Genomic DNA, 55,797 nt, shown 5'->3' with positions numbered 1-55,797 from the left:
CCCGGACGCGCTCTGACCGAAGAACAGAACAGGAGCTGCTGGGTGACGAGCACGAACGTGCACAAGGACGTAGAGGACTCGGGACCCAGCGGCTATGCGGCGGCCCGGCTGCGCCTCCTCCAGGAGGGGGCGCGGTCCGGGCCGCCGCGCCGTTCCGCCCTCGCCGAACTGACCGACGACTGGCTCTCGGGACTCTTCGCCGCGGGCTCCGAGCAGCCGCGCGGGGTCTCCCTGATCGCCGTCGGCGGCTACGGCCGCGGCGAGCTGTCGCCCCGCAGCGACCTGGACCTGGTCCTGCTGCACGACGGCAGCGACCCGGGCGCGGTCGCCGCCCTGGCCGACCGGATCTGGTACCCGGTGTGGGACCTGGGCCTCGCCCTCGACCACTCCGTGCGCACGCCCGCCGAGGCCCGCAAGACGGCCGCGGAGGATCTGAAGGTCCAGCTCGGCCTCCTGGACGCCCGCCACATCGCCGGTGACCTGGGGCTGACGGCGGGACTGCGTACGGCCGTCCTCGCCGACTGGCGCAACCAGGCCCCCAAGCGCCTCCCCGAACTCCAGGAACTGTGCGCCGAGCGCGCCGAGCGCCAGGGCGAACTGCAGTACCTGCTCGAACCCGATCTCAAAGAGGCCCGCGGCGGACTCCGGGACGCCACAGCCCTGCGCGCCGTCGCCGCCTCCTGGCTGGCCGACGCGCCGCGCGAGGGCCTCGACGACGCCCGGCGCCGGCTGCTCGACGTCCGGGACGCCCTGCACCTGGCCACGGGCCGCGCGACCGACCGGCTCGCGCTCCAGGAACAGGACCAGGTCGCCGCCGAACTCGGCCTGCTCGACGCCGACACCCTGCTGCGGCAGGTCTACGAGGCCGCGCGGGTCATCTCGTACGCCAGTGACGTCACCTGGCGTGAGGTGGGGCGCGTGCTCAGGTCGCGCGCCGTGCGGCCGCGTCTGCGGGCCATGCTCGGGGGCGGCAAGCCGGTGGCCGAGAGATCACCCCTGGCGGAGGGGGTCGTCGAGCAGGACGGCGAGGTGGTGCTCGCCCGTGCCGCGCGCCCCGACCGCGACCCCGTGCTCCCGCTGCGCGCCGCGGCCGCCGCAGCCCAGGCCGGACTCCCGCTCTCCCTGCACGCCGTGCGGCGCATGGCGGCCGGAGTACGCCCGCTGCCCACGCCCTGGCCCGCCGAGGCCCGCGAACAGCTCGTGACCCTGCTCGGCTCGGGGCAGCCCACCATCGAGGTCTGGGAGGCACTGGAGGCCGAGGGGCTGATCACCCAGATGCTGCCCGACTGGGAGCGGGTGCGCTGCCGCCCGCAGCGCAACGCCGTGCACATCTGGACCGTCGACCGGCACCTGATCGAGACGGCCGTGCGCGCCTCGGAGTTCACCCGGCGCGTGCACCGCCCCGACCTGCTGCTCGTCGCCGCGCTGCTGCACGACATCGGCAAGGGCTGGCCCGGCGACCACTCGGTGGCCGGCGAGATCATCGCCAAGGACGTCGCCGCGCGCATCGGCTTCGACCGCGACGATGTCGCCGTACTCTCCACCCTCGTACGGCACCACCTGCTGCTCGTGGAGACCGCCACGCGGCGTGACCTGGAGGACCCGGCCACCGTGCGCTCGGTCGCCGACGCGGTCCGGTCGCAGGGCACGCTGGAGCTGCTGCACGCGCTGACCGAGGCGGACGCCCTGGCCACCGGGCCGGCCGCCTGGTCGTCCTGGCGGGGCTCGCTCGTCGCCGATCTGGTCAAGCGGGTGGCCGCGGTGCTCGCCGGGGACGACCTCGACGAGCCCGAGGCCGCCGCGCCCACCGCCGAGCAGGAGCGGCTCGCCATCGAGGCGATCGCGACCGGCGGCCCGGTGCTGTCCCTGCGCGCGCAGACCGAGGCGCCCGTGGACGCCCAGCCCTCGGGCGACCCGGAACCGCTCGGTGTGGAGCTCGTGATCGCCGTACCGGACCAGCCGGGCGTGCTGCCCGCGGTCGCCGGAGTGCTGGCCGTGCACCGGCTGACCGTCCGTACCGCGGAGCTGAGCGCCCAGGACCTGCCCGACGGCGTCGAGGGTTCCGTGCTCCTGCTGAACTGGCGGGTCGCCGCCCAGTACGGCTCGCTGCCCCAGGCGGCCCGGCTGCGCGCCGATCTCGTACGGGCCCTGGACGGGTCGCTGGACATCGCCGGGCGCCTCGCCGAGCGGGACGCCGCCTACCCCAGGCGCCGGGGTGTCGTCGCGCCCGCCGCCCGCGTGACGGTCGCCCCGGCGGCCTCCCGGCACGCCACGGTGATCGAGGTGCGCGCCCAGGACGCCCCCGGGCTGCTGTTCCGTATCGGACAGGCGCTGGAGGATGCCGGGGTGCGGATGCGCAGCGCACATGTGTCGACGCTGGGCGCCAACGCGGTGGACGCCTTCTACGTCACCGACGGCAAGGGCGCCCCGCTCGGGGCCGGCGAAGCGGCTTCCGTGGCCCGGAAGCTGGAGGAGACCCTGCGGGGCTGACCGGGGGATCCCGGCCACGCGTGTCGCCGGGATACCCTGGAGGGCGATTCCCAGCTGCCACCGACCCCGAGGACCGCGAGCGCCGTGTTCGATACTCTTTCCGATCGCCTCTCAGCGACTTTCAAGAACCTGCGCGGCAAGGGACGGCTCTCCGAGGCGGACATCGACGCCACCGCGCGGGAGATCCGTATCGCGCTCCTCGAGGCGGACGTGGCCCTGCCGGTCGTCCGGTCGTTCATCAAGAACGTCAAGGAGCGCGCCCTCGGTGCCGACGTCTCCCGGGCACTGAACCCCGCCCAGCAGGTCCTGAAGATCGTGAACGAGGAGCTCGTCACGATCCTCGGCGGCGAGACCCGGCGCCTCAGGTTCGCCAAGAACCCGCCCACCGTGATCATGCTGGCGGGTCTCCAGGGTGCCGGTAAGACCACCCTCGCGGGCAAGCTCGGCCACTGGCTGAAGGAGCAGGGCCACTCGCCGCTGCTCGTCGCCGCCGACCTCCAGCGCCCCAACGCCGTCAACCAGTTGAGCGTCGTCGCCGAGCGCGCCGGGGTCGCGGTCTACGCCCCCGAGCCGGGCAACGGCGTCGGTGACCCGGTCAAGGTCGCCAAGGACTCCATCGAGCACGCCAAGGCGAAGGTCCACGACATCGTGATCGTGGACACCGCCGGCCGACTCGGTATCGACGCCGAGCTGATGCAGCAGGCCGCGGACATCCGCGACGCCGTCTCGCCCGACGAGATCCTCTTCGTCGTCGACGCGATGATCGGCCAGGACGCGGTCAACACCGCCGAGGCCTTCCGTGACGGCGTCGGCTTCGACGGCGTGGTGCTCTCCAAGCTCGACGGTGACGCCCGCGGTGGTGCGGCCCTGTCGATCCGCCAGATCACCGGCAAGCCGATCATGTTCGCCTCGAACGGCGAGAAGCTCGGCGACTTCGACGCCTTCCACCCTGACCGGATGGCCTCCCGCATCCTCGACATGGGTGACCTGCTCACCCTGATCGAGCAGGCGGAGAAGACGTTCAGTCAGGAAGAGGCCGAGAAGATGGCCTCCAAGCTGGCGTCCAAGAAGGGCCAGGACTTCACCCTGGACGACTTCCTGGCCCAGATGGAACAGGTCCGGAAGATGGGCAGCATCTCCAAGCTGCTCGGCATGCTCCCGGGCATGGGCCAGATCAAGGACCAGATCAACAACCTCGACGAGCGGGACGTCGACCGCACCGCCGCGATCATCAAGTCGATGACCCCGGCCGAGCGCGCCGACGCCACGATCATCAACGGCTCGCGCCGCGCCCGTATCGCCAAGGGTTCCGGCGTCGAGGTCAGCGCGGTCAAGAACCTCGTCGAGCGGTTCTTCGAGGCCCGCAAGATGATGTCCCGCATGGCTCAGGGCGGCGGGATGCCGGGTATGCCCGGGATGCCGGGCATGGGTGGCGGTCCCGGTCGCGCCAAGAAGCAGGCGAAGAAGGCCAAGGGCAAGCAGCGCTCCGGCAACCCGATGAAGCGCAAGCAGCAGGAGGCCGAGGAGGCCGCGCGCAAGGCCGCCCAGGCCGGCAGCGCCTTCGGTGTGCCCGGCCAGCAGGCCCCGCAGGACTTCGAGCTGCCGGACGAGTTCAAGAAGTTCATGGGCTGACGGCTGTGCTGAGCGGCTCCACGCCGAGCCCGTTCGTACGTCGCCGGGGGCGCCCCTCCACTCATGGTGGGGCGCCCCCGTGCGTTCCCGCAGGTACCGACCAGCCCGTCGCCGGGGTCACCCGGCTGCACAAGGAGACCTAGGGAACCCTCGCGACCAGGTACCGGAAGACGTTCGGCATCCACACCGTGCCGTCCCGGCGCTGATACGGATGCAGGGCCTCCGTCACCTCCTTGTCCACCTGCGCCTGGTCGGTCACCTCGATGGCCGCGTCGAAGAGCCCGGTCGACAGCAGCCCCCTGAGCGCGCTGTCGAGGTCGGCGTAGCCGAAGGGGCACGAAACCCGCCCCGAGCCGTCCGGCTCCAGGCCGGCCCGCTGGGCGACCTCCTCGAGATCGTCGCGCCGGGCCGGGCGCCAACTGCCCGTGCTGCGCAGCGGATCCGTCAGCTTGGTGGCCACCCGAAGTACGGCCGACGTGGCGCACCGCTCCGGCGGACCCCAGCCGGCGAGCGCCACGGTCGCCCCCCGCTCGGCGAGCGGTGTCGCCGAGGCGAGAAGGTCGCCGAGCCCCTCCGAGTCGCCCGCGAGACACCCGATCGGCTCGAAGGCCGTCACGAGGGTGTACGGGGCGGTCTTGGCGCCGACGGCGTCCACTGGCGTGCCCTCGACGAGCCGGGTGCCGGCCCGCGCGCGCGTGCCGGACGCCTCCGGCAGCAGCCGCTCCCGCGCGAGCGCCAGGCGTTCGGGGGAGGAGGGCTCGACACCGGCGACCGCGGCGCCTCTGGAGGCCGCCATCAGCAGGGCGAGCCCGCTGCCGCAGCCAAGGGCCAGCAGCCGCGTCGCGGGGCCCACTTCCAGTCGCTCGTAGACGGCCTCGTACAGCGGAACCAGCATCCGCTCCTGGATCTCGGACCAGTCACGCGCGCGTGCACCGAGGTCCCGACGGGATGTTCCTCCTGTCGTAGGCAGGTGCTGCCGCACGAGCGTAGGTGTCATGGATAAGCGCCCCAATCCGCCGAGAGTTGACTTGGTGCCCGATTCCGTAGCCCCCGTGACGTGCGCGCGCAGTTCCCCCGTATGCCAGGTAACTCCGCACTCGACCGCGCGTCCAGAGGCAGAAGGGCCCTGCTTGCGGGTTGGCATGTGCCGGGGAAAAGAATTCACATCCCGGCAACGTGCGCCCGTAACATCGCGCCATGGCAAAGGCACCTGTTCTCACACCCCGGGCGGACGACTTCCCGCGCTGGTACCAGGATCTGGTCACCAAGGCCGAACTGGCCGACAACGGTCCGGTGCGCGGCACCATGGTCATCCGACCGTACGGGTACGGCCTGTGGGAGCGGATGCAGACCGAGATGGACGCCCGCATCAAGGAGACGGGCACCCAGAACGCGTACTTCCCGCTGCTGATCCCGCAGTCGTACCTCACCCGCGAGGCCGACCACGTCGAGGGCTTCGCGCCCGAGCTCGCGGTCGTCACCCACGGCGGCGGCAAGGAGCTCGAGGAACCCGCGGTCGTCCGCCCCACCTCCGAGATGATCATCAACGACTACTTCTCGAAGTGGGTGCAGAGCTACCGCGACCTGCCCCTGCTGATCAACCAGTGGGCGAACGTAGTGCGTTGGGAACTGCGGCCCCGGCTCTTCCTGCGCACGTCGGAGTTCCTGTGGCAGGAGGGCCACACCGCGCACGCGACCGAACAGGACGCGCGCGCGTTCGCCTCGCGCATCCACCGGCAGGTCTACGAGGACTTCATGACCGACGTCCTCGCCATGGACGTCGTCCCCGGCCGCAAGACGGTCAAGGAGCGCTTCGCCGGCGCCATCAACACCCTCACCCTCGAGGGCATGATGGGCGACGGCAAGGCCCTCCAGATGGCTACCAGCCACGAGCTGGGCCAGAATTTCGCCAAGGCCTTCAACACCTCGTACCTGTCGAAGGACGGCACGCAGGAACTCGTCTGGCAGACCTCCTGGGGGTCGACCACCCGGATGATCGGCGCCCTGGTGATGATGCACGGCGACGACCACGGCCTGCGCGTCCCGCCGCGGCTCGCGCAGACCCAGGTCGTCGTGCTCGCAATCAAGGGGGACGAACCGGTTCTGGCCAAGGTCCGCGAGATCGGCGACCGGCTGAAGGCGGCGGGCCTGCGCGTCCATGTCGACGACCGCACCGACACCCCCTTCGGCCGCCGCGCCGTCGACTGGGAGCTCAAGGGCGTGCCGGTCCGCGTCGAGGTCGGGCCCCGTGACCTGGAGAGCGGCACCGCGATGGTGGCCCGCCGCATCCCGGGCGGCAAGGAGGCGGTCGCCCTCGACGAACTCGTACGACTGCTGCCCTCCGCTCTCGAAGAGGACCAGGCGTTGCTGCTGGCCCAGTCCCGCGCGCGCCGTGAGTCCCGGACGACCGAGGTGTCGACGTTCGACGAGGCCGTCGAGGCCGCCGTCGGCGGCGGCTGGGCGCGGATCCCGTGGGCCACCCTCGGCGAAGAAGGCGAGGCCGGACTGGCCGAGCACGGGGTGACCGTACGGTGTCTGGTCGCGGAGGACGGGTCGGTGCCGGGAACCGACGACGCCCCCGGTAACGTCGCAGTCGTCGCGCGCGCTTACTGAGGCACAGCCCTTCCGGTGCGAAAGCGACCGAAACGCCTCTTGCGTACCTGCTGATCACAACCGCCCCGGCGCCTGGACGCGATCTACGCGCCGGGGCGTACCTCACACTACGTACCGGCTTGGTATGAGCTGTGAGGCTTCTCCGCAGATCAGCGCACCCGCCCTCGTCTCCACGCATCAGCGGCAACTGACGGGTACGTGCAAATTATTTGGGATGCCCCGGAATAGGAACACAGGGGCACCCTGGCTCGTTGTCATTACGTGAGCACGACACAGACACCACCTGTTCTCGCCGCAGAGCTGGCAGAGGCGTGGGCCGACATTCAGCGGTACCACCCCGAACTGCCCGACCTTGCCGCGCCAGAGTCCCTGATCGGGGAGTCGTCGTCCGCTTGCGGTCACGAGCTCTCCTTCGAGCGACTGCTTCACGAGGCAGTCCACGGCATCGCCGCCGCGCGAGGCATTCGCGACACCTCCCGCGCCGGCCGCTACCACAACCGCAGATTCCTCGCGATCGCCGAGGAGATGGGCCTGGACCACCCCGAGGAGCCGCACCCGAGCAGCGGCTTCTCACTGGTCACGCTCACCCCCGAGGCAAAGCGCCGCTACCGCCCGACCATCGAGCGGCTCCAGCGCGCCCTCAAGGCCCACACGGCGGCGACCTCCGCCGACACCGCCCGCTCCTTCCGGGGTCCGGCGGCGCGTCACGGCTCCTCCGGAGGCGGCGTGCGGGTCAAGGCGGTCTGCGACTGCGGCCGCAATGTGAGGGTCGTTCCCTCCGTCCTGGCCCAGGCGCCGATCGTCTGCGGGGGGTGCGGGAAGCCGTTCCGCATTCCCGAGATCGTCGCCGCGGCGAGCTGAGATCGCGGCTGCTCGTGGCAGCCGCGGTCCTGCCCGGGGGCACCTGGAGTGCCGGGTGCCCCTCAGGCATGCTCGTGCGCGGCCTCGGTCCGAGGAGAGCCCCGGGGTGTGGCACAATGGCTAGCTGTACTCGACAGCCGCACAGGAACCCTCTCGCCTCCGGCTGACGCGTCCATCGGGCACTCGGGTACCGCAACCCCACGCGGCTTTCTCGCCGTGCCCAACCACGTCAAATCCAGGAGAATCCACTCCCGTGGCAGTCAAGATCAAGCTGAAGCGTCTGGGCAAGATCCGTGCGCCTCACTACCGCATCGTCGTCGCCGACTCCCGCACCCGTCGTGACGGCCGTGCGATCGAGGAGATCGGCCTGTACCACCCGGTGCAGAACCCCTCGCGCATCGAGGTCGACTCAGAGCGCGCGCAGTACTGGCTGGGTGTCGGCGCGCAGCCGACCGAGCCCGTGCTCGCCATCCTGAAGAAGACCGGCGACTGGCAGAAGTTCAAGGGCGAGCCCGCCCCGGCTCCGCTGCTCCAGCCGGCCGAGAAGGCCGCGCGTCCCTCGTTCGAGGCCCTCGGTGGCGACGACGAGGGCAAGGGTGAGGCCATCACCCAGAAGAAGAAGGCTGAGAAGAAGGACGAGGCTGCGGCTGAGTCCGGGTCGACCGAGGCCTGAGCATGCTCGAGGAGGCTCTCGAGCACCTCGTGAAGGGCATCGTCGACAACCCCGACGATGTGCAGGTGGCCTCGCGCACCCTGCGCCGCGGGCGCGTGCTTGAGGTCCGGGTCCACCCCGACGACCTCGGCAAGGTGATCGGCCGCAACGGTCGCACGGCACGCGCCCTGCGCACCGTCGTGGGCGCCATCGGCGGCCGCGGTGTCCGCGTCGACCTCGTCGACGTCGACCACGTCCGCTGACGTCAAACGCAGCACCGGCTCGGGCCGGGGAGGGCCATCGGGCCGTCCCCGGCCCGTAGTCGTTACGGGCCCTACGACAGGAGATCTTCCGAAGTGCAGCTCGTAGTCGCACGGATCGGCCGCGCCCATGGCATCAAGGGCGAGGTCACCGTCGAGGTCCGTACCGACGAGCCGGAACTCCGGCTCGCACCCGGCGCCGTACTGGCGACCGATCCGGCCGCCACCGGCCCGCTCACCATCGAGACGGGCCGTGTCCACAGCGGCCGTCTCCTCCTGCGCTTCGAGGGCGTGCAGGACCGCACCGCCGCCGAAGCCCTTCGCAACACCCTCCTGATCGCCGAGGTCGATCCGGAGGAGCTGCCGGAGGAGGAGGACGAGTACTACGACCACCAGCTGATGGACCTGGACGTGGTCACCGCGGACGGTGTCGAGGTCGGGCGGATCACCGAGATCTCGCACCTGCCCTCCCAGGACCTGTTCATCGTGGAGCGGCCCGACGGCAGCGAGGTCATGATCCCGTTCGTCGAGGAGATCGTCAGCGAGATCGATCTGCAGGAGCAGAGGGCGGTCATCACGCCGCCGCCCGGGCTGATCGACGACAACGCCGAGATCGCTTCCGCCAAGGAAGACGGCGCATGAGGCTCGACGTCGTCACGATCTTCCCCGAGTACCTCGACCCGCTGAACGTCTCCCTGGTCGGCAAGGCACGCGCGCGGGGGCAGCTGGACGTGCACGTCCACGATCTGCGCGCGTGGACGTACGACCGCCACAACACCGTCGACGACACCCCGTACGGCGGCGGCCCGGGCATGGTCATGAAGACCGACCCCTGGGGGTCCGCACTGGACTCCGTGCTGGCGGACGGTTACGAGGCGGGCTCCCACGCGCCCGCCCTGATCGTCCCCACCCCGAGCGGCCGCCCCTTCACCCAGGAACTGGCCGTGGAGCTCTCCGAGCGCCCCTGGCTGATCTTCACGCCCGCGCGCTACGAGGGCATCGACCGCCGGGTCATCGACGAGTACGCCACGAGGATGCCGGTCCACGAGGTGTCCATCGGCGACTACGTTCTCGCCGGCGGCGAGGCGGCCGTACTGGTGGTCACCGAGGCGGTGGCGCGGCTGCTGCCCGGCGTCCTCGGCAACGCCGAGTCGCACCGGGACGACTCCTTCGCGCCCGGAGCCATGGCGAACCTGCTCGAAGGGCCCGTCTACACCAAGCCGCCCGAGTGGCGCGGCCGCGGCATCCCGGACGTCCTGCTCAGCGGCCACCACGGCAAGATCGCCCGCTGGCGCCGCGACGAGGCGCTCAGGCGTACGGCGGCCAACCGGCCCGACCTCATCGAGCGCTGCGACCCGGCGGCCTTCGACAAGAAGGACCGCGAGATGCTCTCCATCCTGGGCTGGGCGCCGGACCCGGCGGGGGAGCCGTACGGCCGATTTTGGCGCAGGCCGGAAGGCGTGGAACAATAGGCCGCTGTTGTGCGTCGTCCGGCGTGCGCCCCTGCCACAGGGGGACACGACGCCCGCCCCGACACGGACAGCCTCCTCACGAACCTAACTACCGCCGATGACCTGTGGCATGGGCGAAGAAAGCAGACGAAATGTCTCACCTGCTCGACACCGTCGACTCCGCGTCGTTGCGCACCGACATCCCGGCGTTCCGCCCGGGTGACACCGTCAACGTCCACGTCCGCGTCATCGAGGGCAACCGCTCCCGTGTGCAGCAGTTCAAGGGCGTGGTCATCCGTCGCCAGGGCGCCGGGGTCCGCGAGACCTTCACGGTCCGCAAGGTCTCCTTCTCCGTCGGCGTCGAGCGCACCTTCCCGGTGCACACCCCGATCGTCGAGAAGATCGAGCTCGTCACCCGCGGTGACGTGCGTCGCGCGAAGCTGTACTACCTCCGTGAGCTCCGCGGCAAGGCCGCGAAGATCAAGGAGAAGCGCGACAACTGAGCGCCTTTCGGACGTCACAGCGGGGCCGGATAACATCTGGCTCCGATGGACACCGAAGCACAGCCGACGGAGCGCGACCGCTCCTCCCGCCCCGCACCAGGGGCCGCGGAGGGGCGGTCGCGTTTCGCGTTGGTGTCGAGAATCACCCGGTGGCTGCCCGGCGGCCGGATCTCCCTGGCCCTGCTGCTCTGCCTGGTCTTTCTTTTGCTGATCAGTACGTTCGTGGTCAGACCTTTCCAGATTCCTAGCGGATCCATGGAAAACGGATTGAGGATCGGGGACCGCGTTCTCGTAAATAGGTTGGCGTACCGTTTCGGTGCCGAGCCGCGGCGGGGAGATGTGGTCGTGTTCGACGGAACCGGGTATTTCGGGGACGGGGACTACATCAAGCGGGTTGTGGGTGTGGGGGGAGACCACGTGGTCTGCTGCGACAAGAAGGGGAGGATCGAGGTGAACGGCCGGTCGGTCGACGAGTCGGGCTTCCTGTACCCCGGCGACAGCCCCTCCTCGGTGCCCTTCGACGTCGAGGTGCCCGACGGCACCCTGTTCGTCCTCGGCGACCACCGCAGCGTCTCCAGCGACTCCCGGGACCATCTGGGCTCACCGGGCGGCGGCATGGTCCCCGTCGACGACGTCCTCGGGCGGACCGACTGGATCATCTGGCCCGCCGGCCACGCCACCCGCCTGCCCCGTTCCGCCGCCTACGCGCGCGTACCCGCAGAGGGGGGCGCGCATGGGTAACCGCGGCAAACCGCGCGGTGTGTCGAGCACCGCCGCCGACAATCTGCTGCCCACCGGCGTGCGGCGTTCCGCCAGCCCCGCGGGGGGCCGCTCGCGCGCGGAGCGACGCCAGCTCCAGCGCAAGGTGAAGCGGCGCAGGCGGCGCGGTGCGGTCAAGGAGATACCCCTCCTGGTCGGCGTGGCCGTCCTCATAGCCCTCGTCCTGAAGACGTTCCTCGTCCAGGCGTTCGTGATCCCGTCCGGCTCCATGGAGCAGACGATCCGGATCGGCGACCGCGTCCTGGTCGACAAGTTCACCCCGTGGTTCGGCTCCGAGCCGAAGCGCGGGGACGTCGTCGTCTTCAAGGACCCCGGCGGCTGGCTCCAGGACGAACAGACCACGACGAAGAAGGACGACCCCGTGGTCGTCAAGCAGGTCAAGGAAGGGCTCACCTTCATCGGCCTGCTGCCGTCCGACAACGAGAAAGACCTGATCAAGCGGGTCGTCGGGGTCGGCGGCGACCGCGTCAAGTGCTGCGACACCGAGGGTCGGGTCACCGTCAACGGCGTCCCCCTGAGCGAGACGGACTACCTGTATCCCGGGAACGCCCCGTCCACCCAGCAGTTCGACATCACCGTCCCCGAGGGGCGGCTGTGGGTGATGGGTGACCATCGTGCCAACTCCGCGGACTCCCGCTCGCACCAGGACACCGACTACGGCGGCACCGTGTCCCTGGACTCGGTGGTGGGGCGCGCCAGGGTCATCGCCTGGCCCTTCGGCCACTGGAACATGCTGGACGAACCGAAAACTTACTCTTCCGTTGCCGACTCGGTGCCCGGGGCGACCGCAGCTTCCCAGGCGTCGCTTAGGGTTGCTCAAGACGATCCGAACGAAGCGATCCAACTCCCGAGCCCTGCGGAACTCCCGCTCGTTATGGGAGTGGTGGGCCTGCGCCGTACTTGGGGCAGGCGGCGGCACAGAGTAAGGAGTTGGCGTGGGGGATGTGGCGGTTGGCGCACGGTCCGGGCACGACGGCGAGGAGCACCGCGGACGCCCCGTGGAAGCAGCCGACCCGGCCACGGACAGCGCCGTGACCTCCGGGAGTGACTCCGGGGCGACCGAGGACGGTACGGCTACGGAGGCCCGGGGAGGGGGGCCCGGCGATTCGGCCCCCCGCGTGAAGAAGCAGCGCTCCTTCTGGAAGGAGCTGCCCATCCTGGTCGGCATCGCGCTCGTGCTGGCGCTGCTGATCAAGACGTTCCTGGTGCAGGCCTTCTCGATTCCCTCCGACTCGATGCAGAACACCCTCCAGCAGGGTGACCGTGTGCTGGTCGACAAGCTCACGCCGTGGTTCGGCTCCGAGCCCGAGCGCGGCGAGGTCGTCGTCTTCCACGACCCCGACAACTGGCTGGCGGGCGAGCCGACGGCGGACCCGAACGCCGTACAGACGTTCCTCTCCTGGATCGGTCTCATGCCGTCCGCCACGGAGAAGGACCTCATCAAGCGCGTCATCGGTGTGGGTGGGGACACCGTCTCGTGCGAGGGCACCGGCCCGCTGAAGGTCAACGGCAAGGCGCTGTACGAGGCGTCCTACGTCTACGCCGGCAACACCCCGTGCAGCCAGGACGACCAGGGCGGCCAGTTCACCGTGAAGGTCCCCAAGGGCTACATCTGGGTGATGGGCGACCACCGCCAGAACTCCCGTGACTCGCGCTACAACCAGTCGGACAAGCACCACGGCATGGTGCCGGTCGACGACGTCGTGGGCCGCGCCGTCGTGAAGGCCTGGCCGATCAACCGCTGGGGCACGCTGCCCAAGCCGGACACCTTCGACCAGGCCGGCATCAACGACAGCTCGTCGGCCTCCGCCGCCCTGACGGTCGCGCCGCAGGGGATCGCCCTTGCCGGTGTGGTGCCGGTGGCGCTGTGGCGGCGCCGGAAGACCGCCGTCGAACGGACCCGCTGAGCACCACCCGGCCGACCGGAACGCCACCGCACTGCCACGGGCCTGGTGAAAGCTTTGCGGAGCTTGGCGCTCCGGCCGGGCAGGAGGGGCTGACCCGCTCAGGTACCGCCGGGTAGGGTGCGGGTCCATGGGTGGCGAGAGCACTACACGTACGGCCCCGCGCAGCGGGGGCACCAGCACGGGCCCGGTGGGCGGCCGGACCGGACAGCGACTGTCCGGACTGGCCGTCGCGCTGGGCCTGGTGCTGTTTCTCGGGGGATTCGCCTGGGGAGCGGTGCTGTACCTGCCGTACACCGTGCCCACCGGTTCGATGACGCCCACGATCGACGTCGGCGACCGGGTGCTCGCACAGCGCGTCGACGGCGACGACGTACGCCGGGGCGACGTCGTCGTCTTCACCGACAAGACCTGGGTGTCCAACGCGCCGGTGGTCAAGCGGGTCGTCGCGGTCGGCGGCGACACGGTCTCCTGCTGCACGGACGGGAAGCTGACCGTCAACGGCAAGGAGATCGACGAGACCTATCTCAAGGGCAGCGTGGTGGAGGACAAGTCCATCCCGACCGTGAAGGTGCCCAAGGGCCGCCTGTTCCTGCTCGGCGACGAGCGCCAGGGCTCGCTGGACTCCTCCGCCCACCTCACGGACGCCGCCCAGGGCACTGTGGCACGCTCGGCCGTGACCGCTCGTGTGGACGCCGTCGTCTGGCCCATGAAGGGCATGCTGGAGCGCCCCACGGCCTTCGAGCCGCTCGGCCCAGCGTCCTCGCCCGGCCCGCTGCGTACGATCTTCTTCCTGATCGTCGCCGGTGGGGCGCTGGTGCTGGGCGGCGGGGCGTACGGGCCGGTGGCCAAGCTCTTCGGCGGGCGCTCCGGCGTCCGGACGGAGCCCGCCGGTGCCCGCTGAGGCGTCGGCCGCGGACGGGGACTCGTCCGGAGGCGGGCTGCGCAAGGTGGCCCGGGTGGTGCTGCTCGATCCCGAGGACCGCATCCTGCTGCTGCACGGCCACGAGCCGGACGATCCGGCCGACGACTGGTGGTTCACCCCCGGCGGCGGACTGGAGGGCGACGAGACCCGTGAAGAGGCCGCTCTGCGGGAACTCGCCGAGGAGACCGGCATCACCGAGGTGGAGCTCGGGCCGGTGCTCTGGCGACGGACGTGCTCGTTCCCGTTCGCGGGACGCCGCTGGGACCAGGACGAGTGGTACTACCTGGCCCGTACGACGGTGACGGCCACCGGGGCCACGGCCCTGACCGAGCTGGAGCGACGCAGCGTCGCCGGAGCGCGCTGGTGGACGTGTCAGGAACTGACCCGGGCACATGAGACGGTGTATCCGACCAGACTCGCCGAGCTGCTGCGCAGGCTGCTCGACGAAGGTCCCCCCGCCGGGCCCGTGACCCTCGACACCGAAATCGTCTAGGTGCTGACGGGACTGGCGCACAATGGTGGGATCGCACGGCTGAAGGGGAACATGCCATGAGCGCCGAGGACCTCGAGAAGTACGAGACCGAGATGGAGCTCAAGCTCTACCGGGAGTACCGCGATGTCGTCGGTCTGTTCAAATACGTGATCGAGACCGAGCGGCGCTTCTACCTGACCAACGACTACGAGATGCAGGTGCACTCGGTTCAGGGTGAGGTGTTCTTCGAGGTGTCCATGGCGGATGCGTGGGTGTGGGACATGTATCGGCCAGCTCGCTTCGTGAAGCAGGTCCGGGTGTTGACGTTCAAGGACGTGAACATCGAGGAGCTGAACAAGAGTGATCTGGAGCTGCCGGGCGGGTGAGACCGGCTCGGGCCGTGTGGCTCGTGTGGGTGACGGAGTTTTCCACAACCGCTGAGTAGTCCACCAAGATCAACTCGGTGCGCGGGGTTGCGTGATCGTTGGCGCCGGAGGTGGTGCCGACATGAACGCACGCAGTGCACTCGGCAAGTACGGCGAGAGTCTGGCCGCGCGGCGGCTGATCGAGGCCGGAATGACGGTCCTGGAGCGCAACTGGCGCTGTGGCAGGACCGGCGAGATCGACATCGTGGCACGGGACGGTGAGGCCCTCGTCGTCTGCGAGGTGAAGACCAGGCGGGCGGGTGCCTTCGAGCACCCGATGGCCGCGGTGACTCCCGAGAAGGCCGAGCGCCTGCGGAGCCTCGCCGCCTGCTGGATCCACGCCCACGGAGGAGCACCGCCGGGAGGCGTCCGCATCGACCTGGTGGGCGTCGTCCTGCCCCAGCGCGGCGCGCCCGTGGTCGAGCACGCGCGGGGGGTGGCCTGAGATGGCTTTCGCTCGTACGTGCTCGGTGGCGCTGGTGGGCGTCGAAGGGGTCGTGGTCGAGGTCCAGGCCGACCTGGAGCCAGGGGTCGCGGCCTTCACGCTGGTGGGGCTGCCGGACAAGAGCCTGACGGAGAGCCGGGACCGGGTCCGGGCGGCCGTCGTGAACTCGGGGGGTGAATGGCCCCAGAAGAAGCTCACGGTCGGCCTCAGCCCGGCGTCGGTGCCGAAAGCGGGTTCCGGATTCGACCTCGCTGTCGCGTGCGCCGTGCTGGGTGCCTCGGAGAGGATCGACCCCCACGTGCTCGCCGACATCGTGATGATCGGAGAGCTGGGGCTGGACGGCAGGGTCCGTCCGGTCCGGGGCATCCTGCCCGCGGTACTGGCCGCCGCGGACGCCGGCTACGTACAGGTCGTGGTGCCGGAGTGTGCCGCGGCCGAGGCCTCGCTGGTGCCCGGGGTCTCCGTGCTGGGCGTCCGCAGTCTGCGGCAGCTGATCGCGGTCCTCGCGGACGAACCGGTGCCCGACGAGGAGCCGCACGAGCCGGGCCGCCCCGATCCGCTGCTGGCCGGCCTGCGCGTGCCGGGCACCGGCGCCGCCACCGGCATGCACAGCGCCGGAGCCGCTCAGCAGGACCACGGACACGACCTGGCCGACGTCGTCGGTCAGACCTCGGCGCGCACGGCCGTGGAGGTCGCCGCGGCCGGTGGCCATCACCTGTTCCTGGAGGGGCCGCCCGGCGCGGGCAAGACCATGCTCGCCGAGCGGCTGCCCGCGGTGCTGCCCCGGCTGGCCCGGGAGGAGTCGCTCGAGGTGACGGCGGTGCACTCGGTGGCGGGTCTGCTGCCACCGGGCAAACCCCTGATCGACGTCGCCCCCTACTGTGCACCGCACCACTCGGCCACCATGCAGGCCCTCGTCGGCGGCGGACCCGGTATCGCCCGTCCGGGCGCGGTGTCGCTGTCTCATCGAGGCGTCCTCTTTCTGGACGAGACACCCGAGTTCAACACCCAGGCCCTCGACGCGCTGCGGCAGCCACTGGAGGCGGGGCACGTGGTGATCGCGCGCAGCGCGGGTGTCGTACGGTTCCCGGCGAAGTTCCTGATGGTGCTCGCGGCCAACCCGTGCCCCTGCGGCCGTTTCTCGCAGACCGACGACTTCTGCGAGTGCCCGCCCTCGGCCGTCCGCCGCTACCAGGCCAGGCTCTCCGGCCCGCTGCTCGACCGGGTCGACCTGCGGGTGCAGGTGGACCGTGTCACGCGTGACCAGCTCGCCGGACGCGGTGCCCGGGGTGAGTCGACCGCCGTGGTCGCCGACCGGGTGCGGGCCGCCAGGGAACGGGCGGCGGTGCGCTTCACCGGCACCCCGTGGCGGACCAACAGCGAGGTGCCCGGACGCGAGCTGCGCAGCCGCTGGCACGCCGTGCCCGGGGCGATGGACGAGGCCGAGCGCAATCTGGAGCGGGGCGTCCTGACCGCCCGGGGACTCGACCGCGTCCTGCGTGTCGCCTGGACCGTCGCGGACCTCGTCGGACACGACCGCCCGGACGCGACGGACGTCGCCCTGGCGCTGCAACTGCGCACCGGAGTGCCCCGGGGCGTGCCCATGGCGATCGGGGCGCCGGCATGACCGGCGACGAACCCGAGGCCGAGCTGCTCGACCGCGTCTTCCTCGCTCGGGTCGTCGAACCCGGCGACGAGGCCGCGGGGCGCTGGGTCCGGGAGCGGGGCGTGGCGGAGGTGGCCGCGCGGCTGCGCGGGTGCGGTGAGCCGTTGCCGGGAGTGAGCGAGAAGCGGTGGGGTGGAATGCGGGCCAGAGCCCGGGTGGCCGCGCCGCGCCGGGATCTCGCGGTCGCGTACGAGGCCGGGGCGCGGTTCCTCGTTCCCGGGAGCGCCGAGTGGCCGGGGCAGCTCGACGACCTCGGGGACGCGCGGCCGCTCGGACTGTGGGTGCGGGGGCGGCCCAGCCTGCGGATGTGGGCGCTCAGGTCCGTCGCCCTCGTCGGGGCCCGTGCCTGTACCGAGTACGGGGCCCACATGGCGGCCACCCTAGCCACCGGGCTCGCCGAACTCGGGTGGGTCGTCGTGTCCGGCGGGGCCTACGGGGTCGACGGCGCCGCCCATCGCGGTGCCCTCGGCGCAGGCGGTGCCACCGTCGCCGTCCTGGCCTGCGGGGTCGACCGGCCCTATCCGCGCGGACACACCCAGTTGATCACCAGGATCGCGGAACAGGGCCTGGTGATCGGGGAGTTGCCGCCCGGCGATCATCCGACTCCCAGCAGATTCGTGCTGCGCAACAGGGTGATCGCCGCCCTCACCCGGGGCACCGTGGTCGTCGAGGCCGCCCACCGCAGCGGCTCACTGGTCACCGCCCGGGCGGCACAGCGGTTGGGACGTCACACGATAGGGGTGCCCGGCCCGGCCACCAGCAGCTTGTCCGCGGGGGTGCACGAACTGCTGCGCGGGGACGCCACGCTGGTCACGGACGCCGCGGAAGTCGCCGAGCTGGTCGGCGACATGGGAGAGCTGGCCCCCGACCGGCGCGGACCCGTGCTGCCGCGCGATCTGCTGGACCCGGAGGCGCGAAGGGTCCTGTCCGCCCTGCCCGGGCGGCGGGAGGCCGGGGTCGACGAGATCGCGCGCGGTGCGCAGACGACCCGGGACGACGCCGTCGCGAGACTGTACGAACTCCGTTCACTTGGTTACGTCGAACGACACGGCGACGGCTGGAAGTTGACACGCCAGGCGATGATCTCCGTCCGGGGCGGCCGCGGCCCGAGTTGACCGAGCGTGTTCGGCCGTCCGGGGGAACCCCGAAGCCCTTGGGAATTCCCGCAGTTGGGGAGTTCCGTTGATCACATGGGGCGACGGCCGCGCCTCCCGGGAACGGTCCGCGGATCGTCTCCGGGACGAACCCCGGCATGCTGTTTGCGCACTGCGACTGTTCAGTCACGCTACGCTCACGGGGATTCCGACGCACTCCACGTACATCGCGTACTTCAGGCAGAACGGCACAAGGCGACGAATGCCCCAGCACACTTCCGGGTCCGACCGGGCGGCCATCCCCCCAGCCGCCCGTGACGGTGGCAGCGTGCGGCCGCCGGCTCCCTCGACGCTCGACGAGCTGTGGCGGTCGTACAAGGCGACGGGAGACGAGCGGCTGCGAGAGCAGCTGATCCTGCACTACTCCCCGCTCGTGAAGTACGTCGCCGGGCGGGTGAGCGTCGGCCTGCCGCCCAACGTCGAGCAGGCGGACTTCGTCTCCTCGGGGGTCTTCGGGCTCATCGACGCGATCGAGAAGTTCGACATCGACCGGGAGATCAAGTTCGAGACGTACGCGATCACCCGGATCCGGGGCGCGATGATCGACGAACTGCGGGCACTGGACTGGATCCCGCGATCCGTGCGGCAGAAGGCGCGCAACGTCGAGCGGGCGTACGCGACCCTGGAGGCGCGGCTGCGACGGACGCCGACGGAGGGGGAGGTCGCCGGCGAGTTGGGGATCGCGGTGGACGATCTCCACGCGGTCTTCAGCCAGTTGTCGCTGGCCAACGTGGTGGCGCTGGAGGAGCTGCTGCACGTCGGGGGCGAGGGCGGCAACCGGCTGAGCCTCATGGACACGCTGGAGGACACCGCCGCGGACAACCCCGTGGAGGTCGCCGAGGACCGGGAGCTCAGACGGTTCCTCGCGCGGGCCATCAACACGCTGCCCGAGCGGGAGAAGACCGTCGTGACCCTGTACTACTACGAGGGGCTCACGCTCGCCGAGATCGGGAACGTGCTGGGAGTGACCGAGAGCCGGGTCAGCCAGATCCACACCAAATCCGTGCTGCAGCTCCGGGCGAAGCTGGCCGGCTTCGGTCGCTGACCTGGCCGGACGGCCGGCTGGTCGCGGCTGGTCGACTGGAGTGACTCCCGCCCGGAGTGGTGCATCCGTACAGTGGTTGACGTGCCAAGGATTCGAGCGGCCTCCGTGGCCGAGCACCGGTCGATGCAGCGAGCCGCCCTGCTGGACGCGGCTCGCTCTCTGCTGTCCGAGGGCGGGACGGAGGCGCTGACCTTCCCGGCTCTCGCCGAGCGGACGGGACTCGCGCGGTCGTCCGTGTACGAGTACTTCCGGTCGAGGGCCGCCGTGGTCGAGGAGCTGTGCGAGGTCGACTTCCCGGTGTGGGCCGCGGATGTCTCGGCCGCGATGGCCTCGGCTCAGGGGGCGGAGGCCAAGGTCGAGGCCTATGTGCGGCGGCAGCTGACGCTGGTGGGGGACCGGAGGCACCGAGCCGTCGTCGCCATCTCGGCGAGTGAGCTGGACGCGGGGGCCCGGGAGAAGATCCGGGCGGCGCACGGCGGACTGATCGCGATGATCGTCGAGGCGCTCGCAGAGATGGGGCATGAGCAGCCTCGACTGGCGGCGATGCTGGTGCAGGGGGTCGTGGACGCCGCTGTGCGGAGGATCGAACTGGGGGCCGCGGAGGAGCCTTCGGCGATCACCGAGGCTGCGGTCTCGATGGCGCTGCGAGGCGTGCGAGGCTGAGGTTTTCGCTCGCCGCGCTTGCGGGGCGGCCGTACTTACGGGGACGGCCGCGCTTGCGGGGGCGGGCCGCCTTGCGCGACCGGCCGAGGTCAGGGCAAGGGGACATCAGGGCAAAGGGACATCGAGTACGGGGAGCAGTCGCGACGGGCCCCTGCGCAGGAGCCACGGCGGGAGCAGGGACAGCGGGTCGAGGTAGGTCTCGCCTCTGCGCAGACCCCAGTGCATGCACGTGGTCGCGCAGTGGGAGCCCGTGGGGTCCACCGTTCCCACCACCTCGCCCGCCTCCACCTCGTCGCCCTTCTCCACCGACGCCGTCACCGGTTCGTAGGTGGTGCGAAGGTCTGTGCCCGTCAGTTCCACCGAGACGACCCCCTTGCCCGCCACCCGGCCCGCGAAGGACACCCGGCCCGCCGCCACCGCCCGTACCGAAGTGCCGGCAGATGCTGCCAGATCGACGCCCCGGTGACCGCGGCCGTACACCGTCGCCGGAGGTTCCCAGCCGCGCAGGACCGCCGGGCGGCGGGTGCCCACGGGCCAGGTGCGGCCCACGACCGGTACCGAGACGTCCGTGCCCGCCGGCTTCATGGGGTTCGGTGGGGGCGGCGGGCGAAGCGGCAGAACCGCCAGGACCAGCAGCAACAACCCCAGCGCCGTACCCGCACATCGTTTCGCTCGCATCCCCGAACCGTGCCGCACCCGGCCGCGTCACGGCTGGCACCTGTGGACTACTCCCGGGTTGTGGACAGCGGCGTCACCCGGTACTCCGCCGGTCCCGTACACTTCTTCTGGCGATCCGGGTGACCGGGTCGACTTCGCACGCCCCGACATCAGGCCGTCACGCGGTCGGTGTCAGCGCCTCTCGGTCCTTTGTGGCAAGGCGCGTCGCGGGCGTCAGGCGCGAGTGCCCTCCGGTACCCGCGGTACAACCGAGAACACCAAGGAGAACGGCCATGGCCGTCGTCACGATGCGGGAGCTGCTGGAAAGCGGCGTCCACTTCGGTCACCAGACCCGTCGTTGGAACCCGAAGATGAAGCGCTTCATCTTCACGGAGCGCAACGGCATCTACATCATCGACCTGCTCCAGTCGCTGTCGTACATCGACCGCGCCTACGAGTTCGTCAAGGAGACCGTCGCCCACGGCGGCACGGTCATGTTCGTCGGCACGAAGAAGCAGGCGCAGGAGGCCATCGCCGAGCAGGCCACCCGCGTTGGCATGCCCTACGTCAACCAGCGCTGGCTGGGCGGCATGCTCACCAACTTCTCGACCGTCTACAAGCGTCTGCAGCGCCTCAAGGAGCTCGAGCAGATCGACTTCGAGGACGTCGCCGCGTCCGGTCTGACCAAGAAGGAGCTTCTCGTGCTCTCGCGCGAGAAGGCCAAGCTGGAGAAGACCCTCGGTGGTATCCGCGAGATGTCCAAGGTGCCCAGCGCCGTCTGGATCGTGGACACCAAGAAGGAGCACATCGCGGTCGGCGAGGCCCGGAAGCTCAACATCCCGGTCGTCGCCATCCTCGACACCAACTGCGACCCCGACGAGGTCGACTACAAGATCCCCGGCAACGACGACGCGATCCGCTCCGTCACGCTGCTCACCCGTGTGATCGCCGACGCCGTCGCCGAGGGCCTCATCAGCCGCTCGCGCGTCGCCACCGGTGACAAGGGCGAGAAGGCCGCGGGCGAGCCGCTCGCCGAGTGGGAGCGCGACCTGCTCGAGGGCGGCGAGAAGAAGGCCGAGGAGGCTCCCGCCGAGGCCGCTCCGGCCGCGGACGCCGCCGAGGCTCCTGCTGCCGAGGCCCCGGCCGCCGAGGCTGAGGCTCCCGCCGCCGAGGCTGAGGCTCCCGCCACCGAGGCTCCCGCCACCGAGGCTCCCGCCGAGGCCGCTCCGGCCGCGGACGCCGAGCAGGCCTGATCCGTCAGCGTCAGGGGTGACGGCGGGAGCGGACCGAATCCATCAGCGCCTTCGGCGCGGTGATTTTCCGCTCCCGCCGTTCACCCGTAGGTCAGCGGAGAGTCGGCGGCCCCTGGCTACATGGGGGCCGCAGACCCCGTAGATCTTCGATCTTCCAGACTTCGAGAAAGATTCACAGACTCATGGCGAACTACACCGCCGCCGACGTCAAGAAGCTCCGTGAGCTCACGGGCGCCGGCATGATGGACTGCAAGAAGGCGCTGGACGAGGCCGAGGGCGACGTCGAGAAGGCTGTCGAGGCGCTTCGCATCAGGGGCCAGAAGGGCGTCGCCAAGCGCGAGGGCCGCTCCGCCGAGAACGGCGCCGTGGTCTCGATCATCGCCGACGACAACTCCTCCGGTGTCCTGGTCGAGCTGAAGTGCGAGACGGACTTCGTCGCCAAGGGCGAGAAGTTCCAGGCCGTCGCGGGCCAGATCGCCGAGCACGTCGCCGCGACCTCCCCGGCCGACCTGGAGGCCCTGCTCGCCTCCGAGATCGAGGCCGGCAAGACCGTCCAGGCGTTCGTGGACGAGGCCAACGCCAACCTCGGCGAGAAGATCGTCCTGGACCGCTTCGCGCAGTTCACCGACGGTTACGTGACCGCGTACATGCACCGCACGATGCCCGACCTGCCCCCGCAGATCGGTGTCCTCGTCGAGCTGGACAAGCCGGACGCGGAGACCGCTCGCGGTGTCGCCCAGCACATCGCCGCCTTCGCGCCGAAGTACCTCTCCAAGGAGGACGTGCCGGCCGAGGTCGTCGAGTCCGAGCGCCGTATCGCCGAGGAGACCACCCGCGCCGAGGGCAAGCCCGAGGCCGCGATCGCCAAGATCGTCGAGGGTCGCGTCAACGGGTTCTTCAAGGACGCCACGCTGCTCGGTCAGCCGTACGCCCTCGACCCCAAGAAGTCGGTCCAGAAGGTCCTGGACGAGGCCGGTGTCACCCTGAAGCGCTTCACGCGTATCAAGGTCGGCATCTGAGTCCGTACCGCGAGCGACGCGCGGGCCCTATAGGGTCGTCAGCAGTCGTCCGGTACGCCGCCACGCACGCGCGTGGCGGACGACAGCAGATCTGACGAGGAGGCCATTGCCGCGCATGGGATGCGAACCAGTCCCCACCGGCAGTGGCCTTCTTCGTATGTGCAACAGGTGAAAGAGGCGGGATCCCATGACCACCAAGGCCCAGAAGAGCGACGACGGCAAAGTACGCGGCCGGTTTCTGCTGAAGCTGTCCGGAGAGGCGTTCGCCGGTGGCGGGGGCCTGGGTGTGGACCCCGACGTGGTGCACAAGATCGCTCGTGAGATCGCCGCAGTCGTCCGGGACGGCGCCGAGATCGCCGTCGTCATCGGCGGCGGCAACTTCTTCCGCGGTGCCGAACTCCAGCAGCGCGGCATGGACCGCGCCCGCTCGGACTACATGGGCATGCTCGGCACCGTCATGAACTGCCTCGCCCTCCAGGACTTCCTGGAGAAGGAGGGCATCGACAGCCGGGTGCAGACCGCCATCACCATGGGCCAGGTCGCCGAGCCGTACATCCCGCTGCGTGCCGTGCGCCACCTGGAGAAGGGCCGCGTGGTCATCTTCGGCGCCGGTATGGGCATGCCGTACTTCTCCACCGACACCACCGCCGCGCAGCGCGCCCTGGAGATCGACGCCGAGGCGCTGCTGATGGGCAAGAACGGCGTGGACGGGGTCTACGACTCCGACCCGAAGGCCAACCCCGACGCGGTCAAGTTCGACTCCCTCGGATACGGCGAGGTCATCACCCGTGACCTGAAGGTCGCCGACGCCACGGCCGTCACGCTGTGCCGCGACAACAAGCTCCCGATCGTGGTCTTCGAGCTCCTGACGGAGGGAAATATCGCGCGAGCCGTCAAGGGTGAGAAGATCGGCACGCTGGTGGGTGACCAGGGCAGCCGGGACTGACGCGGGTTACACCCGGTCCCTGACCGGGGGATGGACAATGTCCTGCCGGTCGGGAACCGTGCAGGAAGAAGACGCGACGCAGCCGGCCGCCGCCCCACGCACATGGAACAGCAGCCGGGCCTACTCAAGACACGCAGGAGCAAGTGGTGATCGAAGAGACCCTCCTCGAGGCCGAGGAGAAGATGGAGAAGGCCGTCGTGGTCGCCAAGGAGGACTTCGCCGCGATCCGCACCGGGCGTGCGCACCCGGCGATGTTCAACAAGATCGTGGCCGACTACTACGGTGCGCCGACGCCGATCAACCAGCTGGCTTCGTTCTCCGTGCCGGAGCCGCGCATGGCCGTGGTGACCCCGTTCGACAAGACCGCCCTGCGCAACATCGAACAGGCGATCCGTGACTCCGACCTGGGCGTCAACCCGAGCAACGACGGCAACATCATCCGAGTGGTGTTCCCCGAGCTCACCGAGGAGCGCCGCCGCGACTACATCAAGGTGGCCAGGGCCAAGGCCGAGGACTCGCGCGTGTCCATCCGCTCGGTCCGCCGCAAGGCCAAGGACGCGATCGACAAGCTCGTCAAGGACGGCGAGGTCGGCGAGGACGAGGGCCGCCGTGCGGAGAAGGAACTCGACGACGCGACGCACAAGTACGTCGCCCAGGTGGACGAGCTCCTCAAGCACAAGGAAGCGGAGCTTCTCGAGGTCTGATGAACGACTCTTCCTGGGCGACTCCGCCACACGCCGGGTACTGGGGGCCGTCCGACCAGGGGCCTGTCCAGGGGGCTGCCCCGGCGGGTCCCGCGTACGATGCGCATGACGCGCAGCACACTCGCCCCATGCCCATCGTGCCCGACGGACCCGCTGTACCTCGGTATGGCGACGACCAGGATGACGACCGGGGGACCGCTCGGCTGAGCGGTCTTTCGTTCCGGGGCGAGGCGTCCCATGACGGGATGTCTCGTGTCGGGATGTCCCATGACGGCATGTCCCATGACGGGGCCTTCCGTGAAGAGACCGCATCGGCGCAGCCCTACGCGGCGGCGCCGCAGAAGCAGGATCCGGAGCCCATGCCCGACGCCCCGCAGCCGGCACCCGCGCCGCAGAAGAAGAGCGCGGGGCGGGACCTGGGCGCGGCCATAGGGGTCGGCGTCGGACTCGGCGCGGTGATCATCGCGTCGCTGTTCTTCGTCAAGGCCGCGTTCGTCGGCGTGATCGTGGTCGCTGTGGTGGTCGGGCTCTGGGAGCTGACGAAGCGGCTGGAGGAGCGCAAGGGCATCAAGGCGCCGCTCGTGCCGCTGGCGCTCGGCGGGGCCGCGATGGTCGTCGCCGGGTACGTCCGCGGCGCCGAGGGGGCCTGGGTCGCCATGGCGCTCACGGCACTCGCCGTCCTCGCCTGGCGGATGACGGAACCGCCGGAGGGCTACCTCAAGGACGTCACGGCGGCTGTCTTCGCGGCGTTCTACGTCCCGTTCCTGGCCACCTTCGTCGCCATGATGCTGACGGCCGAGGACGGGGCGGCTCGCGTCCTGACCTTCCTGCTCCTGACCGTGGTCAGCGACACCGGCGCCTACGCGGTCGGCTGGCGCTTCGGCGCCCACAAGCTCGCGCCGCGCATCAGCCCCGGCAAGACCCGGGAGGGCCTGGCCGGAGCGGTGGCGTTCGCGATGGCGGCGGGCGCGCTGTGCATGGAGTTCCTGATCGACGACGGCAGGTGGTGGCAGGGCCTGTTGCTCGGGCTCGCGGTCGCGGCCAGCGCGACACTGGGTGACCTCGGCGAGTCCATGATCAAGCGGGACCTCGGCATCAAGGACATGGGCACGCTCCTGCCGGGCCACGGCGGCATCATGGACCGTCTGGACTCACTGCTGCCGACGGCGCCCGTGGTGTGGCTGCTGCTGGTGCTGTTCGTGGGCTCCGGCTGACGTCGCCCGTACGGCTCGTGTGGCCCCCGTCCTGTTCTCAGGGCGGGGGTCAAGTCGTTGGGCGGGGGCCGGGTCGTTGAGGTCGCAAGAGCCCGCTCTTTGCATTTCGCCAAGGCGGGCATGGCACAGACCGGGTCGGCGCAAATTGTGTGTCAGGCCTTGCTTCGCAGACGTAAAAAGAGCCGTTTCCACGGGATCTCGTCCGGGATGCTGACCGTCGCGTCGGTTTTCGAACGGGGGAGCGGGATGAGCGAGCAGTTCGGGGTGGACCCCGACACGTTGACGGATCTGGCGGGCAGGTTCGACCGGGAGGCGACGGGGCTTGCCGGGCCCATCGCAACGTTCTCGGGAAGCGCGGCCGAGATCGGCCAGGCGTTCGGACTGCTGGGGAGCTGTGACGGGGCGACGGAGAAGTACCGGCAGCTGCTGGAGAACACCGTCAAAGCGCTCGGGCATCTCCCGGACGTGCTCAGGACCGACAGCGACCGGCTGCGGCTGAACGCCACCCACTACGCGGATTCGGACCGGACCGCCCTCGGATATCTGCACACCGCGGCCTCCAGCGGCCGCCCGTGAACGTCAACGGCTGGATCGACGGCAAGGTCCTGGAGATCCTCCAGGCGTCCGGCGTGGAACTCCCCGGTGGCGACGGCGACACGCTCCGGGCGATCGCCCGTTCCTGGGACGCCATGGGCACCGAACTGACGGATGTCGTGCGGGCCGTGGACTCCGCGATCGCCGGGGTCGACCGGCAGGGCTGGCACGGAGCCGCCCGGGACGCCTTCGAGAAGCACTGGGGCGAGCAGAAGAAGGCCGTCCAGGACATCGCCGCCGACTTCCATCACGTCGCCGACGGCCTGCGGTCCTACGCGGACGAGATCGACGGGATCAACAAGGAGATCATCGACATCTGCGTCGAGATCGCCGAGATGGAGATCGCCGGGGTCGCGCTGTCGTTCTTCACCGGCTTCCTCTCCGACCTGGTCGCCAACACAGCGGTGGCGGAGCGGGTGGCCAAGGTCGTGGACCTGGTCCGCTTGTTCACGTCGGCGGCGGAGAAGGTGGGCGGTCTGCTGGAACGGCTCGGCGCGAGCGGAGCCGAACAGACGGCGAAGCTCGTGGAGTGGCTGGCCACGTTCGGGCGCTTCAGCGCGAAGGCCACCGAGACCTTCGTCACCAACTTCGTCGCCGACTCGGGCAGCCTGATGCTGAACCAGGCCGTCCACGGGCAGCCGGTGACGGTCGGCGACGACCTCAGGAACGGCGGGTGGGCCGCGGCGGGCACGACGGGGTTCGTCTCGGGAGCCGGAGCGTTGGGTACCCGCTTCGTCGGGACCGCCGGTGACCTCCTGAAGGGGGAGGGCCTGGTCGGAACCACGGTCAACGGCGCGGCCGGCAATGTGGCAGGCGGCCTCACCGCCGACGCCATGAGCGGCCAGGACGCATCGACCATGGGCCAGGACGCCCTGACGAACGCTGCAACGGGTTCCTTCGGAAACGCCCAGAACCACGGGGTCGGCCACGCCCTGGAGCAGCACGGCAGTCTCGGCGGGGAGCACCTCAGCGACCGGGGGAAGCTCGCGGACGGAGCCTTCCGGAACACCGTGGGCACCACGCTCAACACCGGCGTGTACGCGGCCGGGACCGGCATCGAGGCCGACATCCAGGACCTGACGAAGGACGACAAGTGAGCGACCCCGGCGCCGTGCCCCTCGCGGCCGTGTTCACCCCCAACCCGGACCACCCCCTCACCTGGACCGGCCTGTTCGGATTCCTGATCCTGATCGTCGGCATCGGCATCGTGGTCCTCGGCGCGGTCTTGAGCGTCGCGCTGGTGCGGGGGATCCAGGACAGGAAATGGGGCGGGTACGTGATCGGACCGCTCGTCACCGCGATCGGCCTCGCTGTCTCGTACGGCGGTGTCCAGCTCCTTTGATCGGGGGGCCTGGATGATCTGCGACACTGGTATGGCTATGCCTAAGCCCGGAGAACTCACTTTCGTCGCCCCCCGCGGAGCCCAGAAGCCGCCGCGGCACCTCGCCGACCTCACGCCCGCCGAGCGCAAGGAGGTCGTGGCGGGGATCGGGGAGAAGCCGTTTCGTGCCAAGCAGCTCTCGCAGCACTACTTCGCGCGGTACGCGCACGACCCGGCGCAGTGGACGGACATCCCGGCCGGCGCGCGCGGCAAGCTCCAGGAGGCGCTGCTTCCCGAGCTCATGACCGTCGTGCGGCATCTGTCGACCGACCAGGGGACCACGCGCAAGACGCTGTGGCGGCTGTTCGACGGGACGCTCGTGGAGTCGGTGCTGATGCGGTACCCGGACCGGGTGACCATGTGCATCAGCTCGCAGGCGGGCTGTGGGATGAACTGTCCCTTCTGTGCCACCGGGCAGGCCGGGCTGGACCGGAATCTGTCCACCGCCGAGATCGTCCACCAGATCGTGGACGGGATGCGGGCGCTGCGGGACGGGGAGGTGCCGGGCGGGCCCGCGCGGCTGTCCAACATCGTCTTCATGGGGATGGGGGAGCCGCTCGCCAACTACAAGCGGGTCGTCGGCTCCATTCGCGCGCTCACCGATCCCGCCCCTGACGGGCTGGGGCTCTCGCAGCGCGGTATCACCGTGTCGACCGTCGGTCTCGTGCCCGCGATTCAGCGGTTCTCCGACGAGGGCTTCAAGTGCCGGCTAGCGATCTCCCTGCACGCGCCCGACGACGAGCTGCGCGACACCCTCGTCCCCGTGAACACACGGTGGAAGGTGCGCGAGGTGCTCGACGCCGGGTTCGAGTACGTCGAGAAGAGCGGACGTCGGCTGTCGATCGAGTACGCCCTCATCCGGGACATCAACGACCAGGCCTGGCGGGGAGACCGCCTCGGGCGGCTGCTCCGGGGCAAGCCCGTGCATGTGAATCTGATTCCGCTGAACCCGACTCCCGGGTCCAAGTGGACCGCCTCCCGGCCCGAGGACGAGAAGGCGTTCGTCGAGGCGATCGCCGCGCACGGGGTGCCGGTGACCGTCAGGGACACCCGTGGGCAGGAGATCGACGGGGCCTGCGGTCAGCTCGCGGCGACCGAGCGGTAGTCTGACGTACGTACACGTACGTACATCTTCATATCCGACAGGGGAGCGCCACAGCGCTGAGAGTGCGGCAATCGGGCCGCAGACCCTCTGAACCTCGCCCAGGTCATTCTGGGTAGGAAGTTCGGTCATCACCGTGAACAACAAGAAGTACTTTGCTGTCGTCGTCGGCCTGGGCATGCTCGGCCTGTCCGCCTGCGGATCGTCCGACGGCGGCACATCCTCCGACTCCAAGACCGTCACCCTGGTCAGCCACGACTCGTGGGCCGTCTCCAAGAGCGTCCTCGCCGACTTCGAGAAGAAGTCCGGCTACAAGGTGAAGGTCCTGGAGGACGGCGACGCCGGACAGGCCGTCAACAAGGCCATCCTGACCAAGGACAACCCGCAGGGCGACGTCTTCTTCGGCGTCGACAACACCCTGCTCTCCCGCGCGCTCGACAACGGCCTCTTCCAGCCGTACGAGGCGAAGGGCGCCGACGGGATCAAGGCCGAGTACCGGGTCGACCAGGACAAGCACCGGGTCACGCCCATCGACAGCGGCGACATCTGCGTCAACTACGACAAGGCCTGGTTCACCGCGCACAAGCTCCAGCCGCCGACGTCGTACGACGATCTGATCAAGCCCGCCTACAAGAACCTCCTCGTCACCGAGAACGCCTCCACCTCCTCGCCGGGACTCGGGTTCCTGCTCGGCTCGGCCGCGAAGTACGGCGACGACGGCTGGCAGGGCTACTGGAAGAAGCTCAAGGCCAACGGCGTCAAGGTCGTCGACGGCTGGGAGCAGGCCTACAACGACGAGTTCTCAGGTTCCGCAGGGGGGAAGAAGGCGAAGGCCGACCGGCCGCTCGTGGTGTCGTACGCCTCCTCGCCGCCCGCCGAGGTGATCTACGCGGACCCGAAGCCGACGACCGCGCCCACCGGGGTCGCGCAGGGCACCTGCTTCCGGCAGATCGAGTACGCGGGGCTGCTGAGCAACGCGAAGAACACCAAGGGCGGCAAGGCGTTCCTGGACTTCCTGCTCACCAAGGAGTTCCAGCAGGACATGCCGCTCAACATGTTCGTGTACCCGGTCGTGGACGGCGCCCAGGTGCCGGCCGAGTTCACCGAGTACGGTCCGCAGGCCAAGGATCCCGAGACCATGGACCCGGCGAAGATCGCCGACAACCGTGACGACTGGGTCAAGTCGTGGACCTCGCTCGTACTGAAGTAAGGCCCCGCCAGGGCGTCAGGAACGCGGCGGCCCGGCTCGGGCTCATGGCCGTGCCCGTCGCGTTCTTCGCCGTCTTCTTCGCCTATCCCGTCGCCGCGATCGTCACGCGCGGACTCAAGGCGGGCGGGACCTGGCAGTTCGGCAGGATCACCGACGTCCTCGCCCAGCCGGACATCCGGCACGTGCTGTGGTTCACCACCTGGCAGGCGCTCGCCTCCACCGCGCTCACGCTCCTGATCGCGCTCCCCGGCACGTACGCCTTCGCGCGCTTCGACTTCCCCGGCAAGCAGGTCCTGCGGGCCGTGGTCACCGTCCCCTTCGTGCTGCCGACGGTCGTCGTCGGTACGGCCTTCCTGGCACTCGTCGGAAGGGGCGGCCTCACGGACGACCTCTGGGGCGTACGGCTGGACACCACCGTGTGGGCGATCCTGCTCGCGCACGTCTTCTTCAACTACGCGGTCGTCGTACGGACCGTCGGCGGGCTCTGGGCGCAGCTGGACCCGCGTCAGGAGGAGGCCGCGCGGATGCTGGGCGCGTCCCGGCTCACGGCGTGGCGGACGGTCACGCTGCCCGCGCTCGCGCCCGCCGTGGCCGCCGCCGCGCTGATGGTCTTCCTCTTCACCTTCACCTCCTTCGGCGTGGTGCAGATCCTCGGCGGGCCGACGTTCTCGACCCTCGAGGTGGAGATCTACCGGCAGACCTCCGAGATCTTCGACCTGTCCACGGCCGCCGTGCTGACGCTGATCCAGTTCGTCGCGGTGGGCGCGGTCCTCGCCGTGCACGCCTGGACCGTACGGCGCCGGGAGACCGCCCTGCGGCTCGTCGACGCGTCCGTCACCGCCCGGCGGCCGCGCGGCGCGGGGGAGTGGGGGCTGCTGGCCGGCGTCGTGGGCAGCGTCGCCGTACTCCTCGTGCTGCCGCTCGCCGTCCTCGTGCAACGGTCGCTGGACACCTCCGACTTCGGCTACTACCGGGCGCTGACCCGCAGCGACGGCGGGGTCTTCCTCGTCGCGCCGATCGAGGCGGTCGGGAACTCGCTGGAGTACGCCCTCGCCGCGACCGCCCTCGCGGTGCTCGTCGGGGGGCTCGCGGCGGCGGCGTTGACGCGGCGGGACGCCGGGCGGTTCGTACGGGGTTTCGACGCGCTGCTGATGCTGCCGCTCGGGGTGTCCGCGGTGACCGTCGGCTTCGGGTTCCTGATCTCCCTCGACGAGCCGCCGCTGGACCTCAGGCAGTCCTGGATCCTGGTGCCGCTCGCGCAGGCGCTGGTCGGGGTGCCGTTCGTCGTCCGGACCATGCTGCCGGTGCTGCGGGCCGTGGACCACCGGCTGCGGGAGGCCGCCGCCGTGCTCGGGGCCTCGCCGTGGCGGGTGTGGCGGGAGGTCGATCTGCCCATGGTGCGGCGGGCGTTGCTGATCGCGGCAGGCTTCGCCTTCGCCGTGTCACTGGGTGAGTTCGGGGCGACCGTGTTCATCGCACGGCCCGACAACCCGACGCTGCCGGTCGCCGTGGCCCGGCTGCTCGGGCGGGCCGGGGACCTCAACTACGGCCAGGCGATGGCCCTCTCGACGATCCTGATGGTGGTGTGCGCGGTGGCGCTGCTGGTCCTCGAACGGCTGCGGACCGACCGGACCGGGGAGTTCTAGATGCTGCTGAGCCTTCAGGACGCGACCGTACGGTTCAGTGGGCGAGCCGTGCTCGACGGGGTGGACCTCGATGTCGCCGAGCACGAGATCGTGTGCGTGCTCGGCCCCAGCGGGAGCGGCAAGTCGACGCTGCTGCGGGCGGTGGCCGGGCTCCAACCGCTGGGCGACGGGCGGGTGTTGCTCGACGGGTGCGACCAGGACGGAGTGCCCGCGCACAAGCGCGGGGTCGGGCTGATGTTCCAGGACCACCAGTTGTTCCCGCAGCGGGACGTGGGCGCCAACGTGGCCTTCGGGCTGCGCATGCACGGGGCTTCGAGGGCGCAACAGGACGCGCGGGTGCGGGAGTTGCTGGATCTCGTCGGGCTTCCGGGTGCCGACCGGCGGGCCGTCGGCGCGCTGTCCGGCGGTGAGCAGCAGCGGGTCGCGCTGGCCCGGGCGCTCGCCCCCCGGCCCCGGCTGCTGATGCTCGACGAGCCGCTCGGTCAGCTGGACCGGTCACTGCGGGAGCGGCTGGTCGTCGAACTGCGGGAGCTGTTCGGGCGGTTGGGCACCACCGTGCTCGCGGTCACCCACGACCAGGGCGAGGCCTTCGCGCTCGCCGACCGGGTCGTGGTGATGCGGGACGGGCGGATCGCCCAGTCCGGTACGCCGCTCGAGGTGTGGCAGCGGCCGGCCGACGAGTTCGTGGCCCGCTTCCTCGGCTTCGAGAACGTGGTCGAGGGGACGGTGACGGGTGAGGCGGCGGACACGGCGTGGGGCAAGGTGCCGGTGCCTCCGGGCGCCGCCCAGGGAGTCCGGAGCGTGCTGGTGCGGCCCGCGGGAGTACGGCTCGTGACGGCCGAGGAGGGGCTACGCTGCACGGTCGCCGCGCGCACCTTCAAGGGCACGCATGTCGCCGTACACCTGCACCCCTCGGAAGGCGGCGGGCCGCGGTTGGAGGCCGCGTGTGCGCTGCGCGCGGCGCCGGAGGTCGGGGACGCGGTCGGGGTGGAGTTCGACCCGGACGAAATTGTGGTGCTGGGCTGACCAGGGCGGACCTACAGTGCGGGGCATGACCCTGCTCGCGCACGACCGTTACTGCGACGAGATCGCCCACCAGGTGGGCCTGTTGAGGGCTGTGGTGACCTCCGGGGCCGACCTGTCGGCGACCGTGCCGACGTGTCCGGACTGGTCGCTGGAGCGGCTGCTGCGGCACACCGGGGGCGCCCTGCGCTGGGCGGAGCTGATGGTGCGGACCCGGGCCAGGGAGGAAGTCCCGGAGGGTCACGTGCCGTTGGGGGAGGGGCCCGTGGGCGCCGCTGACCTCGACGCGTGGCTCGGTGAGACCGGCGAGACGCTCGTCGCCACGCTCCGCGAGGCAGGCCCGGACGCCGAGGTGTGGTCCTGGGCCGGCATTCCGACCTCGGGTTTCTGGGCCCGCCGGATGACCCACGAGCTCACCGTCCACCGTGCCGACGCCGCGCTCGCCGCCGGGCAGCCGTACGAGGTCGCCCCCGAGATCGCCGCCGACGCGATCGACGAGTGGCTGCAGATCGTGGAGTTCGTGCAGCGGGCCATGCCGCACGACGAGGCTACGCAGCTGCGGGGGCCGGGGCGCAGTATCCATCTGCACGCGACCGACGGGGCACCCGGGCTCGACGCCGAGTGGATCGTCGAGTTCACCGAGGACGTCATCGTGTGGCGGCGGGGGCACGAGAAGGCGACCGTGGCGCTGCGGGGACCGCTCACCGCCGTCATGCTCGCCTTCTACCGTCGACTGCCCCTGGACAGCCCGGAGCTGGAGGTTCTCGGGGAACGGGAGCTGCTGGAGTTCTGGCTGGAGCGGACCACGTTCGGATGACGGCACGGCTGTGGCCCGCCCCCGGACCGGGGACGGGCCACAGGACGTGGTGCGGGCGTCAGCGGCTGCTGCTCGCCCCACGACGGCGCAGGCCGAAGAACACCGCGCCGCCGCCGAGGGCGACGAGGGCGATGGCGATCCCGGCGATCAGGCCGGTGTTGGAGTTCGCACCGGTCTCGGCGAGGTTGGAGTCGCCGGCCGCGGGCGACGGGGCGTTGCTCTCGGCGGTCGCCGGAGCGGTGGTGCCCTCCGAGGCCGACGGGGTCGCAGTCGGGGCCGGGGACTCCTCGGCCGGGGTGCTGGCGGAGCCCGACGGGGTGGGCGTCGGGGTCGGCGTGTCCTCGGTCTTGCAGGCGGTCGCCGGGGTGGTCAGGTTGGGCTTGATGTCCTCGCCCTTGATGTAGGGCAGGGCCTCGACGTGGACGCGGTACTCGGCGTTGGGCGCCCAGTCCTCCTTGAAGGTGACGGTGGTGCCCTCCTTGGAGCCCTTCACCGTCTGCTCGCCGACCTTCTTCGCGTCGGCACCGTTGCTCTGCAGGTACACGGAGACGGTCGCCTCGACGCCGGACTTGTCCACGTCGGTGACGGTGATGACGCCCTGCGTGCCGTCACACTTGGCTTCGGCGGAGAACTCCTTGATGTTGCAGGCAAGGGCGTTGCCGGAAGCGCCGAGCACGATCGCGGTCGTGGCGGCGGCGACGCCGAGGAAGCGCGCGGCGCGGGAGGTGCGGCGGGATATGGGCGTAAATGCCACGTTCGTCCTTCACGGGGTGCGCAAATGCGGGGGGTGGAAGGGGTGGTGATGTGTCATCACCATCCTCACGAGTCTCACAGGTCTATAAGCGCTGCATAAGCAGTGTCAACGTGCAGGGGCCCTACAACCGTTGGCTTTGCATTCTTATTACCGTGTGAGACGTTTCAGTGCCGCCGGAGCCTGCTCGATCCGGTCAACAAGGGCGATTCGGGCCTCCATTGACCGCTCCCGCGCCAGCGCCTGGAGAAGTGGCCAGGTGGGCAGCCTCTCCGTCCAGTGGACGCGGTTCACGAGCACCATCGGCGTGGGTTCGCCGCGCGACTCGTAGTAGTTGGGCGTCGCGTTGTCGAAGATCTCCTGCACGGTGCCGGCGGCACCCGGCAGGAAGACCACGCCCGCGGTGGAGCGGGCCAGCAGGCCGTCCTCGCGGGTGGCGTTGGCGAAGTACTTGGCGATATGCGAGGCGAAGGCGTTCGGCGGCTCGTGCCCGTAGAACCAGGTCGGGATGCCGACGGAGTGACCGCCCCGGGGCCAGCGCGCGCGGATCTCGAAGGCGGCGCGCGCCCAGTCGGTGATCGAGGGAGTGAACGACGGCGCCTTGCCGAGGAGTTCGCACGCCTCGTCGAGCATGGTGTCGTCGAAGGGAGCCGCGTAGGCGCCGAGGTTGGCCGCCTCCATCGCGCCCGGGCCGCCACCGGTGGCCACGGTGAATCCGGCGCGGGTCAGTTCGCGGCCGAGGCGGGCGGCACCGGCGTAGACCTCCGTGCCGCGGGCCATCGCGTGGCCGCCCATCACCCCCACGACCCGCGCGCCGCGCAGGAGTTCGTCGAGGGCGTCGGAGACGGCGTCGTCGTGGACGGAGCGCAGCATCGACGCGTATATGTCGCCGTCGGCCTTGGTGCGCTGGAACCAGGCATAGGCGAGGGCGTCGGGGGTCTGCTCGTACCCCTTCTCCAGTCCGCCGAACAACTCGTCGGGGGAGTACAGGAGTCCGCGGTACGGGTCGAACGGCAGGTGCGGGACGGGCGGGAAGACCAGGGCGCCGTCCGCGCGCAGCTTCTCCGCGGCGTTCTCCCGCATCGGGCAGCCGAGGAAGACGGCGCCCGCGGTGTCGGTGGCCAGCAACTCCCTTGTCCGGTCGGTCAGATCGACGGACTGGACGCGGAATCCGCTGAGGGCGCCGCGGGCCGAGACGACCGCGTCGAACTCCTCGACCGTCTCGATCTCACGGTCGTCGTGATGTGCCGCATGGGCGGGGCTCGTCTGCACCCGCCCATGCTCGCACGCCGTGTCTGCCCGGGGGTCAGCCCTGGATCGCCGCCGGGTCCATCCACACGACCTCCCAGCCGTGCCCGTCGAGGTCGTCGAACGAGCGGCCGTACATGAAGCCCTGGTCCTGGACGTCGTCGTTGGCGGTGCCGCCCGCGGCGACCGCCTTCTCGACCAGTTCGTCGACCTTCTCGCGGCTCTCGGCGCTCAGACAGAGCAGCACCTGGCTGCTCTTCGTCGGGTCCGCGATCTCCTTCTTGGTGAAGGTCGAGTAGAACGGCTTCGTGAGCAGCATCGCGACGATGGTCTCGCTGATCACGACGGAGGCGGCCTTGTCGTCGCTGAACTGCTCGTTGAGCGAGTAGCCGAGCTCTGTGTAGAACTTCTTCGAGGCGTCGAGGTCGTTCACGGGAAGGTTGACGAAGATCATCTGCTGGTAGGTCGGCGCGGTCATCGGAGTCTCTCCCATCGGATGCGTGCTGTACGGGGGGTAGACGGGCGGGCGCGGCGGAACTCATCGGTGGGGAGAGATTTTTTTCCAGGGCGTCAGGGCGTCAGGGCGTCAGAGGGAGCGCCGCCAGCTCCGCCACGACCAGGGTGAGCGGGCCGAAGAGGGCCAGGAGGGCACCGGCGCGGAGGGCCGCGGCGCTGCGGAGCATGGTCGCGGGGGCGCCGAGGCGGACCAGTGCGGCCGTGGTGTCCGACCTCGCGTGCTTGGCCTCCACGGCCGCCGTCAGCAGCGTGGCGAGGGCGCAGCTCGTCACCAGGAGCAGGCCCAGAGTGGTGAGCGGACCCACTTCGGGGCCCGTGGGGCCGTACAGGGTGGTCATGGCGTAGGCGCCGGAGGCCACCGCGCACACGATGCCCAAGGGACGGCCGATCCGGTCTGCTTCCGCCATGAGGACCCGTCCGGCGAGGAGGCGGAGGGCGCCGGGCCGGGCGGACTGCAGGAGACGGCCGCACAGGTGGGTGAGGCCGGGTCCGGCCACAGCCAGTCCCACGGCGGTGAGGAGCCAGCCGGCGAGGACGGAGGGGGTGCTCGCGAGGCCGCCGGGGAGGGGGGCGGCGGGGGCGGTGCCGTGGCGGTTGGCGTAGGCCTCGACCGCTAGGCCCGCCGCGAGTACCGCGATGCCCCAGGGGAGGCCCTTGGGGGCTTCCTGCGGGGCAGGGGGCAGGGCACTGTCCCGGCCGGGGTCCAGGGGCTGGTTCTGGTCGGTGGGAGCGGGGATGCCGTCCGTCGGTGCTGCGGCCTCGCCCGTGCTCGGACGCGCGCGGAAACGGCCGTAGGTACCGAAGGGTTCCGTTGCCGCCGTCCTGCCGTACGCCCCGAACCGGCCGAACGACCGTGCCTGCCTCCTCGCCGAGGCCGGCCTGTCGTCCCGCGGTCGCAGGACGAGTGCCACCGTCACCGACGCGATCGCCGGGACCAGGCCCAGCAGGGTCAGCGCCGCGGGCCACGGGAGGGGCGCGTCCGCCGCCAGGAAGTCCGCCGCCGCTCCGTCGAAGGGCATGCCCGTCAGGTCGCCCCGCAGGTGGAGGAAGAACAGCAGCGCCAGCATCGAGCCGAGGGTGCAGGACAGGGCCGTGGTCGTGGCGGTGACGGCCATCAGGCGGGCCGGTCCGAGGCCGATCGCCGCGAGACCCGGGCGGGGCCGGGTGCCTGGGTCGGTGCGGGCGACCGCCAGGGCGAAGTGGACCGTCGCCGCCAGCGGAGACAGGCACCACGCGAGGCGGAGGACGGCGCCCGACGGGTCCTCGGGGTGGCTGATCGCGTGGCCGAGGGCGCACAGGAAGAGGAAGCCCGTGCCCGCCGACGCGAGTGCCACCAGGAGGCGGCGCAACTGTACGGCGGGACGGGCGCCCCGGGTCAGACGGAGAGCGAGCACGCGGTACGGCCTTCCGACTCGGCCATCGGGGGCAGGTGGACGGTGTTCACCCGACGCCCGTCCCGGAGGGTGACCGTGCGGTCCGCCAGAGCCGCGGTGTCGCTGTCGTGCGTCGCCAGGACCACGGTGATGCCGTGGGAGCGTGCCGCCGTCGTGAGCGTGCGCAGGACGTGCGCGCGGTCCGCCAGGTGCAAGGGAGCCGTCGGTTCGTCCGCGAACAGGACCGACGGGGCCGGGGCGAGGGCGCGGGCGACGCAGACGCGCTGGCGTTCGGACTGGGTCAGCTCGTGCGGGCGGCTGCGGGTCCGGTCGCCGATGTCGAGGCGCTCCAGCCACTCCAGCGCGGCGACCTTGGCCCGGCGGCGACCGGTGCCGCGCAGCATGAGGGGGAGGGCGGCGTTCTCCCAGGCGTTGAGCTCGGGGACGAGCACCGGGGCCGGGTCGATCCAGCCGAAGCGGTCACGCCGCAGGCGCTCGCGGGTCAGCGGGCCCATGGTGTGCACGGGCACGCTGTTGAACCAGACCTCGCCGCGCTGGGCCGGGGTGAGTCCCGACAGACATCTGAGCAGTGCGGTCTTGCCGCTGCCGCGCGGACCGGTCACGGCGAGGATCTCTCCCTCGCGCACTCCGAGGGAGACGCCCTGGAGCGCCCGCGAGCCGTCGCGGTGGGTGAAGTGCAGGGAGTGTGCCCAGAGCACATCGTTGTCCGGCGGGGCCTCCATGGGCGTACACCTCGTTCTGGTCCGTTGTGCCTTGCAATCCCCCGAGCGGGGGAACGAAAGCAGGGCCGATCGGTTACCAGGCACGCTAAGGAGGCGGGGGCGGGACGCCGTACAGCACACGGCCCGGGGTGCGCGCCTGTCACTCGGACGGGTGCACTCCGGGCCGTACGGGCCGCTGGGTCGCCGGGGGCTAGAGCTTCGTCCAGGCCTCGGTGAGGGTCGCGCGCAGGATCTGCTCGATCTCGTCGAAGGTCTCCTGGTTGGAGATCAGCGGCGGGGCGAGCTGGACGACCGGGTCGCCGCGGTCGTCGGCACGGCAGTACAGGCCGTTGTCGAAGAGGGCCTTGGAGAGGAAGCCGTACAGGACGCGCTCGGTCTCCTCGTCGTTGAAGGACTCCTTCGTGGCCTTGTCCTTGACCAGCTCGATGCCGTAGAAGAAGCCGTTGCCGCGGACGTCGCCGACGATCGGCAGGTCGTGAAGCTTCTCCAGGGTGGCGCGGAAGGCGCCCTCGTTGTCGAGGACGTGCTGGTTGAGGTTCTCGCGCTCGAACAGATCGAGGTTGGCGAGGCCGACCGCCGCGGAGACCGGGTGGCCGCCGAAGGTGTAGCCGTGCAGAAAGGTGTTGTCGCCCTTGTAGAACGGCTCGGCCAGGCGGTCCGAGATGACGCAGGCGCCGATCGGGGAGTAGCCCGAGGTCATGCCCTTGGCGCAGGTGATCATGTCCGGGACGTAGTCGAACTTGTCGCAGGCGAACATGGTGCCCAGGCGGCCGAAGGCGCAGATGACCTCGTCCGAGACCAGCAGGACGTCGTACTGGTCGCAGATCTCGCGGACCCGCTGGAAGTAGCCGGGCGGGGGCGGGAAGCAGCCGCCCGCGTTCTGCACGGGCTCCAGGAAGACCGCGGCGACGGTGTCCGGGCCCTCGAAGAGGATCTCCTGCTCGATCTGGTCGGCGGCCCAGCGGCCGTACGCCTCGGGGTCGTCGCCGTGGATCGGGGCGCGGTAGATGTTGGTGTTCGGGACCTTGTGCGCGCCGGGGACGAGGGGCTCGAACGGGGCCTTCAGAGCCGGCAGACCAGTGATCGACAGGGCGCCCTGCGGGGTGCCGTGGTAGGCGACCGCGCGGGAGATGACCTTGTACTTGGTGGGCTTGCCGGTGAGCTTGAAGTACTGCTTGGCGAGCTTCCAGGCGGTCTCGACCGCCTCGCCGCCACCGGTGGTGAAGAAGACCTTGTTCAGGTCGCCGGGCGCGTGGTGCGCGAGGCGCTCCGCGAGTTCGACGGCCTTCGGGTGGGCGTAGGACCACACCGGGAAGAACGCCAGCTCCTGTGCCTGCTTGAAGGCGGCCTCGGCGAGTTCCACGCGCCCGTGGCCGGCCTGGACCACGAACAGGCCCGCGAGACCGTCCAGGTAGCGCTTGCCCTTGTCGTCGTAGATGTAGGTGCCCTCGCCCCGGACGATGGTGGGGACCGGGGAGTTCTCGTACGAGGACATGCGGGTGAAGTGCATCCACAGGTGGTCGTACGCGGTCTGGCTGAGGTCCTTGGTGCTCACGGTTATCGGGTCCTCACGGTTATCGGGTTCCCCACATGTAGGTCTGCTTCTTGAGCTTCAGGTAGACGAAGCTCTCGGTGGAGCGCACTCCGGGGATGGCCCGGATGCGGCGGTTGATGACCTCCAGCAGGTGGTCGTCGTCCTCGCAGACGATCTCCACCATCAGGTCGAAGGAGCCGGCGGTCATCACGACGTACTCGCATTCGGGCATACCGGTCAGCGCGTCGGCCACGGACTCCACGTCGCCCTCGACATGGATGCCGACCATCGCCTGGCGCCGGAAGCCCACGGTGAGCGGGTCGGTGACGGCGACGATCTGCATCACGCCCTGGTCGAGCAGCTTCTGGACGCGCTGGCGCACGGCCGCCTCGGACAGGCCCACGGCCTTGCCGATCGCGGCGTACGGACGGCGGCCGTCCTCCTGGAGCTGCTCGATGATGGCGAGGGAGACGGCGTCCAGGTTCGGGCTGCTGCCGTTCCTTGACTCGCTCCTGGACTCGCTCCTGGACTCGCAGGAGTCCCTGGGGTCTGCGCTTCGACTGGCCACGGGCACACTGTGCACGACGTCTCGTCGGTTTCGCAAGGTCGGGGCGATGAAATTCGTTGTTTACGTGACGGAGACCTGCGGATTTCGCAGTCTTGGCGCGATCGGGGGTGTTGAAAACGTGGGCCGGGAGATTAGGGTGGGTGTCTCAGTCAGTGGACAGTTTCAACCCCCCTCAGGAGGCCGGCAGTGAGCACCGAGCTGCGTCGTCTGCGCAACTACATCGACGGTGAGTTCCGGGACGCCGCGGACGGGCGGACCACCGAGGTGGTCAACCCCGCGACCGGTGAGGCGTACGCGACCGCGCCGCTGTCGGGACAGGCCGACGTGGACGCGGCGATGGCCGCCGCTGCCGCCGCCTTCCCGTTCTGGCGCGACAAGACCCCCGCCGAGCGGCAGAAGGCCCTGCTGAAGATCGCGGACGCGTTTGAGGAGCGGGCCGAGGAGCTCATCGCGGCCGAGGTGGAGAACACCGGCAAGCCGATCGGTCTGACGCGGGACGAGGAGATCCCGCCCATGATCGACCAGATCCGCTTCTTCGCCGGTGCGGCGCGGATGCTGGAGGGGCGGTCGGCCGGTGAGTACATGGAGGGCCTGACCTCCATCGTGCGGCGCGAGCCGGTCGGGGTCTGCGCGCAGGTGGCGCCCTGGAACTACCCGATGATGATGGCCGTGTGGAAGTTCGCGCCGGCGATCGCCGCCGGCAACACGGTGGTGCTGAAGCCGTCGGACACGACGCCGGCGTCGACCGTCCTGATCGCCGAGATCATCGGGTCGATCCTGCCCAAGGGTGTCTTCAACGTCATCACCGGTGACCGCGACACCGGGCGGCTGATGGTCGAGCACCCCACGCCGGCGATGGCGTCCATCACCGGTTCGGTGCGGGCCGGTATGTCGGTCGCCGAGTCCGCGTCGAGGGACCTGAAGCGGGTGCACCTGGAGCTGGGCGGCAAGGCCCCGGTCGTCGTCTTCGAGGACACCGACATCGCGAAGGCCGTCGAGGACATCTCGGTGGCGGGCTTCTTCAACGCCGGGCAGGACTGTACGGCGGCCACGCGCGTGCTGGTGCAGTCCTCCATCCACGACGAGTTCGTCGCGGCGCTGGCCAAGGCCGCCGCCGACACGAAGACGGGGCAGCCGGACGACGAGGACGTGCTGTTCGGCCCCTTGAACAACCCGAACCAGCTCAGGCAGGTCTCCGGGTTCATCGAGCGGCTGCCCGCGCACGCCAAGGTCGAGGCGGGCGGTCACCAGGTCGGTGAGAAGGGGTACTTCTACGCGCCGACCGTCGTGTCCGGGCTGAAGCAGGACGACGAGATCATCCAGAACGAGGTCTTCGGGCCCGTCATCACCGTGCAGTCCTTCTCCGACGAGGAGCAGGCCGTGTCGTGGGCCAACGGGGTCGAGTACGCGCTCGCCTCCTCGGTGTGGACCAAGGACCACGGCCGTGCGATGCGGATGTCCAAGAAGCTGGACTTCGGGTGCGTGTGGATCAACACGCACATTCCGCTGGTCGCCGAGATGCCGCACGGCGGGTTCAAGAAGTCCGGCTACGGCAAGGACCTTTCGGGATACGGGTTCGAGGACTACACGCGGATCAAGCACGTGATGACTTCGTTGGACGGGTAGTTCTTGTGGTGGTTCTTCGGCTGCGGGTTCGTGGGGGCTGGTCGCGCAGTTCCCCGCGCCCCTTAGGGAGTTGGGGCTACCGGCGTCGGGAGGGGCCGGCCGCTCGACAGGGTGTCCGCCGCTCCGCGCTCCGCTCGGCACCGCGTCGATTGTCGGCGTGCGGTGCCGGGCGGCATGCTGCGCCCATGCCACTCACACCGAGGACGCCCCCGCTCTCCCGTAGGACTCTGCTGCGCGGGCTCGGCGCCGGGGCGGTGCTGGGCGGTCTCGCCGGGTGCGGGGTGCCCGCCGCGTACGTGGCCGCGAGCGACCGGGCCGGCACCGACCGCTCCGCCACCGACAAGCGGCTGACCTGGGCGAACTGGCCGCTCTACATCGACACGGACGACGACGACTCGACGAAGCGGCCGACCCTGGACGCCTTCCGGAAGCGGACCGGGACATCCGTCGACTACGTCGAGGAGATCAACGACAACGACGAGTTCTTCGGCAAGATCAGCCCCGCGCTGATGAACCACCAGCAGACCGGCCGCGATCTGATCGTCATGAGCGACTGGATGTGCGCGCGCTTCGTACGGCTCGGCTGGGTCCAGGAGATGGACCGGGCGAACCAGCCGAACGTCACCAGGCACCTGGACCCGCTGCTGCGTTCACCGGCCTTCGACCCCGGACGCCGGTACACCGTGCCGTGGCAGTCGGGGATCACCGGCATCGCGTACGACCGCAGGAAGCTGGGCCGCGAGATCCGGCAGGTGAAGGACCTCTGGGCGAGTGACCTCAAAGGCCGGGTCACCCTGCTGTCCGGCCTCGACGAGGCCTTCGCGCTGCTGATGCAGGGCGACGGCGTCGACATCACCAAGTGGACGGCGGACGACTTCGACGCGGTCTGCGACCAGGTCGAGAAGTACGTCAGGAACGGCCACATCCGCCGCTTCACCGGCAACGACTACACCAAGGACCTGGTCACCGGCGACGTCCTGGCCTGTCAGGCCTACTCGGGAGACGTGATCCAGCTCCAGGCCGACAACCCCGACATCCGCTTCGTCGTCCCCGAGGAGGGCGCGGAGCTCTGGTCGGACTCCCTGATGATCCCCGACCGTGCCCTGCACAAGAGCAACGCCGAGCGCCTCGTCGACTACTACTACGATCCCGAGGTCGCCGCGGAACTCGCCGCCTGGGTCAACTACGTCTGCCCCGTACCCGCCGCCCAGGACGTCCTGGCGGCGTCCAAGGACGAGGACACCGCCGCCCTCGCCGAGAACCCCCTGATCTTCCCGGACGCGGAGATGCGCGAGCGGCTGGTGATCGCGCGGGACATCACGTCCGGGGAGCGGGTGGGGTACGCGAAGCGGTGGAACGCGATCGTGGGGTTGTGAACGCGGTCAGCTGTAGTAGGTGTCGAACGACCCGATCCACCAGGCGGCCAACGGCAGCACGCACACCTGCGTCCCGGCCGTGATCCAGCAACGGCACAGGGCCGCCGTGCCGAAGGTCCACCAGGCCGTCGTACGCAGCGCGTTCACCACGTCCGCCTGGTAGCTCCGGCCGGTGGGGTCCATCATGCCGGGGTAGCCCATCCAGCCCTCGGTGAAGATGCCGTCCGAGCCGAACACGATGGCCAGCGAGATGAACCACAGGTCGGCCAGGAGCGCCACGACCGTGAGCGTCACGTCGAGACGCAGGAACGCGGGCGTCGGCACCAGCAGCCGTACGGCCGGGTTCCCGTCGCGGCGCACCCAGTCCACCGGCCAGATGCGCACGAGCGTGGCGACGGCGTACGCCAGTCCGGCGAGGGCCGCCAGCCACCCGCCCATGAGGACCAGTCCGAAGAACACCATCACGAGACCCACGCCGGGCCAGATACCCCACGGCAGGGGAATGGTTCCCTCCGGGCCGGACTCGGCGCACCTCTCCGCGTGACGGCGACCCGAGGACCCGCGTCCCGCACGAACAGACGAGCGTGTGCCGTCCCGGCGGGGGTATCCGTTGCGCACCGCAACCGCCGGGCCGGCCCCGGCCAACCGGAAGGAGAGGTACCGCATGTCCGCGTCCCTCGTGGAAACGGTCGATATCGAGGCTCCCGTGGCTGTCGCCTGGGCGCTGTGGAGCGATGTGACCCGGTGGCCGACCTTTCTGAGCCATGTACGCCTGGTGGAGAGGATGGACGAGCGCCGCTTCGCCTGGCAGCTGCAACTGCCCGGCGCCGACAAGAACTTCGTGGCCGAGCTCACCGAGGTCGTCCCCGAGGACCGCATCGCCTGGCGCACGGTGGAGGGGGTGCACCACGCGGGCGTGGCCACCTTCCACCGGCTCAGTGACACCACGAGCCGGGTGACGCTGCAGATCGAGTACGACCCGCAGGGGTTCGTCGAGCACCTCGGCGCCCTGACCAATCTGGACTCGGCGCTCGCCAACTACGACCTCGGCGAGTTCCAGAAACTGGCCGAGACGGCGGCGGCGTCCTGACCTCGCACGGGCATCGCTTTTGAACGTGTTCAAATGCAGGCGTACGCTGCTGCCATGAGCGACAGAGCCGCCCAACTCAAGGGCATCCGCGCATGGCTGGTCTTCTTCGTCGTCTGCCTGGTGCTCAGCGGAGCCACGGCCTTCCCGCTGGTCCACGAGCTGCGCTGGGCCGAGGACGTGTTGCGGCACCTTCCCGCGCCGGACGCCCTGACCGACTGGATCACGCGCGTCCGGCACGGGCTCGACACAGCCGACTCCGACTACCCCTTCCTCCTCTATGGCACGGACTGGCTGGCCTTCGCCCACCTGGTCATCGCGGTCGCCTTCTACGGCCCCTACCGCGACCCGGTCCGCAACATCTGGGTCGTCGAGTTCGCCATGATCGCCTGCGCCGGGATCGTCCCGCTCGCCCTGGTCTGCGGTCCGATCCGGGGAATCCCGCTCTGGTGGAGTGTGATCGACATGGCGTTCGGGGTGTTCGGAGTGCTCCCGCTGTACGTCGTACGGCGGAAGATCAAGCGGCTGGAGGCGCTCACTCCGTACGGCTCCGCGCCCAGCTCCCCTGCCGTGTCCGCTACTTGAGCGCGGCGGTGATGATCCGGACGATGACCGGGTTCGCGTCCTCGCTCTTGGCGTCGGTGGAGTTGACCGAGTACACGAGCGTACGGCTCAGGTCGCGGGTGGCGGCGATCGCCGAGTTGTAGCCGTACCGGCCGCCGGACTTGACCCAGTAGACCTTCCCGCCGGACTCGAAGCGCTGGAGGCCACCCGCGCTGTAGCTCGCGCCGGTGATGCCCGAGGGGACCCGGAACACTTCCCTCAGCTGCGGCCGGGGGACGATCCGGCCCCGGAGGAGGCCGGTGAGCAGCCGCTCCAGATCCGCGGTCGTGGAGATCATGTCCCCGGCCGCGAACCGGTCCGCCTGGTTCCACTCCGTGACGTCCACGAACTCCGTCGTTCCGTCGGCCCGCTTCACCGCCTGGTAGCCCCGGTTGTGCGGGCCGAGGATGCGCGGGTCGGCGCCCGGGAAGTACGTGTCCCGCATCCCGGCCGGCGCCAGCACCAGCCGGCCGACCTCGGAGGCGTACGACCGCCCGGTCACCCGCTCGATCAGCAGGCCGAGGAACGTGTAGTTGATGTTGAGGTAGTGCTGCTGCTCCCCCGGGCAGAACTCCGGCTTCTTCGCACCCGCGGACGCGGCGACCCGCTGGGGGCTGAGCGTGTCGAAGCGGTGGGCGTACACCTCCTCGAAGGTGGTGCCGAGACCGTCACCCGCCGGGATGCCGCTGGTGTGGTCGAGCAGCCGCCGCACGGTGACCGGCTGGAACTGCCGGCCGAGGAGGCCGGGCAGGTAGTGCTGGACCGGTGTGTCCAGGTCGATCCGCCCCTGGTGCGCCAGCCGCAGTACGGCCGCCGCCGTGACCACCTTCGTCGTCGACCCGGCCCGGAACCGCGCGCCCGGATCGGCGGGCCGCCCGCTCTCCAGATCGTGCACGCCCGAGCTGCCGCGCCAGTCGCCGCCGGCGCCGCCGATCCGGACCAGGGCCGCGGTGGCGTTCGCGTCGGGGAGTCCGGCGATCGCGGCGCGTAACGCCTTGCCGTCCGGTGCGGAGGTGCTGTGCGCGGTAGCGGCCACGGTCGGCAGACCGGCGGTCAAGGGCACGGCGAGGGCGCCGGCGAGGATGCTTCTGCGACGAATGTCACGCATGAGTGGGCTCCAGGGGATGTGAGATGTGTGTGATCATCCTGCGGGACCGTCGAGGCGGCGGGATCGTCGGTGAGAAGGGCCCGGCCCCTGGTGGGACCCCGAGCAACTCCGGCTGCCGCTAGGCGAGTTGTGGGGGAAGCCCCCTAGGGGGACGAAAAAGTGTTATCGCGGAGCCCTTCACTCCGTCTCCACGTACGCCATGCACGAAGGGGGCACCGGCCGGAAAGGACGACGTGGACACGCGGCAGTGGCGCGACACCATCGCGGCGGCGCAGGACGGCGACCGGCGGGCGCTGGACGAACTCGTCGAGGGCTGGCTGCCGCTGGTCTACAACATCGTGGGCCGCGCCCTGAACGGCCACGCCGACGTCGACGACGTCGTCCAGGAGACCATGCTGCGGGCCGTCGGCAACCTGGGCAGCCTGCGCGACCCGGAGAGCTTCCGGTCCTGGCTGGTCGCCATCGCCATGCGCCAGATACGCGACCGGGCTCGCCGCAGGACCCCCGCCCCGCTGGACGAGTCGGCCGCGCGCGAGGCCGCCGACTTCGCCGAACTCACCGTCCTGCGACTCCAGTTGGAGGGACAGCGGCGCGAGGTCGCCGAGGCCGTGCGCTGGCTCGACGGAGAGGACCGGCAGCTGCTGTCGCTGTGGTGGCTGGAGGTCGCGGGCGAACTCACCCGGCGCGAACTGGCCGCCGCCGTGGGCATCAGCCGGCAGCACGCCGCCGTGCGCGTCCAGCGGATGAAGGAGCGCCTGGAGACCTCCCGGGGCATCGTCCGGGCCCTCGACGGAGCCTGCCCCGGCCTGCGTGAACGGACGGCCCGCTGGAACGGCCGCCCCGACTCGGTCTGGCGCAAGCGGCTGGCCCGGCACATCCGCGGCTGCGCCTACTGCGGAGACACGCGCGAGGCCGTCGTACCCGCGGAGCGGCTGCTGGTCGGGATTGCGCTGGTGCCGGTCCCGGTCGGGTTCACCCTCTCGCTGGCCCTCGGCGGCAAGACGGCCGCGGCCGCCACCGCCACGGTCGCCTCCGTGAGCTGGTCCGCCAAGGTGCTGAGCGCGCTCACCCAGCCCATCGTCGCGGCCACCGCGGGCGCGACGATCGTCGCGGGCGGCGCGTACGTCGTCACGCAGACCCCGGACGCCCCGGCGCCGCGGGTGGCGGTCTCGCCCACGGCGGCGAGCACGTACCGGCCACCCTCGGTGCCGGCCACGCCGTCGCCCACGCCGTCGACCCCGTCCCCTTCGGCGACACCCACCAGGACCAGGACCGCCCTCTACGGCAGTGTCGTCGACGCCGTCGACCGGGCACCGGACCCCGACACCCCGCCCGCCGCCCTGCCGCACCGGCCCGAGACCGGCATCACCAGCACCGGCGGTGCGCACGCCGTCATGAACCACCGCGGGGACAGCGTCACGCTCACCGGCGAGGGCTATGTCCTGGTCCGCTGGCAGCTCTCGCCCCAGTACCGGGCGGGCAGCCTGGTCATGCCGGCCTGGACCGGCCTCAAGGGCGAGCTCTTCCACGTCGCCTCGGGCGGCGGCCGGCGGATGGACGACTCCGTCAGCGCCACGGACCCGACCGCCACCGGAATGGGCAACTCCACCACCGGCTACGCCGTCTTGCCCGCCGGCACCCAGCAAATGTGGCAGAACGAGTACTTCTACCTCGACGGCGCCGTCACCCTCACGGTCAACGAACGCGGCGCCGACTACGGCCTCAGCGTCTTCCCCTCCGGCTGGGACGCGGTGGAGAAGGACGTCACCACCGGCCCCGACGGGGGCGCGAAGCGCTACGGCCTGGTCCGCGACACCGGCAAGGACGACACCCCCGTACCGCAGTACGTCACCCGGTCGACCCCCGCCGACCCGGCGACCGTTGGACAGCGGTCCCGGGTGTAGCGCTGCCGTAGTGCTCCTGGGCGTCCATCACCTCGTCCCCGTGGTCGTGCGCCCAGGCACCGAACGCCTCGATCGGCGCGAGCAACGTCCGCCCGAGCACGGTCAGTTCGTACTCCACTCGGGGCGGAGAGCCGCCGTACGCCCGGCGTTCGACGAGTCCGTTGAACTCCAGCCGGCGCAAGGTCTGGGTCAGCACCTTCTGGCTGATCCCGCCGATGCGCGCCCGCAGTTCGCCGGGGCGGCCGGGGCCGTCCTTGAGGGCCCAGACCACCACGGGGTTCCAGGTGTTGGAGACCAGGTCGAAGGCGAGGCGGGTGCGGCAGTCGGCGAGGAAGGCGAGGTCGGTGGTCACGTACCGAATGGTGCCCAAGCGGGTTCCTAGTGTCGTGCCGGATCCGGAGACACGGGAGTTCCGGCGAACAGCGGGAGGCGTCATGCGGGTGGGAATCATCGGCCGGGGCGGTATGGCGGACGCGTTGGGTACGCAGTGGCGGCGGGCCGGGCACGAGGTGGTCGCCGGGAGCCGTTCGGGAGGGCTGCGCGAGGCGGCGGAGTACGGGACGGACGCGGTGCTGCTCGCGGTGCCGTACGAGGCGGTGGTCGAGGTCGTGGGCGGGCTGGGGGACGCACTGCGCGGGAAGCTGCTGATCGACTGCACCAATCCGGTGGGGCCCGGTTTCGGTCTGCTCACCTGCGGTGGGCCCTCCGCCGCCGAACGCATCGCCGCCGCCGCGCCCTCGGCGCGCGTCGTGAAGGCCTTCAACCTGTGCCACGTCGACGTCTGGCGGCTCACCCCGCCCGTCTTCGACGGCCGCCCCCTCGCGGTGCCCCTGTGCGGGGACGACGAGGGGGCCCTGACCGTCGTACGACGACTCGTCCGCGACCTGGGCTGCGAGCCGCTGAACGCCGGGGGACTGGACCGGGCCGGACTCCTGGAGGCGACCGCTGCGCTGCTGATCGGGCTGTGGGTGGGGGAGGGGGCGGACGCGCAGGCGATCTCGCCGCCGTTGGCGTACTCGGGGGTCTAACTCCCGTTCGCCTGTGCTCTCAGCGCGCAGAGCAGGTCCACCCGGTTCGTCGTGATCGAGTCGACGCCCAGGGCGGCGAGGCGGCGCATCGAGCGGCGGGTGTCGGGGGTCCAGACGGAGATCAGATAGCCGTCGGTGTGGATGCGCTCGGCGAGCTCCCGGTCCATCAGGCCGAAACGGTAGTTGAGCCAGCGGGGCTTCACGGCGTTCAGGAGGGCGGGGCGCGGGGGCGCGAGGGTCGTCCAGGTGAGGGCGATCTCCGCGGACGGGTCGGCCTCGCGGACGGCGAGCATGGCGGTGGCGTCGGCGCAGTAGTAGACGCGGTCCTGGGCACCGCACTCGCGGACCACGTCGACCACCCGACGGGCGACTCGTACCTCTCTCGTGCCGGGCAGATCGAGCATCAGACGGTGGCCGTCGGTGGCTTCGAGGGCCTCCGCGAGCGTCGGCACCTGGCCGTCCGTCAGCCCTCGCACCTCGTCCGCCGACAAGGAGCGGAGGGGCCGGTCGTGCTCCCACAGCCGCTTCAGCGTCTCGTCGTGGAGCAGCACCGGTACGCCGTCCCTGGTGAGCCGTACGTCGATCTCCACCGCGTCCGCGCCCCGGTCGAGCGCGGCACGCAGGGAGTCGATCGTGTTCTCACGGACGCGGTAGGGGTGGCCGCGGTGTGCCACGGCCGTCAGCTTCTGCATGCGCCCATTGTGGTGGGATCAGCGGGCGAGCCACGTGCGGGTGTAGGTGTCGATCTCGTCCCTGATCCTGGCCTTGCCCGGCTCGTCGAGGAACGACGCGTCGACCGCGTTCTTCGCGAGCTCGGCCAGACCCTCTTCGTCGAGGTCCAGGAGCCTCGCCGCCACCGCGTACTCGCTGTTCAGGTCCGTGCCGAACATCGGGGGGTCGTCGGAGTTGATCGTGACGACGATCCCCGCCCGCACGAACTCCCTTATCGGGTGCTCGTCGAGGGTGCGGACGGCTCGGGTCGCGATGTTGGAGGTGGGGCACACCTCCAGCGGGACGCGGTGCTCGGCGAGGTGGGTGAGGAGCGCCGGATCCCGGAAGGAGCTCGTGCCGTGACCGATGCGTTCGGCGCGGAGATGGGTGAGGGCGTCCCACACCGTCTCCGGGCCGGTCGTCTCGCCGGCGTGCGGGACCGAGTGCAGGCCGGCGGCGATCGCCCGGTCGAAGTACGGCTTGAACTGGGGGCGGGGGACGCCGATCTCGGGGCCGCCGAGACCGAAACTCACCAGGCCCTCCGGGCGGAGGCGGTCGTCGGTGGCGAGGCGGGTCGTCTCCTCGGCCGCTTCCAGGCCGGCCTCGCCGGGGATGTCGAAGCACCAGCGAAGCACCGTGCCGAACTCGGACTCCGCCGCCTTGCGGGCGTCCTCGATCGCCTCCATGAACGCGCGCTCGTCGATGCCGCGGCGGGTCGAGGAGAACGGGGTGATGGTGAGTTCGGCGTAGCGGACCTGCTGGCGGGCGAGCTCCCTTGCCACCTCGTAGGTGAGGAGCCGCACGTCCTCGGGCGTGCGGATCAGGTCCACGACGCTGAGGTACACGTCGATGAAGTGGGCGAAGTCCGTGAAGGTGAAGTAGTCGGCGAGGGCCTCGGGGTCCGTGGGGACCTTGGAGTCGGGGTGGCGGGCGGCCAGTTCGGAGACGATGCGTGGGGAGGCGGAGCCGACGTGGTGGACGTGGAGTTCGGCCTTGGGCAGGTCGGCGATGAAGGCGTGCAGGTGGTCGGGCGTCGTCATGGGGGCCTCCCCTTGCTGGGCGCCGGGCACGGTGGGGCGGTGCGGTGCGGTGCCGTTCCGTGCGGCGCGGTGATCGGCTGATCGTTGCGGAACATGTTAGGCGGGTGGGGGTGTGTGCCTGCGGCGGCCTGTGCGGGTTCGGTGGGGGTGGGCGTTGTTGCGCAGTTCCCCGCGCCCCTGGGTGCCTGCGGCGGCCTGTGCGGCTCCGGTGGGGGCGGGTGTAGCGCGTGCGGGTGTGTTGTGGGTCGGGGCCGGGGTGGGGGGTATCCGTCCTCGGTCCGGCGGCTCGGTTCCTTGAGCTGTGCGCGGTGCCGGACGCCGGCCGCTGCGGGCGGACACCCCCCACCCGGCCCGTCGTGGCGCACGTTCCGGCGAACGGCCCGTCGTGGCGCGCGAGGGGAGAGGAACGATCCGTCGTGGCGCGCGAGGGTAGCGAACGGCCTGTCCTGGCGCAGGTGACTGCAACTCCCCAGGGGCGCGGGGAACTGCGCGACAAGCCCCCACCGACCCGCACCCGCCCGACACCCCGACCCGGCACCCCCATAGGCGCCCCGCCCAAGCCCAGCATGGCCAGGCACCCCGTAACATGGCCGCACGAACGACCTAGGGGGACGTGAGCATGACGGACGGAACGCAGTCGAACGGGGACGGTCGGGACCCGTGGGCTCCACCGGAGAGCAGTGGGCCTTCGTTGGAGAAGAGCCCGTCGCCCGGTGCCGGGCAGCCGCCGTCGCCCCCCGTGCATGATCAGGCCACCGTGACGTCCGTGCCGAACGACGGTTACGGCTTCCCGCCTCCCGCGGCCGCGGGACCCGCCCCCACTCCTGGATACGGCTACCCCGGACCCGGCATACCCGGCGGCCCCGCTCCCGTGCCGCCTCCCCCCGTCGGACCCGAGGGCCCCGGCGCTCCCGCCGGCTACGGCTACCCCGGTTATCCGCAGAGCCCGCAGGGATACGGCGGCTGGGCCCCGCCCATGCCCCCGCAGAACGGCATGGGCGTCGCCGCGATGGTGCTGGGCATCCTGTCCTGCGCCCTGTTCTGCATGTACGGCATCCTCTCGCTGGTGCTCGGGGTCCTCGCCATCGTGTTCGGGATCAAGGGACGCAAGCGGGCCGAGCGGGGTGAGGCCACCAACCACGGGCAGGCGCAGGCCGGGTTCATCATGGGGATCATCGGGACGATCCTCGGGATCGCGGTGATCGTGCTGCTCGCCATCGGGATCACCGCCGCCATCAACTCGGACGACGAATCCGACTACTACGACGGCTCCCTCGCCGTCGTGGCCGCCGCCCCCGTGGCGTAGCGCCCGTAGCGGAGACGAAGGGACCACCGGATCCGGTGGTCCCTTCACGCGTTTCTGAGCCGCTCCCTCGCCTCCATCAGCGCGAAGCCCAGGAGGTTCGGGCCCCGCCAGCGCTCCGGGGCGGCCGCCGCCTCGTCGTCCGCGGCGAGGCCGATCCCCCACACCCGGTCCATCGGGCTGGCCTCGACGAGCACCCGGTGGCCGGTGTTCAGGAGGAACTCCCGCAGGTCGTCGTGGGCCGCGAACTTGTGCACGCTGCCCTCCACGACGATCCCGAAGCGCTCACGCCGCCAGATCTGCTCGTCGAAGCTCGCGACCTGTCGGCCCACCTTCTTGGCCTGGGCCGGAGATCCGGCCGCCAGGATCCGGCGCTCCGCCTCCTGATCTTCGAAAAGCCGGGCCTTGCCCGCCATCATCCAGTGCTCGGCGGTCGCATAGGTCACCCCGTCGACCACGAACGGTGACGGCCACCACTGGCTCAGACAGCTCGCGCCGACCCGGCCGTCCGGACGCGGGCGGTGGCCCCAGAAGTGCAGATACTTGATTTTCGCGCCGGCCCGGACCTGCTTGACCAGGGCATCCTGTGAATCGATCTTCCCCGTGATCTTCCCCATGCACGCGAGTCTGGCAGGAACCACTGACAGTCCGTCCTTCCTTTTCGGAGGCGACTCGACACCTGGTCGACAGATTCCGTCGCGTAACCGAAAGGCAACAACGGAATCACTTGTAGGAGTGCCATTGCTCTGTCAGGATCGGCACTCAAATCGAGCTGGAGCTACGCCACCCGCCCGCGGCCACCGCGGGGTGACGGCGGAGGAGAGCGACATGCACAACCCGGGCACTGCCCTCCCGGACCGGTTCGCGGCCCAGGAGCGGTTCGCCGAAGGCGCGCAGTTCATCGGAGGGCGTCTCACCAAGGGGACCTCCGGCCGTACGCACGCGGTCGTGGATCCCGCGAGCGGTGAGGAGGTGTTCACCTATGAGCTGGCGGGCGCCGAGGATGTCGATGCCGCGGTCGCCGCGGCTCGCGCGGCCTTCCCGGGCTGGGCGGCCACCACTCCCGGTGACCGTTCCGACGCCCTGCACCGGTTCGCCGCCGTGCTCGCCGACCGTGCCGAGGACTTCGCCCGCGCGGAGTCACTCCAGTGCGGGAAGCCGCTGAAGCTGACCCGGGAGTTCGACGTCCCGGGGACGATCGACAACACCGCCTTCTTCGCCGGGGCCGCGCGGCACCTTCAGGGGCAGTCCGCCGGTGAGTACTCCGGGGATCACACGTCCTATGTGCGGCGCGAGCCCATCGGTGTGGTCGGGTCCATCGCGCCGTGGAACTATCCGCTGCAGATGGCCGCCTGGAAAATCCTTCCTGCGATCGCTGCCGGCAACACCATCGTGCTGAAGCCCGCCGAGATCACCCCGCTCACCTCGCTCCTCTTCGCCCAGGCGGCCACCGACGCCGGGATTCCCGACGGTGTCATCAACATCGTCACCGGGACCGGGAAGGAGGCGGGGGAGCGTCTGGTCGGGCACCCCGACGTGGCCATGACCTCGTTCACCGGGTCGACGGCTGTCGGCAAGCGGGTCGCCGAGATCGCCACCGCCACCGTCAAGCGGCTGCACCTGGAGCTCGGCGGCAAGGCTCCCTTCGTCGTCTTCGACGACGCCGATCTGGAGGCCGCCGTCCACGGGGCCGTGGCGGGCGCGCTCATCAACACCGGGCAGGACTGCACGGCCGCCACGCGCGCGTACGTGCAGCGGCCGCTGTACGAGGCCTTCGTCGAGAAGACCGCGGCCCTGATGGAGACCGTCCGGCTCGGCGACCCGTTCGCCGCCGGTACCGATCTCGGGCCGCTCATCTCGCACGTCCAGCGGGACCGGGTCGCCGGGTTCGTCGACCGTGCGCGTGCCTACGCGCGCGTGGTGACCGGTGGCGAGGTGCCCGAGGGAGAGCTCGCCAAGGGGGCGTACTACCGGCCCACGCTCGTCGCCGACGCCGCCCAGGACAGCGAGATCGTCCAGTCGGAGATCTTCGGGCCGGTACTGGTCGTCCTGCCCTTCGACAGCGACGACGAGGGCATCCGGCTCGCCAACGACACCCCGTACGGGCTCGCCGCCTCCGCCTGGAGCCGGGACGTCTACCGGGCGAACCGGGCCACGCGGGAGATCAAGGCCGGGTGCGTGTGGGTCAACGACCACATCCCGATCATCAGCGAGATGCCGCACGGCGGGTACAAGGCGTCCGGCTTCGGCAAGGACATGTCCGCGTACTCGTTCGATGAGTACACCCAGCTCAAGCACGTTATGTTCGATAATACGGCGGTGGCGGCGAAGGACTGGCACCGCACGATCTTCGGGGACCGGCTGTAACCGATTTCCGGCTACCGCCGGGTGACGTATCCAGGCCGCCCGACCCGCGGCCGCCCACTTTCCCGAAAGGGCACCAGCGCATGGAGCAGTACGAGCCCGACCGCCTGTCGCCGGCCCAAGTGGCCGCCATGCGGCGCAGTTTCCGAGGCGGCCGGGCCGCCATGACCCGGCGGTCCCTGTTGCGTGCCTCCGCGGGCGGCGCGCTCGCGGTCGGCGGCCTCGGGACGCTGAGCGCCTGCGGCATCCCCGCGGCCGGCAACACCCAGGGAGGCGTCTCCGCAGAGGACCACTCGGGCAAGGAGAAGACCGTCAACTTCTCCAACTGGACCGAGTACATCGACGTGGACGAGAGCGAGAAGCACCACCCCACGCTCGACCAGTTCAAGAAGCAGACCGGTATATCGGTCAAGTACACCGAGGACATCAACGACAACGTCGAGTTCTTCGGGAAGATCAAGCCCCAGCTGGCTGCGGGGCAGGACACCGGGCGCGACATCATCGTGCTCACCGACTGGCTCGCCGCCCGGCTCATCCGGCTCGGGTGGGTCCAGAAACTGGACGCCTCCAACCTGCCCCACGCGTACGCCAACCTGGCCCAGCAGTTCCGTGAGCCCGACTGGGACCCGGGGCGGGCGTACTCGTACGTGTGGCAGGGCATCTCGACCGTCATTGCCTACAACAAGAAGGCCCTCGACGGCGTCGAGGTGAAGTCGATCTCCGACCTGCTCGACAACGCCAAGCTCAAGGGGCGGGTGGGCTTCCTGTCGGAGATGCGCGACAGCATCGGCATGACCCTGCTCGACATGGGCAAGGACCCGGCGCACTTCACCGCCGACGACTACGACGCGGCCATCGCGCGGCTCCAGAAGGCCGTCGACAAGGGGCAGATCCGCCGCTTCACCGGCAACGACTACACCTCCGACCTGACCAGCGGCGACTTCGCCGCCTGTGTCGCCTGGGCCGGGGACGTCGTACAGCTGAAGGCGGACAGTCCGGACATCGACTTCATCATCCCGGACAGCGGATACATGACGTCGACCGACAACATGCTGATCCCCAACAAGGCGCGTCACAAGACGAACGCCGAGCGGCTCATCGACTTCTACTACCAGCCGAAGCCGGCGGCCGAACTCGCCGCGTACATCAACTACGTGTCGCCCGTCGACGGTGTGAAGCCCGAGCTGGCGAAGCTCGACCCGGATGCGGCGAACAACCCGCTGATCATCCCCGACAAGGCCATGGCCGCGAAGTCCCACGCCTTCCGCTCCCTGAGCTCGAAGGAAGAGACGGCCTTTGAAGAGAAGTTCGCGAAGCTGACTGGGGCGTGATCACCGTGACGAACAAGACCACCGACAACAGCGGAGACGTCCGCCTGTCCGGCATCAGCAAGACGTACGACAACGG

At 70.4% G+C, this 55,797-nt stretch carries 59 protein-coding genes and 1 riboswitch (2 of these 60 only partly in view); of the genes, 44 read left to right on the top strand and 15 right to left on the bottom strand.

Annotated features, from left to right (window positions below):
• The 3 genes from ABZT06_RS17550 to ffh form a co-directional block, all read left to right on the top strand.
• Positions 1-16, top strand: the final stretch of a protein-coding gene (locus tag ABZT06_RS17550; RefSeq protein WP_003997576.1) for a P-II family nitrogen regulator. 323 nt of this gene lie to the left of the window's left edge; the window shows 16 of its 339 coding nt (coding positions 324-339); its start codon lies beyond the left edge, outside the window; the stop codon is at positions 14-16.
• A 26-nt stretch (positions 17-42) separates the two neighbouring features.
• Positions 43-2,490 (top strand): [protein-PII] uridylyltransferase, encoded by a 2,448-nt coding sequence (locus tag ABZT06_RS17545; protein WP_355741136.1) that lies wholly within the window; start codon positions 43-45, stop codon positions 2,488-2,490.
• An 84-nt stretch (positions 2,491-2,574) separates the two neighbouring features.
• Entirely contained in the window at positions 2,575-4,122 is a 1,548-nt protein-coding gene (gene ffh / locus ABZT06_RS17540; protein ID WP_355741134.1) for a signal recognition particle protein, read from the top strand.
• A 139-nt stretch (positions 4,123-4,261) separates the two neighbouring features.
• Here the strand turns inward: ffh and ABZT06_RS17535 are convergent, their stop codons facing one another.
• Positions 4,262-5,119: an SAM-dependent methyltransferase gene (locus tag ABZT06_RS17535; protein ID WP_355741132.1), complete on the bottom strand. Its 858-nt coding sequence runs from the start codon at positions 5,117-5,119 to the stop codon at positions 4,262-4,264.
• A gap of 200 nt (positions 5,120-5,319) precedes the next feature.
• Between ABZT06_RS17535 and proS the strand changes: the two genes are divergently transcribed.
• From proS to ABZT06_RS17445, 18 genes are all read left to right on the top strand, one after another.
• Positions 5,320-6,735 carry a proline--tRNA ligase gene (proS, locus tag ABZT06_RS17530; RefSeq protein ID WP_355741130.1) on the top strand — a complete coding sequence of 472 codons (1,416 nt, stop codon included), beginning with the start codon at positions 5,320-5,322 and terminating at the stop codon, positions 6,733-6,735.
• A gap of 261 nt (positions 6,736-6,996) precedes the next feature.
• The gene (locus ABZT06_RS17525; protein WP_355741128.1) at positions 6,997-7,596 is read left to right on the top strand and encodes a hypothetical protein; all 600 of its coding nucleotides are present in this window, start codon (positions 6,997-6,999) and stop codon (positions 7,594-7,596) included.
• A 253-nt stretch (positions 7,597-7,849) separates the two neighbouring features.
• Positions 7,850-8,269, top strand: coding sequence for a 30S ribosomal protein S16 (gene rpsP / locus ABZT06_RS17520; RefSeq protein WP_123991863.1), 420 nt, complete (start codon positions 7,850-7,852; stop codon positions 8,267-8,269).
• A gap of 2 nt (positions 8,270-8,271) precedes the next feature.
• The gene (locus tag ABZT06_RS17515; RefSeq protein WP_007384965.1) at positions 8,272-8,511 is read left to right on the top strand and encodes an RNA-binding protein; all 240 of its coding nucleotides are present in this window, start codon (positions 8,272-8,274) and stop codon (positions 8,509-8,511) included.
• Positions 8,512-8,604: 93 nt separating this feature from the next.
• Positions 8,605-9,150 carry a ribosome maturation factor RimM gene (gene rimM, locus ABZT06_RS17510; protein ID WP_355741125.1) on the top strand — a complete coding sequence of 182 codons (546 nt, stop codon included), beginning with the start codon at positions 8,605-8,607 and terminating at the stop codon, positions 9,148-9,150.
• On the top strand, positions 9,147-9,980 hold the full coding sequence (gene trmD / locus ABZT06_RS17505; protein WP_355741123.1) for a tRNA (guanosine(37)-N1)-methyltransferase TrmD: 834 nt from the start codon (positions 9,147-9,149) through the stop codon (positions 9,978-9,980). Before rimM ends, trmD begins: the two co-directional genes overlap by 4 nt.
• Before the next feature lie 131 nt (positions 9,981-10,111).
• Positions 10,112-10,462 carry a 50S ribosomal protein L19 gene (gene rplS, locus ABZT06_RS17500; RefSeq protein ID WP_007384968.1) on the top strand — a complete coding sequence of 117 codons (351 nt, stop codon included), beginning with the start codon at positions 10,112-10,114 and terminating at the stop codon, positions 10,460-10,462.
• A 45-nt stretch (positions 10,463-10,507) separates the two neighbouring features.
• Positions 10,508-11,203 carry a signal peptidase I gene (gene lepB, locus ABZT06_RS17495; protein WP_355741120.1) on the top strand — a complete coding sequence of 232 codons (696 nt, stop codon included), beginning with the start codon at positions 10,508-10,510 and terminating at the stop codon, positions 11,201-11,203.
• Positions 11,196-12,290: a signal peptidase I gene (gene lepB, locus ABZT06_RS17490; RefSeq protein ID WP_355741118.1), complete on the top strand. Its 1,095-nt coding sequence runs from the start codon at positions 11,196-11,198 to the stop codon at positions 12,288-12,290. Before lepB (ABZT06_RS17495) ends, lepB (ABZT06_RS17490) begins: the two co-directional genes overlap by 8 nt.
• Positions 12,178-13,149 carry a signal peptidase I gene (gene lepB, locus ABZT06_RS17485; protein ID WP_355741116.1) on the top strand — a complete coding sequence of 324 codons (972 nt, stop codon included), beginning with the start codon at positions 12,178-12,180 and terminating at the stop codon, positions 13,147-13,149. Before lepB (ABZT06_RS17490) ends, lepB (ABZT06_RS17485) begins: the two co-directional genes overlap by 113 nt.
• Before the next feature lie 127 nt (positions 13,150-13,276).
• The gene (lepB, locus tag ABZT06_RS17480; RefSeq protein WP_355741114.1) at positions 13,277-14,050 is read left to right on the top strand and encodes a signal peptidase I; all 774 of its coding nucleotides are present in this window, start codon (positions 13,277-13,279) and stop codon (positions 14,048-14,050) included.
• Complete coding sequence (locus ABZT06_RS17475) at positions 14,040-14,564, top strand: NUDIX hydrolase (protein ID WP_355741112.1); 525 nt, start codon at positions 14,040-14,042, stop codon at positions 14,562-14,564. The genes lepB (ABZT06_RS17480) and ABZT06_RS17475 overlap by 11 nt, the downstream gene beginning before the upstream one ends.
• Before the next feature lie 56 nt (positions 14,565-14,620).
• A complete protein-coding gene (locus ABZT06_RS17470) occupies positions 14,621-14,929 on the top strand; it encodes a DUF2469 domain-containing protein (protein WP_003965949.1) in 309 nt (102 codons plus the stop codon).
• A 121-nt stretch (positions 14,930-15,050) separates the two neighbouring features.
• Positions 15,051-15,413, top strand: a complete 363-nt coding sequence (locus ABZT06_RS17465) for a YraN family protein (protein WP_355741110.1) — start codon at positions 15,051-15,053, stop codon at positions 15,411-15,413.
• Between the two features lies 1 nt (position 15,414).
• Positions 15,415-17,040, top strand: coding sequence for a YifB family Mg chelatase-like AAA ATPase (locus tag ABZT06_RS17460; RefSeq protein WP_355741108.1), 1,626 nt, complete (start codon positions 15,415-15,417; stop codon positions 17,038-17,040).
• Positions 17,037-18,194, top strand: a complete 1,158-nt coding sequence (gene dprA, locus ABZT06_RS17455; protein ID WP_355741106.1) for a DNA-processing protein DprA — start codon at positions 17,037-17,039, stop codon at positions 18,192-18,194. Before ABZT06_RS17460 ends, dprA begins: the two co-directional genes overlap by 4 nt.
• 241 nt (positions 18,195-18,435) lie before the next feature.
• On the top strand, positions 18,436-19,278 hold the full coding sequence (gene whiG, locus ABZT06_RS17450; RefSeq protein ID WP_355741104.1) for an RNA polymerase sigma factor WhiG: 843 nt from the start codon (positions 18,436-18,438) through the stop codon (positions 19,276-19,278).
• Positions 19,279-19,383: 105 nt separating this feature from the next.
• On the top strand, positions 19,384-19,941 hold the full coding sequence (locus ABZT06_RS17445) for a helix-turn-helix domain-containing protein (protein WP_355741476.1): 558 nt from the start codon (positions 19,384-19,386) through the stop codon (positions 19,939-19,941).
• A 105-nt stretch (positions 19,942-20,046) separates the two neighbouring features.
• Here ABZT06_RS17445 and ABZT06_RS17440 read toward each other — a convergent pair whose 3' ends face one another.
• Complete coding sequence (locus ABZT06_RS17440; RefSeq protein ID WP_355741474.1) at positions 20,047-20,526, bottom strand: M23 family metallopeptidase; 480 nt, start codon at positions 20,524-20,526, stop codon at positions 20,047-20,049.
• Between the two features lie 365 nt (positions 20,527-20,891).
• Between ABZT06_RS17440 and rpsB the strand changes: the two genes are divergently transcribed.
• The 13 genes from rpsB (at position 20,892) to ABZT06_RS17375 (ending at position 33,507) form a co-directional block, all read left to right on the top strand.
• Complete coding sequence (rpsB, locus tag ABZT06_RS17435; protein WP_355741102.1) at positions 20,892-21,851, top strand: 30S ribosomal protein S2; 960 nt, start codon at positions 20,892-20,894, stop codon at positions 21,849-21,851.
• Between the two features lie 182 nt (positions 21,852-22,033).
• Complete coding sequence (tsf, locus tag ABZT06_RS17430; RefSeq protein WP_355741100.1) at positions 22,034-22,870, top strand: translation elongation factor Ts; 837 nt, start codon at positions 22,034-22,036, stop codon at positions 22,868-22,870.
• A 187-nt stretch (positions 22,871-23,057) separates the two neighbouring features.
• Positions 23,058-23,816: a UMP kinase gene (pyrH, locus tag ABZT06_RS17425; RefSeq protein WP_355741098.1), complete on the top strand. Its 759-nt coding sequence runs from the start codon at positions 23,058-23,060 to the stop codon at positions 23,814-23,816.
• Between the two features lie 146 nt (positions 23,817-23,962).
• On the top strand, positions 23,963-24,520 hold the full coding sequence (gene frr / locus ABZT06_RS17420; RefSeq protein ID WP_355741096.1) for a ribosome recycling factor: 558 nt from the start codon (positions 23,963-23,965) through the stop codon (positions 24,518-24,520).
• Positions 24,520-25,734, top strand: coding sequence for a phosphatidate cytidylyltransferase (locus ABZT06_RS17415; protein ID WP_355741094.1), 1,215 nt, complete (start codon positions 24,520-24,522; stop codon positions 25,732-25,734). Before frr ends, ABZT06_RS17415 begins: the two co-directional genes overlap by 1 nt.
• A gap of 246 nt (positions 25,735-25,980) precedes the next feature.
• Entirely contained in the window at positions 25,981-26,310 is a 330-nt protein-coding gene (locus tag ABZT06_RS17410; RefSeq protein WP_355741092.1) for a type VII secretion target, read from the top strand.
• Positions 26,307-27,425: a WXG100 family type VII secretion target gene (locus ABZT06_RS17405; protein WP_355741090.1), complete on the top strand. Its 1,119-nt coding sequence runs from the start codon at positions 26,307-26,309 to the stop codon at positions 27,423-27,425. The genes ABZT06_RS17410 and ABZT06_RS17405 overlap by 4 nt, the downstream gene beginning before the upstream one ends.
• Positions 27,422-27,670, top strand: coding sequence for a hypothetical protein (locus ABZT06_RS17400; protein ID WP_355741088.1), 249 nt, complete (start codon positions 27,422-27,424; stop codon positions 27,668-27,670). The genes ABZT06_RS17405 and ABZT06_RS17400 overlap by 4 nt, the downstream gene beginning before the upstream one ends.
• Before the next feature lie 37 nt (positions 27,671-27,707).
• A complete protein-coding gene (rlmN, locus tag ABZT06_RS17395; protein ID WP_355741086.1) occupies positions 27,708-28,814 on the top strand; it encodes a 23S rRNA (adenine(2503)-C(2))-methyltransferase RlmN in 1,107 nt (368 codons plus the stop codon).
• A 29-nt stretch (positions 28,815-28,843) separates the two neighbouring features.
• Positions 28,844-28,951: riboswitch (TPP riboswitch) on the top strand.
• Entirely contained in the window at positions 28,948-30,021 is a 1,074-nt protein-coding gene (locus tag ABZT06_RS17390; protein ID WP_355741084.1) for a thiamine ABC transporter substrate-binding protein, read from the top strand. It overlaps the preceding riboswitch by 4 nt.
• Positions 29,997-31,667, top strand: coding sequence for an iron ABC transporter permease (locus ABZT06_RS17385; RefSeq protein ID WP_355741082.1), 1,671 nt, complete (start codon positions 29,997-29,999; stop codon positions 31,665-31,667). Before ABZT06_RS17390 ends, ABZT06_RS17385 begins: the two co-directional genes overlap by 25 nt.
• The gene (locus ABZT06_RS17380; RefSeq protein WP_355741080.1) at positions 31,668-32,693 is read left to right on the top strand and encodes an ABC transporter ATP-binding protein; all 1,026 of its coding nucleotides are present in this window, start codon (positions 31,668-31,670) and stop codon (positions 32,691-32,693) included.
• Between the two features lie 25 nt (positions 32,694-32,718).
• Positions 32,719-33,507, top strand: a complete 789-nt coding sequence (locus tag ABZT06_RS17375) for a maleylpyruvate isomerase family mycothiol-dependent enzyme (RefSeq protein WP_355741078.1) — start codon at positions 32,719-32,721, stop codon at positions 33,505-33,507.
• Positions 33,508-33,565: 58 nt separating this feature from the next.
• Here the strand turns inward: ABZT06_RS17375 and ABZT06_RS17370 are convergent, their stop codons facing one another.
• The 7 genes from ABZT06_RS17370 to ABZT06_RS17340 all read right to left on the bottom strand — a co-directional run bounded on the left by ABZT06_RS17370 (position 33,566) and on the right by ABZT06_RS17340 (position 40,255).
• Positions 33,566-34,261, bottom strand: a complete 696-nt coding sequence (locus tag ABZT06_RS17370; RefSeq protein WP_355741076.1) for an LAETG motif-containing sortase-dependent surface protein — start codon at positions 34,259-34,261, stop codon at positions 33,566-33,568.
• A 147-nt stretch (positions 34,262-34,408) separates the two neighbouring features.
• The gene (locus ABZT06_RS17365) at positions 34,409-35,530 is read right to left on the bottom strand and encodes an LOG family protein (protein WP_355741074.1); all 1,122 of its coding nucleotides are present in this window, start codon (positions 35,528-35,530) and stop codon (positions 34,409-34,411) included.
• 34 nt (positions 35,531-35,564) lie between these two features.
• Entirely contained in the window at positions 35,565-35,984 is a 420-nt protein-coding gene (locus ABZT06_RS17360; RefSeq protein WP_355741072.1) for a VOC family protein, read from the bottom strand.
• Between the two features lie 100 nt (positions 35,985-36,084).
• A complete protein-coding gene (locus ABZT06_RS17355) occupies positions 36,085-37,416 on the bottom strand; it encodes a hypothetical protein (protein WP_355741070.1) in 1,332 nt (443 codons plus the stop codon).
• Positions 37,398-38,138, bottom strand: a complete 741-nt coding sequence (locus ABZT06_RS17350) for an ATP-binding cassette domain-containing protein (RefSeq protein ID WP_355741068.1) — start codon at positions 38,136-38,138, stop codon at positions 37,398-37,400. The genes ABZT06_RS17355 and ABZT06_RS17350 overlap by 19 nt, the downstream gene beginning before the upstream one ends.
• Positions 38,139-38,328: 190 nt before the next feature.
• Positions 38,329-39,693, bottom strand: a complete 1,365-nt coding sequence (locus tag ABZT06_RS17345) for an aspartate aminotransferase family protein (protein ID WP_355741066.1) — start codon at positions 39,691-39,693, stop codon at positions 38,329-38,331.
• 19 nt (positions 39,694-39,712) lie between these two features.
• Positions 39,713-40,255: an Lrp/AsnC family transcriptional regulator gene (locus tag ABZT06_RS17340; protein ID WP_355741064.1), complete on the bottom strand. Its 543-nt coding sequence runs from the start codon at positions 40,253-40,255 to the stop codon at positions 39,713-39,715.
• A gap of 171 nt (positions 40,256-40,426) precedes the next feature.
• Here ABZT06_RS17340 and ABZT06_RS17335 point away from each other — a divergent pair, with 171 nt between their 5' ends.
• On the top strand, positions 40,427-41,866 hold the full coding sequence (locus tag ABZT06_RS17335) for a gamma-aminobutyraldehyde dehydrogenase (protein WP_355741062.1): 1,440 nt from the start codon (positions 40,427-40,429) through the stop codon (positions 41,864-41,866).
• A gap of 185 nt (positions 41,867-42,051) precedes the next feature.
• Complete coding sequence (locus ABZT06_RS17330; RefSeq protein WP_355741060.1) at positions 42,052-43,242, top strand: spermidine/putrescine ABC transporter substrate-binding protein; 1,191 nt, start codon at positions 42,052-42,054, stop codon at positions 43,240-43,242.
• A gap of 6 nt (positions 43,243-43,248) precedes the next feature.
• On the opposite strand, the gene ABZT06_RS17325 is transcribed toward ABZT06_RS17330, so the two are convergent.
• Positions 43,249-43,716, bottom strand: a complete 468-nt coding sequence (locus ABZT06_RS17325; RefSeq protein WP_355741058.1) for a hypothetical protein — start codon at positions 43,714-43,716, stop codon at positions 43,249-43,251.
• A 190-nt stretch (positions 43,717-43,906) separates the two neighbouring features.
• Between ABZT06_RS17325 and ABZT06_RS17320 the strand changes: the two genes are divergently transcribed.
• Together ABZT06_RS17320 and ABZT06_RS17315 are read left to right on the top strand one after the other, a co-directional pair.
• Positions 43,907-44,332 carry an SRPBCC family protein gene (locus ABZT06_RS17320; RefSeq protein ID WP_355741056.1) on the top strand — a complete coding sequence of 142 codons (426 nt, stop codon included), beginning with the start codon at positions 43,907-43,909 and terminating at the stop codon, positions 44,330-44,332.
• A gap of 54 nt (positions 44,333-44,386) precedes the next feature.
• Entirely contained in the window at positions 44,387-44,914 is a 528-nt protein-coding gene (locus ABZT06_RS17315; protein ID WP_355741054.1) for a hypothetical protein, read from the top strand.
• Here ABZT06_RS17315 and ABZT06_RS17310 read toward each other — a convergent pair.
• The gene (locus ABZT06_RS17310; RefSeq protein WP_355741052.1) at positions 44,907-46,040 is read right to left on the bottom strand and encodes a serine hydrolase domain-containing protein; all 1,134 of its coding nucleotides are present in this window, start codon (positions 46,038-46,040) and stop codon (positions 44,907-44,909) included. The genes ABZT06_RS17315 and ABZT06_RS17310 overlap by 8 nt on opposite strands.
• A 233-nt stretch (positions 46,041-46,273) precedes the next feature.
• Here ABZT06_RS17310 and ABZT06_RS17305 point away from each other — a divergent pair, with 233 nt between their 5' ends.
• Positions 46,274-47,944 carry a sigma-70 family RNA polymerase sigma factor gene (locus ABZT06_RS17305; RefSeq protein WP_355741050.1) on the top strand — a complete coding sequence of 557 codons (1,671 nt, stop codon included), beginning with the start codon at positions 46,274-46,276 and terminating at the stop codon, positions 47,942-47,944.
• Here the strand turns inward: ABZT06_RS17305 and ABZT06_RS17300 are convergent.
• The gene (locus ABZT06_RS17300) at positions 47,889-48,296 is read right to left on the bottom strand and encodes a helix-turn-helix domain-containing protein (RefSeq protein WP_355741048.1); all 408 of its coding nucleotides are present in this window, start codon (positions 48,294-48,296) and stop codon (positions 47,889-47,891) included. The genes ABZT06_RS17305 and ABZT06_RS17300 overlap by 56 nt on opposite strands.
• 82 nt (positions 48,297-48,378) lie before the next feature.
• On the opposite strand from ABZT06_RS17300, the gene ABZT06_RS17295 reads away from it, so the two are divergent.
• Positions 48,379-48,972 carry an NAD(P)-binding domain-containing protein gene (locus tag ABZT06_RS17295; protein WP_355741046.1) on the top strand — a complete coding sequence of 198 codons (594 nt, stop codon included), beginning with the start codon at positions 48,379-48,381 and terminating at the stop codon, positions 48,970-48,972.
• On the opposite strand, the gene ABZT06_RS17290 is transcribed toward ABZT06_RS17295, so the two are convergent.
• Positions 48,969-49,664, bottom strand: a complete 696-nt coding sequence (locus ABZT06_RS17290) for a glycerophosphodiester phosphodiesterase (RefSeq protein ID WP_355741044.1) — start codon at positions 49,662-49,664, stop codon at positions 48,969-48,971. The genes ABZT06_RS17295 and ABZT06_RS17290 overlap by 4 nt on opposite strands.
• 18 nt (positions 49,665-49,682) lie before the next feature.
• Positions 49,683-50,723, bottom strand: a complete 1,041-nt coding sequence (locus tag ABZT06_RS17285; protein ID WP_355741042.1) for an adenosine deaminase — start codon at positions 50,721-50,723, stop codon at positions 49,683-49,685.
• 619 nt (positions 50,724-51,342) lie between these two features.
• Between ABZT06_RS17285 and ABZT06_RS17280 the strand changes: the two genes are divergently transcribed.
• On the top strand, positions 51,343-52,029 hold the full coding sequence (locus tag ABZT06_RS17280) for a DUF4190 domain-containing protein (protein WP_355741040.1): 687 nt from the start codon (positions 51,343-51,345) through the stop codon (positions 52,027-52,029).
• A 44-nt stretch (positions 52,030-52,073) separates the two neighbouring features.
• Here ABZT06_RS17280 and ABZT06_RS17275 read toward each other — a convergent pair whose 3' ends face one another.
• Positions 52,074-52,643: an NADAR family protein gene (locus tag ABZT06_RS17275; protein ID WP_355741038.1), complete on the bottom strand. Its 570-nt coding sequence runs from the start codon at positions 52,641-52,643 to the stop codon at positions 52,074-52,076.
• A gap of 211 nt (positions 52,644-52,854) precedes the next feature.
• Between ABZT06_RS17275 and ABZT06_RS17270 the strand changes: the two genes are divergently transcribed.
• The 3 genes from ABZT06_RS17270 to ABZT06_RS17260 all read left to right on the top strand — a co-directional run.
• Positions 52,855-54,393: a gamma-aminobutyraldehyde dehydrogenase gene (locus ABZT06_RS17270; RefSeq protein ID WP_355741036.1), complete on the top strand. Its 1,539-nt coding sequence runs from the start codon at positions 52,855-52,857 to the stop codon at positions 54,391-54,393.
• An 80-nt stretch (positions 54,394-54,473) separates the two neighbouring features.
• Positions 54,474-55,721: a spermidine/putrescine ABC transporter substrate-binding protein gene (locus ABZT06_RS17265; protein ID WP_355741034.1), complete on the top strand. Its 1,248-nt coding sequence runs from the start codon at positions 54,474-54,476 to the stop codon at positions 55,719-55,721.
• Positions 55,718-55,797: the 5' end (the start) of an ABC transporter ATP-binding protein gene (locus ABZT06_RS17260; protein WP_355741032.1), read on the top strand. The gene runs 1,087 nt beyond the window's last position; only the first 80 of its 1,167 coding nucleotides appear in the window; the start codon lies at positions 55,718-55,720; its stop codon lies off the right edge, out of view. The genes ABZT06_RS17265 and ABZT06_RS17260 overlap by 4 nt, the downstream gene beginning before the upstream one ends.

Origin of the sequence: Streptomyces sp. NPDC005483, assembly GCF_040606035.1 — a bacterium.
Lineage (GTDB): Bacteria > Actinomycetota > Actinomycetes > Streptomycetales > Streptomycetaceae > Streptomyces.
Note: the sequence above shows the minus strand (reverse complement) of the source record. Positions and strands in the feature narration are given on the sequence as shown.

Excerpts from the sequence above, each read along its gene's own strand:
- ABZT06_RS17535 (WP_355741132.1), bottom strand. The coding sequence starts at position 5,119 with ATGACACCTACGCTCGTGCGGCAGCACCTGCCTACGACAGGAGGAACA.
- proS (WP_355741130.1), top strand. The coding sequence starts at position 5,320 with ATGGCAAAGGCACCTGTTCTCACACCCCGGGCGGACGACTTCCCGCGC.
- ABZT06_RS17515 (WP_007384965.1), top strand. The coding sequence starts at position 8,272 with ATGCTCGAGGAGGCTCTCGAGCACCTCGTGAAGGGCATCGTCGACAAC.
- trmD (WP_355741123.1), top strand. The coding sequence starts at position 9,147 with ATGAGGCTCGACGTCGTCACGATCTTCCCCGAGTACCTCGACCCGCTG.
- rplS (WP_007384968.1), top strand. The coding sequence starts at position 10,112 with ATGTCTCACCTGCTCGACACCGTCGACTCCGCGTCGTTGCGCACCGAC.
- lepB (WP_355741120.1), top strand. The coding sequence starts at position 10,508 with ATGGACACCGAAGCACAGCCGACGGAGCGCGACCGCTCCTCCCGCCCC.
- lepB (WP_355741118.1), top strand. The coding sequence starts at position 11,196 with ATGGGTAACCGCGGCAAACCGCGCGGTGTGTCGAGCACCGCCGCCGAC.
- lepB (WP_355741114.1), top strand. The coding sequence starts at position 13,277 with ATGGGTGGCGAGAGCACTACACGTACGGCCCCGCGCAGCGGGGGCACC.
- ABZT06_RS17470 (WP_003965949.1), top strand. The coding sequence starts at position 14,621 with ATGAGCGCCGAGGACCTCGAGAAGTACGAGACCGAGATGGAGCTCAAG.
- ABZT06_RS17465 (WP_355741110.1), top strand. The coding sequence starts at position 15,051 with ATGAACGCACGCAGTGCACTCGGCAAGTACGGCGAGAGTCTGGCCGCG.
- ABZT06_RS17460 (WP_355741108.1), top strand. The coding sequence starts at position 15,415 with ATGGCTTTCGCTCGTACGTGCTCGGTGGCGCTGGTGGGCGTCGAAGGG.
- dprA (WP_355741106.1), top strand. The coding sequence starts at position 17,037 with ATGACCGGCGACGAACCCGAGGCCGAGCTGCTCGACCGCGTCTTCCTC.
- whiG (WP_355741104.1), top strand. The coding sequence starts at position 18,436 with ATGCCCCAGCACACTTCCGGGTCCGACCGGGCGGCCATCCCCCCAGCC.
- ABZT06_RS17440 (WP_355741474.1), bottom strand. The coding sequence starts at position 20,526 with ATGAAGCCGGCGGGCACGGACGTCTCGGTACCGGTCGTGGGCCGCACC.
- rpsB (WP_355741102.1), top strand. The coding sequence starts at position 20,892 with ATGGCCGTCGTCACGATGCGGGAGCTGCTGGAAAGCGGCGTCCACTTC.
- tsf (WP_355741100.1), top strand. The coding sequence starts at position 22,034 with ATGGCGAACTACACCGCCGCCGACGTCAAGAAGCTCCGTGAGCTCACG.
- pyrH (WP_355741098.1), top strand. The coding sequence starts at position 23,058 with ATGACCACCAAGGCCCAGAAGAGCGACGACGGCAAAGTACGCGGCCGG.
- ABZT06_RS17415 (WP_355741094.1), top strand. The coding sequence starts at position 24,520 with ATGAACGACTCTTCCTGGGCGACTCCGCCACACGCCGGGTACTGGGGG.
- ABZT06_RS17410 (WP_355741092.1), top strand. The coding sequence starts at position 25,981 with ATGAGCGAGCAGTTCGGGGTGGACCCCGACACGTTGACGGATCTGGCG.
- rlmN (WP_355741086.1), top strand. The coding sequence starts at position 27,708 with ATGCCTAAGCCCGGAGAACTCACTTTCGTCGCCCCCCGCGGAGCCCAG.
- ABZT06_RS17380 (WP_355741080.1), top strand. The coding sequence starts at position 31,668 with ATGCTGCTGAGCCTTCAGGACGCGACCGTACGGTTCAGTGGGCGAGCC.
- ABZT06_RS17375 (WP_355741078.1), top strand. The coding sequence starts at position 32,719 with ATGACCCTGCTCGCGCACGACCGTTACTGCGACGAGATCGCCCACCAG.
- ABZT06_RS17360 (WP_355741072.1), bottom strand. The coding sequence starts at position 35,984 with ATGACCGCGCCGACCTACCAGCAGATGATCTTCGTCAACCTTCCCGTG.
- ABZT06_RS17350 (WP_355741068.1), bottom strand. The coding sequence starts at position 38,138 with ATGGAGGCCCCGCCGGACAACGATGTGCTCTGGGCACACTCCCTGCAC.
- ABZT06_RS17330 (WP_355741060.1), top strand. The coding sequence starts at position 42,052 with ATGCCACTCACACCGAGGACGCCCCCGCTCTCCCGTAGGACTCTGCTG.
- ABZT06_RS17320 (WP_355741056.1), top strand. The coding sequence starts at position 43,907 with ATGTCCGCGTCCCTCGTGGAAACGGTCGATATCGAGGCTCCCGTGGCT.
- ABZT06_RS17315 (WP_355741054.1), top strand. The coding sequence starts at position 44,387 with ATGAGCGACAGAGCCGCCCAACTCAAGGGCATCCGCGCATGGCTGGTC.
- ABZT06_RS17310 (WP_355741052.1), bottom strand. The coding sequence starts at position 46,040 with ATGCGTGACATTCGTCGCAGAAGCATCCTCGCCGGCGCCCTCGCCGTG.
- ABZT06_RS17295 (WP_355741046.1), top strand. The coding sequence starts at position 48,379 with ATGCGGGTGGGAATCATCGGCCGGGGCGGTATGGCGGACGCGTTGGGT.
- ABZT06_RS17290 (WP_355741044.1), bottom strand. The coding sequence starts at position 49,664 with ATGCAGAAGCTGACGGCCGTGGCACACCGCGGCCACCCCTACCGCGTC.
- ABZT06_RS17285 (WP_355741042.1), bottom strand. The coding sequence starts at position 50,723 with ATGACGACGCCCGACCACCTGCACGCCTTCATCGCCGACCTGCCCAAG.
- ABZT06_RS17280 (WP_355741040.1), top strand. The coding sequence starts at position 51,343 with ATGACGGACGGAACGCAGTCGAACGGGGACGGTCGGGACCCGTGGGCT.
- ABZT06_RS17275 (WP_355741038.1), bottom strand. The coding sequence starts at position 52,643 with ATGGGGAAGATCACGGGGAAGATCGATTCACAGGATGCCCTGGTCAAG.
- ABZT06_RS17270 (WP_355741036.1), top strand. The coding sequence starts at position 52,855 with ATGCACAACCCGGGCACTGCCCTCCCGGACCGGTTCGCGGCCCAGGAG.
- ABZT06_RS17265 (WP_355741034.1), top strand. The coding sequence starts at position 54,474 with ATGGAGCAGTACGAGCCCGACCGCCTGTCGCCGGCCCAAGTGGCCGCC.